This window comes from Kocuria sp. CPCC 205261 (genome assembly GCF_040981025.1).
GTDB lineage: Bacteria > Actinomycetota > Actinomycetes > Actinomycetales > Micrococcaceae > Kocuria > Kocuria marina.
On the sequence record NZ_JAVKPU010000001.1, the window covers coordinates 173015 to 229224 of the forward strand.

Annotated in this window: 55 protein-coding genes, 1 tRNA gene and 1 pseudogene; 28 read left to right on the plus strand and 29 right to left on the minus strand. The window is 69.4% G+C overall.

All coding sequences use genetic code 11. The features are described 5' to 3' along the window. Nucleotides 1-44: 44 nt before the first annotated feature. Nucleotides 45-734, plus strand: a complete 690-nt coding sequence (locus tag RF646_RS00765) for a superoxide dismutase family protein (protein WP_368834949.1) — start codon at nt 45-47, stop codon at nt 732-734. Nucleotides 735-744: 10 nt separating this feature from the next. Here RF646_RS00765 and RF646_RS00770 read toward each other — a convergent pair whose 3' ends face one another. Further along, nucleotides 745-1329: a hypothetical protein gene (locus RF646_RS00770; protein ID WP_368834950.1), complete on the minus strand. Its 585-nt coding sequence runs from the start codon at nt 1327-1329 to the stop codon at nt 745-747. Between the two features lie 62 nt (nt 1330-1391). Continuing rightward, nucleotides 1392-1991 carry a TetR/AcrR family transcriptional regulator gene (locus tag RF646_RS00775; RefSeq protein ID WP_368834951.1) on the minus strand — a complete coding sequence of 200 codons (600 nt, stop codon included), beginning with the start codon at nt 1989-1991 and terminating at the stop codon, nt 1392-1394. Between the two features lie 71 nt (nt 1992-2062). Here RF646_RS00775 and RF646_RS00780 point away from each other — a divergent pair, with 71 nt between their 5' ends. The 3 genes from RF646_RS00780 (at nt 2063) to RF646_RS00790 (ending at nt 3746) form a co-directional block, all read left to right on the plus strand. After that, nucleotides 2063-2725, plus strand: coding sequence for a GAP family protein (locus RF646_RS00780; RefSeq protein ID WP_085107098.1), 663 nt, complete (start codon nt 2063-2065; stop codon nt 2723-2725). A gap of 246 nt (nt 2726-2971) precedes the next feature. Continuing rightward, the gene (locus RF646_RS00785; protein WP_368834953.1) at nt 2972-3337 is read left to right on the plus strand and encodes a hypothetical protein; all 366 of its coding nucleotides are present in this window, start codon (nt 2972-2974) and stop codon (nt 3335-3337) included. A 10-nt stretch (nt 3338-3347) separates the two neighbouring features. Further along, a complete protein-coding gene (locus RF646_RS00790; protein ID WP_368834954.1) occupies nt 3348-3746 on the plus strand; it encodes a hypothetical protein in 399 nt (132 codons plus the stop codon). Nucleotides 3747-3906: 160 nt separating this feature from the next. On the opposite strand, the gene RF646_RS00795 is transcribed toward RF646_RS00790, so the two are convergent. Continuing rightward, a complete protein-coding gene (locus tag RF646_RS00795) occupies nt 3907-4053 on the minus strand; it encodes a hypothetical protein (RefSeq protein WP_159450043.1) in 147 nt (48 codons plus the stop codon). Nucleotides 4054-4466: 413 nt separating this feature from the next. Beyond that, the gene (locus RF646_RS00800) at nt 4467-5153 is read right to left on the minus strand and encodes a histidine phosphatase family protein (RefSeq protein ID WP_368834955.1); all 687 of its coding nucleotides are present in this window, start codon (nt 5151-5153) and stop codon (nt 4467-4469) included. A gap of 489 nt (nt 5154-5642) precedes the next feature. Between RF646_RS00800 and RF646_RS00805 the strand changes: the two genes are divergently transcribed. Then, entirely contained in the window at nt 5643-6539 is an 897-nt protein-coding gene (locus RF646_RS00805) for an alpha/beta hydrolase (RefSeq protein ID WP_368834956.1), read from the plus strand. Nucleotides 6540-6723: 184 nt separating this feature from the next. On the opposite strand, the gene RF646_RS00810 is transcribed toward RF646_RS00805, so the two are convergent. Together RF646_RS00810 and RF646_RS00815 are read right to left on the minus strand one after the other, a co-directional pair. Continuing rightward, the gene (locus RF646_RS00810) at nt 6724-7083 is read right to left on the minus strand and encodes a cupin domain-containing protein (RefSeq protein WP_052160972.1); all 360 of its coding nucleotides are present in this window, start codon (nt 7081-7083) and stop codon (nt 6724-6726) included. Nucleotides 7084-7303: 220 nt separating this feature from the next. Continuing rightward, entirely contained in the window at nt 7304-8902 is a 1599-nt protein-coding gene (locus RF646_RS00815; protein ID WP_368834957.1) for an L-lactate permease, read from the minus strand. Nucleotides 8903-9418: 516 nt separating this feature from the next. Here RF646_RS00815 and RF646_RS00820 point away from each other — a divergent pair. From RF646_RS00820 to RF646_RS00830, 3 genes are read left to right on the plus strand one after another with little or no spacing between them, the layout of a single operon-like run. Continuing rightward, entirely contained in the window at nt 9419-10141 is a 723-nt protein-coding gene (locus RF646_RS00820; protein WP_368834958.1) for a succinate dehydrogenase cytochrome b subunit, read from the plus strand. Beyond that, nucleotides 10141-12135: a fumarate reductase/succinate dehydrogenase flavoprotein subunit gene (locus tag RF646_RS00825; protein ID WP_368834959.1), complete on the plus strand. Its 1995-nt coding sequence runs from the start codon at nt 10141-10143 to the stop codon at nt 12133-12135. The genes RF646_RS00820 and RF646_RS00825 overlap by 1 nt, the downstream gene beginning before the upstream one ends. Nucleotides 12136-12148: 13 nt before the next feature. Then, on the plus strand, nt 12149-12898 hold the full coding sequence (locus RF646_RS00830) for a succinate dehydrogenase/fumarate reductase iron-sulfur subunit (protein ID WP_368834960.1): 750 nt from the start codon (nt 12149-12151) through the stop codon (nt 12896-12898). 85 nt (nt 12899-12983) lie between these two features. Here RF646_RS00830 and RF646_RS00835 read toward each other — a convergent pair whose 3' ends face one another. The 6 genes from RF646_RS00835 to ychF all read right to left on the minus strand — a co-directional run bounded on the left by RF646_RS00835 (nt 12984) and on the right by ychF (nt 18557). Continuing rightward, nucleotides 12984-14414, minus strand: a complete 1431-nt coding sequence (locus RF646_RS00835; RefSeq protein WP_368834961.1) for an anion permease — start codon at nt 14412-14414, stop codon at nt 12984-12986. A gap of 164 nt (nt 14415-14578) precedes the next feature. Then, entirely contained in the window at nt 14579-15115 is a 537-nt protein-coding gene (locus RF646_RS00840) for a GNAT family N-acetyltransferase (protein WP_368834962.1), read from the minus strand. Nucleotides 15116-15237: 122 nt separating this feature from the next. After that, nucleotides 15238-15492 (minus strand): Txe/YoeB family addiction module toxin, encoded by a 255-nt coding sequence (locus tag RF646_RS00845; RefSeq protein WP_035965439.1) that lies wholly within the window; start codon nt 15490-15492, stop codon nt 15238-15240. Then, nucleotides 15493-15771 (minus strand): type II toxin-antitoxin system Phd/YefM family antitoxin, encoded by a 279-nt coding sequence (locus RF646_RS00850; protein WP_239320797.1) that lies wholly within the window; start codon nt 15769-15771, stop codon nt 15493-15495. Nucleotides 15772-15919: 148 nt separating this feature from the next. Next, nucleotides 15920-17188 (minus strand): ATP-binding protein, encoded by a 1269-nt coding sequence (locus RF646_RS00855; RefSeq protein WP_193518846.1) that lies wholly within the window; start codon nt 17186-17188, stop codon nt 15920-15922. Between the two features lie 283 nt (nt 17189-17471). Then, on the minus strand, nt 17472-18557 hold the full coding sequence (gene ychF / locus RF646_RS00860; protein WP_070636782.1) for a redox-regulated ATPase YchF: 1086 nt from the start codon (nt 18555-18557) through the stop codon (nt 17472-17474). Nucleotides 18558-18693: 136 nt separating this feature from the next. Between ychF and RF646_RS00865 the strand changes: the two genes are divergently transcribed. From RF646_RS00865 to rmuC, 5 genes are all read left to right on the plus strand, one after another. Continuing rightward, entirely contained in the window at nt 18694-19620 is a 927-nt protein-coding gene (locus tag RF646_RS00865) for an ABC transporter ATP-binding protein (protein ID WP_368834963.1), read from the plus strand. 104 nt (nt 19621-19724) lie between these two features. After that, a complete protein-coding gene (locus RF646_RS00870) occupies nt 19725-20486 on the plus strand; it encodes an ABC transporter permease (RefSeq protein WP_368834964.1) in 762 nt (253 codons plus the stop codon). Further along, the gene (locus RF646_RS00875; RefSeq protein ID WP_368834965.1) at nt 20483-21823 is read left to right on the plus strand and encodes a sensor histidine kinase; all 1341 of its coding nucleotides are present in this window, start codon (nt 20483-20485) and stop codon (nt 21821-21823) included. Before RF646_RS00870 ends, RF646_RS00875 begins: the two co-directional genes overlap by 4 nt. Continuing rightward, complete coding sequence (locus RF646_RS00880) at nt 21820-22431, plus strand: response regulator (protein WP_368834966.1); 612 nt, start codon at nt 21820-21822, stop codon at nt 22429-22431. The genes RF646_RS00875 and RF646_RS00880 overlap by 4 nt, the downstream gene beginning before the upstream one ends. A 70-nt stretch (nt 22432-22501) precedes the next feature. Beyond that, nucleotides 22502-23704 carry a DNA recombination protein RmuC gene (rmuC, locus tag RF646_RS00885; protein ID WP_368834967.1) on the plus strand — a complete coding sequence of 401 codons (1203 nt, stop codon included), beginning with the start codon at nt 22502-22504 and terminating at the stop codon, nt 23702-23704. A gap of 146 nt (nt 23705-23850) precedes the next feature. On the opposite strand, the gene RF646_RS00890 is transcribed toward rmuC, so the two are convergent. Together RF646_RS00890 and RF646_RS00895 are read right to left on the minus strand one after the other, a co-directional pair. Continuing rightward, nucleotides 23851-24933, minus strand: coding sequence for a 4-hydroxy-3-methylbut-2-enyl diphosphate reductase (locus RF646_RS00890; RefSeq protein ID WP_162229180.1), 1083 nt, complete (start codon nt 24931-24933; stop codon nt 23851-23853). A gap of 4 nt (nt 24934-24937) precedes the next feature. After that, the gene (locus tag RF646_RS00895; protein WP_368834968.1) at nt 24938-25843 is read right to left on the minus strand and encodes a hypothetical protein; all 906 of its coding nucleotides are present in this window, start codon (nt 25841-25843) and stop codon (nt 24938-24940) included. 58 nt (nt 25844-25901) lie between these two features. Between RF646_RS00895 and xseA the strand changes: the two genes are divergently transcribed. After that, on the plus strand, nt 25902-27194 hold the full coding sequence (gene xseA, locus RF646_RS00900) for an exodeoxyribonuclease VII large subunit (protein WP_368834969.1): 1293 nt from the start codon (nt 25902-25904) through the stop codon (nt 27192-27194). Between the two features lie 136 nt (nt 27195-27330). Beyond that, the gene (locus RF646_RS00905) at nt 27331-27552 is read left to right on the plus strand and encodes an exodeoxyribonuclease VII small subunit (protein WP_231885648.1); all 222 of its coding nucleotides are present in this window, start codon (nt 27331-27333) and stop codon (nt 27550-27552) included. Nucleotides 27553-27669: 117 nt separating this feature from the next. On the opposite strand, the gene RF646_RS00910 is transcribed toward RF646_RS00905, so the two are convergent. From RF646_RS00910 to RF646_RS00920, 3 genes are all read right to left on the minus strand, one after another. Next, nucleotides 27670-28887: a pyridoxal phosphate-dependent aminotransferase gene (locus RF646_RS00910; RefSeq protein ID WP_035965927.1), complete on the minus strand. Its 1218-nt coding sequence runs from the start codon at nt 28885-28887 to the stop codon at nt 27670-27672. A 121-nt stretch (nt 28888-29008) separates the two neighbouring features. Continuing rightward, nucleotides 29009-30067 (minus strand): glycine betaine ABC transporter substrate-binding protein, encoded by a 1059-nt coding sequence (locus RF646_RS00915; protein WP_368834970.1) that lies wholly within the window; start codon nt 30065-30067, stop codon nt 29009-29011. Further along, nucleotides 30064-30582 carry an NUDIX hydrolase gene (locus RF646_RS00920; RefSeq protein WP_368834971.1) on the minus strand — a complete coding sequence of 173 codons (519 nt, stop codon included), beginning with the start codon at nt 30580-30582 and terminating at the stop codon, nt 30064-30066. Before RF646_RS00920 ends, RF646_RS00915 begins: the two co-directional genes overlap by 4 nt. Nucleotides 30583-30702: 120 nt before the next feature. On the opposite strand from RF646_RS00920, the gene corA reads away from it, so the two are divergent. Next, on the plus strand, nt 30703-31740 hold the full coding sequence (gene corA / locus RF646_RS00925; RefSeq protein ID WP_368834972.1) for a magnesium/cobalt transporter CorA: 1038 nt from the start codon (nt 30703-30705) through the stop codon (nt 31738-31740). A 170-nt stretch (nt 31741-31910) separates the two neighbouring features. After that, nucleotides 31911-32987 carry a mechanosensitive ion channel family protein gene (locus RF646_RS00930; RefSeq protein ID WP_144999168.1) on the plus strand — a complete coding sequence of 359 codons (1077 nt, stop codon included), beginning with the start codon at nt 31911-31913 and terminating at the stop codon, nt 32985-32987. A gap of 10 nt (nt 32988-32997) precedes the next feature. Here RF646_RS00930 and RF646_RS00935 read toward each other — a convergent pair whose 3' ends face one another. Further along, nucleotides 32998-33765, minus strand: a complete 768-nt coding sequence (locus RF646_RS00935; RefSeq protein ID WP_368834973.1) for a LysR substrate-binding domain-containing protein — start codon at nt 33763-33765, stop codon at nt 32998-33000. Nucleotides 33766-33911: 146 nt separating this feature from the next. On the opposite strand from RF646_RS00935, the gene RF646_RS00940 reads away from it, so the two are divergent. The 6 genes from RF646_RS00940 to RF646_RS00965 all read left to right on the plus strand — a co-directional run bounded on the left by RF646_RS00940 (nt 33912) and on the right by RF646_RS00965 (nt 38207). Then, nucleotides 33912-33984, plus strand: a tRNA-Ala gene (locus RF646_RS00940). Between the two features lie 192 nt (nt 33985-34176). Further along, nucleotides 34177-34527 (plus strand): DUF2200 domain-containing protein, encoded by a 351-nt coding sequence (locus RF646_RS00945; protein WP_368834974.1) that lies wholly within the window; start codon nt 34177-34179, stop codon nt 34525-34527. A 27-nt stretch (nt 34528-34554) separates the two neighbouring features. Continuing rightward, a complete protein-coding gene (locus RF646_RS00950) occupies nt 34555-35196 on the plus strand; it encodes a pyroglutamyl-peptidase I (protein WP_368834975.1) in 642 nt (213 codons plus the stop codon). A gap of 386 nt (nt 35197-35582) precedes the next feature. Then, nucleotides 35583-36011 carry an ArsR/SmtB family transcription factor gene (locus RF646_RS00955; protein ID WP_368834976.1) on the plus strand — a complete coding sequence of 143 codons (429 nt, stop codon included), beginning with the start codon at nt 35583-35585 and terminating at the stop codon, nt 36009-36011. After that, nucleotides 36011-36943 carry a cation diffusion facilitator family transporter gene (locus RF646_RS00960; RefSeq protein ID WP_368834977.1) on the plus strand — a complete coding sequence of 311 codons (933 nt, stop codon included), beginning with the start codon at nt 36011-36013 and terminating at the stop codon, nt 36941-36943. Before RF646_RS00955 ends, RF646_RS00960 begins: the two co-directional genes overlap by 1 nt. Nucleotides 36944-36977: 34 nt before the next feature. Further along, a complete protein-coding gene (locus RF646_RS00965) occupies nt 36978-38207 on the plus strand; it encodes an amidohydrolase family protein (protein ID WP_368834978.1) in 1230 nt (409 codons plus the stop codon). A 79-nt stretch (nt 38208-38286) separates the two neighbouring features. On the opposite strand, the pseudogene RF646_RS00970 reads toward RF646_RS00965, so the two are convergent. The 5 genes and pseudogenes from RF646_RS00970 to RF646_RS00990 form a co-directional block, all read right to left on the minus strand. Further along, a pseudogene (locus tag RF646_RS00970) lies at nt 38287-38451 on the minus strand (M20/M25/M40 family metallo-hydrolase); the annotation flags it as partial. 48 nt (nt 38452-38499) lie between these two features. Then, nucleotides 38500-39042, minus strand: coding sequence for a DUF3253 domain-containing protein (locus RF646_RS00975; protein WP_368834979.1), 543 nt, complete (start codon nt 39040-39042; stop codon nt 38500-38502). Then, nucleotides 39039-40004, minus strand: coding sequence for a WcbI family polysaccharide biosynthesis putative acetyltransferase (locus tag RF646_RS00980; RefSeq protein ID WP_368834980.1), 966 nt, complete (start codon nt 40002-40004; stop codon nt 39039-39041). Before RF646_RS00980 ends, RF646_RS00975 begins: the two co-directional genes overlap by 4 nt. Further along, entirely contained in the window at nt 39994-41217 is a 1224-nt protein-coding gene (locus RF646_RS00985; RefSeq protein WP_368834981.1) for a glycosyltransferase family 2 protein, read from the minus strand. The genes RF646_RS00980 and RF646_RS00985 overlap by 11 nt, the downstream gene beginning before the upstream one ends. Continuing rightward, nucleotides 41214-42239, minus strand: a complete 1026-nt coding sequence (locus RF646_RS00990; protein WP_368834982.1) for a hypothetical protein — start codon at nt 42237-42239, stop codon at nt 41214-41216. Before RF646_RS00990 ends, RF646_RS00985 begins: the two co-directional genes overlap by 4 nt. Before the next feature lie 305 nt (nt 42240-42544). Here RF646_RS00990 and RF646_RS00995 point away from each other — a divergent pair, with 305 nt between their 5' ends. Next, nucleotides 42545-43165 carry a TetR/AcrR family transcriptional regulator gene (locus RF646_RS00995; RefSeq protein ID WP_368834983.1) on the plus strand — a complete coding sequence of 207 codons (621 nt, stop codon included), beginning with the start codon at nt 42545-42547 and terminating at the stop codon, nt 43163-43165. Continuing rightward, the gene (locus RF646_RS01000) at nt 43162-44940 is read left to right on the plus strand and encodes an MDR family MFS transporter (RefSeq protein WP_368834984.1); all 1779 of its coding nucleotides are present in this window, start codon (nt 43162-43164) and stop codon (nt 44938-44940) included. Before RF646_RS00995 ends, RF646_RS01000 begins: the two co-directional genes overlap by 4 nt. A 187-nt stretch (nt 44941-45127) precedes the next feature. Here RF646_RS01000 and RF646_RS01005 read toward each other — a convergent pair whose 3' ends face one another. The 4 genes from RF646_RS01005 to galU all read right to left on the minus strand — a co-directional run bounded on the left by RF646_RS01005 (nt 45128) and on the right by galU (nt 49760). Further along, nucleotides 45128-47068, minus strand: coding sequence for a CHAD domain-containing protein (locus RF646_RS01005; RefSeq protein ID WP_368834985.1), 1941 nt, complete (start codon nt 47066-47068; stop codon nt 45128-45130). A gap of 80 nt (nt 47069-47148) precedes the next feature. Next, entirely contained in the window at nt 47149-47847 is a 699-nt protein-coding gene (locus RF646_RS01010; RefSeq protein ID WP_085106444.1) for a hypothetical protein, read from the minus strand. A 346-nt stretch (nt 47848-48193) separates the two neighbouring features. After that, nucleotides 48194-48838 (minus strand): GNAT family N-acetyltransferase, encoded by a 645-nt coding sequence (locus tag RF646_RS01015; RefSeq protein WP_085106443.1) that lies wholly within the window; start codon nt 48836-48838, stop codon nt 48194-48196. A 13-nt stretch (nt 48839-48851) separates the two neighbouring features. Continuing rightward, nucleotides 48852-49760, minus strand: coding sequence for a UTP--glucose-1-phosphate uridylyltransferase GalU (gene galU / locus RF646_RS01020; protein WP_368834986.1), 909 nt, complete (start codon nt 49758-49760; stop codon nt 48852-48854). A 122-nt stretch (nt 49761-49882) separates the two neighbouring features. On the opposite strand from galU, the gene RF646_RS01025 reads away from it, so the two are divergent. From RF646_RS01025 to cpaB, 3 genes are all read left to right on the plus strand, one after another. Beyond that, complete coding sequence (locus RF646_RS01025; RefSeq protein ID WP_368834987.1) at nt 49883-50521, plus strand: 5-formyltetrahydrofolate cyclo-ligase; 639 nt, start codon at nt 49883-49885, stop codon at nt 50519-50521. Between the two features lie 68 nt (nt 50522-50589). After that, a complete protein-coding gene (locus tag RF646_RS01030; RefSeq protein WP_368834988.1) occupies nt 50590-50943 on the plus strand; it encodes an FmdB family zinc ribbon protein in 354 nt (117 codons plus the stop codon). Between the two features lie 222 nt (nt 50944-51165). Continuing rightward, complete coding sequence (gene cpaB, locus RF646_RS01035) at nt 51166-51840, plus strand: Flp pilus assembly protein CpaB (RefSeq protein ID WP_144998372.1); 675 nt, start codon at nt 51166-51168, stop codon at nt 51838-51840. Between the two features lie 88 nt (nt 51841-51928). Here cpaB and RF646_RS01040 read toward each other — a convergent pair whose 3' ends face one another. After that, the gene (locus tag RF646_RS01040) at nt 51929-52330 is read right to left on the minus strand and encodes a hypothetical protein (protein ID WP_368834989.1); all 402 of its coding nucleotides are present in this window, start codon (nt 52328-52330) and stop codon (nt 51929-51931) included. Further along, nucleotides 52320-56153: a hypothetical protein gene (locus RF646_RS01045; protein WP_368834990.1), complete on the minus strand. Its 3834-nt coding sequence runs from the start codon at nt 56151-56153 to the stop codon at nt 52320-52322. The genes RF646_RS01040 and RF646_RS01045 overlap by 11 nt, the downstream gene beginning before the upstream one ends. Nucleotides 56154-56210: the final 57 nt, after the last annotated feature.

Here is a 56210-nt window from a genome sequence, read left to right on the forward strand (position 1 = left end):
TCACGACCCTCGCCGGCCCAGCGGACCGACGATGAGGAGATGCCATGAACGCGAGCGCAATGACACCCCCGGCCACCGACGAGCCCCCCACCACCCATCGCCCCTTCCGAGCCCGCGGCGGACTGGCTTTCCTGGGGCTCGCGGGCATGCTGACACTGGCCGCGTGCGGCGAGGGCAATGACGCCACCACCGCGGATCCGACGGGCGGGCAGGGGGCCGCGACGGCGGCGTCGAGCCCGGGTCCCCTGGCCACCGCCACGGTGCGTCATGCCGAGGGAATGGAGGTCGGCACCGCGCAGTTCACCGAGGCCGGCCAGGATGCGATGCGGGTTTCGGTCGAGTTCTCCGGTCTGGAACCGGGGTACTACGGCCTGCACGTGCACGGCAACGGCGTGTGCGAGGCGGAGAGTTCCGCGCCGGACGATCCCTCCGAGACCGGCGCATTCCTGTCCGCCGGCGGGCACCTGGGTGGCGACGACGCTCGCCATCCGGAGCATGCGGGTGACCTTCCCGCGCTGCTGGTGACGGAATCCGGGCGGGCGGCCATGTCGTTCGAGACGGACCGGCTCACGGCCGAGAACCTGCGGGACGACAACGGCTCCGCGCTGATGATCCACTCCGGCCCGGACAACTACGCGAACATCCCCGAGCGCTACGCCCCGGGGGGACCGGACGAGGACACCCGCTCCACGGGTGACGCCGGCAGCCGCCTGGCGTGCGGTGTGATCGAGTAACCCGTCCTTGTCACACGGACGTTCGGCCCCCCGCCCGGGTGAGCGCCAGGACGACCACGACGATCAGCGCGGACGTTGTGCCCGCGATCATGTCGGTCATGGTGTCCAGGTTGTTCACCTGAGCGTTGCTGTCCGAGACCAGATCGGTGACGAACTCGGCGACCTCCCACAGGAACGCGATGAAGGCGCTGAACGACACGATCACGAGCCCCCACAGCCACGTGGGCAGGACGAAACCATGCCGCCGGGACAGGATGCGCCACGCGTGATCGGCGCCCAGCGCGATCAGGATTCCCGAGAAGAAGTGGACCACGGTGTCCCACGGCGTCCACACACCGTAGACGTGCACGTACGTTCCCAGGAACGCCCCGCCGAACAACAGCACCGCGTACAGCAGTTGCAGCGTCATGGGGATGCTGGCGCGGGCGATCGGCTCCAGGGCGAGCGGGACGAGCGCCGCGAGGACGAGTGCGGACAGCAAGAACACAGCCGGGCCGTTCTCCCGGGCGATCTCGAAGATCAGCGTCCCCACGAGGAGCACCTCCAGCACGATCAAGGGGGCATGGCGGCGCAGTCTCGTGTCGTGGGGGATCATGCCTCCGACCCTACGCACGGGCCCTGACACGGTGGGTTGGGACGCGACGGCGTTGAGGAGGCTCAGTCCGTGAGGATCAACGACAGCCCCCGATCGAGGGCCTGTTCGGTGCCCTCCCGAACGGATTCGGGTGCGTTGAGGTGATCCAAGGCCAACCCGTTCACGAGTGCCGTGACCAGGGGCGCGGCGGTGTCCGGGGTCAGCCCCTCACGTAGCTTCCCGTCCTCCTGGGCCCGCCGCACGACGTTCAGGACACCCTCGTGGAAGATCTGCAGGTTCTGCCAGTACACGCTCGCGAGCCAGTCCCGGGTGGAGGCGGCCGCCCCAAAGCTGACCCACACGGCAGCGTCCTCCCTCCGCACGCCCTCCAACGGCAGGAGTTCACGCAGGGTGCGAGCGAGGGATGCCCGATAGCCGTTCTGACCGCGCGCAGCCATGACCCGTTGGGTTTGTCGCTCCACGGACCTCTCGAGGGCGGCGAGCAGCAGATCCCGCCGCGTCTTGTAGTGGTATTGAACGGTCCCGGGGGAGATCCCGGACTCCTGGGCCACGGTGCGCACGCTCACCACGTCGAAACCTTGCTGGGCGATCACGCGGATCGCCGCTTCCGCAATCATGACCCGGGCGGGGATCATCCCGCGACTCTCGTTCTCCTGTGGCATCTGACCACCCCCTCTCATACAAGTGTATGGTTGCGGTATGGCATACGTTCGTACGAGACAAGGCGGCACACATGGGTGACCTTCTCGCACTGCTCGGGTTGGCCCTGCTGGACAGCATGAGCCTCGGGACCCTGGTGATCCCCCTGGTCCTCGTGATCTCCCGGCGGCGCGTGGACGCGGTCCCGCTGTTCTTCTACTTCGCGACCGTGGTGCTCCTCTACTTCTTCCTGGGGATCGCGATCGCCCTGGGGTTCGACCTCCTCTCCGACGTGGCCGGGAGGATCTGGGACAGCGAGCCCGCCCAGTGGTTCAAGGTGGTCGCCGGGCTGGGTCTGCTCGCGTACGGGATCTTCGCACCGGACCCCGTGAAGCGCGAGGGGCACCGCGCACCGCCCAGGTCCCTGCATCCCGGTGCCATGGTCGCCCTCGGTGCCGGCGCTGCTCTCACGGAAGCCGCCACGATGGTCCCCTATCTCGCGGCCAACGGGATCATCACGAGTATGGACATCGGCTGGTCGCTGCGACTGGCCCTGCTCGCTGCCTACTGCGTCGTGATGATCCTGCCCGCGCTCGTGCTCATCGTGGCTGCAGCATTGGCCGGCCAGCGGATCTGGCCGCGCCTCGAGAGGATCGTCCCCACGCTCGAGCGGGAAGCGAAGGTCACGCTTCTGTGGATCGCGGCGATCGTAGGGGTATGGATGGCCGGGAGTGGATTGTCCGCCGTGATGAACTGACCTCCCCCTTGTCTGCGGAGGACCCCCGGAAGTGATCGAACGCCGCTCGGTGCAGTACGTCGGTGTACTACATTGGCATGGCCGGTGGGGCGGGTTTCGCCTCCGGTCAGAAGATGCCGCAGTACTACGTCTCCTACGGGTGGCGGGGCATTGCCGGGGCCACTGTGAACCTGCTCGTGATGCCGCTGACCGCCATGACAATCCTGCAGTCCGGCAGCTACTCCCGGGGCGCAATCCCACGGCAAGGTGTTCCACTCCATCACGTCCTTGTTCTTGGCCGACTTCATGGACTATGGACTGTCCATCGCGCCGTTCTGCGTGGGCTTCGTGATGTTTGCCGGCTCCGGCTTCAACCTCAATCAGCAGTTCGGCCTGCCCCTGTGGACAGATTCGGCGATCGTGGTGGTCCTGGTGCCGCTCATGACCGCCGCCTTGCTGCTCAGCATCCAGGACGTGTACGACGCCGATCTGCCCACCCTCGCGCTCATCGACAAGATCAATCCCGTGCTCGGGGTCATCGCGTTCGTGGGGACATACCTCATGATCTTCAGTACGTCCCTGGGCGTGTTCTTCTCCCTGGGCAAGCGCCTCGCGGCGCCCCGGCCCTCCTAGGGCGGCTCGTGTGTTCATCGCGGTCACGCTGGTCGGGTTCGGGCTGAGTTTCCTGCCGTTCACGGAGCTCGTGACCAAGGTCTTCCTCGTGATCGGCTGGCTCGGTGTCCTCTTCGTGGCGGTCCTACCGGTCACGTGGCTGGTCAGCGCGCGCACCCACATCGCCGAGGAAGGGTTGCGCGGGGACCTGATCCGCACGCTGCTGCTCTACCGCCTGGACCCGAACCGCCGCTGGACACCCCGGCACGCGAATGCCCTCATCCAGGCGGTGGACGAGTCCAACCTGCGCGCCATACAACTGGGCGACGTGATGAGCGGTGACCTCTACCAGGAGGCCGAGCGGACCAGCGGGATCAGCGTCCCGCCCGAGGAACAGGAGCAACTCGGCGAGAAGCTGTCGCGATTGTAGAAATCCCGCCGCATCAAGCCCCCGCGCCGTTGACGGCGTCCCCGGGTCGATGACGGCAGTACGACGACGGCAGACGGCCACCTTCGCGTTCGAGGTGACCGTCTGCCGTCGTCAGATGTACCGCTTGGGGCCGAGGAAAGGGAGGCGAACTACGAGGTCGTCAGCCTCCGAAGCCGATGTCCAGGGACACGACGCCCACGCCGATCACCATGGCGGTGGCCAGCAGGAACGCGAGCACGATCAGAATGAGCCCCCACGGGGTGCCCTTCTGCGGGTTGCTGGGCTGAGTTTTGGGCGTGTTTTCCATGATCTTCCCTTCGTGTGGTCGGAGTTAAAGTCTGGCAGGTCGCGGAGAGTTCGGGGAAAGTGACATGGGGCGGGGCGGTTGTCGCTCTTGCCCTGGCGTCTGTGCGTGCTGTTGTGGCCATGAACACTTTCTTCAACTCCATGCGCGACCTCGGCTTCCGACGCGGGTTCCCGCGAGCAGCGTTCCCAACCGTTCGCCACCCCCGGTCCCGAGGTCCACTGATCGGGACGCACTGCGCAAGGCCGCGAGACAGCCTGCCTCGAAATCCCACGGTGGCTCAGTAGCGGTCAGTCGGCCTTCCAACCGTGAGAAGTCCCAGCCGACCATCCGGGTGCGGTCGTAAACGGCGCGCAATGAGTCGATCGTCATGCTTCATTGTGGTCTCCCACCGCGCCCCGTGAGGCTGTGTGTTCTCAGCTGCAGGAGCCTTCTGCCCCATCGAGTTCCTCGGCGGCGGCGCCGTCGGACTCCGGATCCTGCAGTGCGGGCCCGCCCACGGCCTGGTCCTGCCAGGTGAGCACGCCCCATGCGCCGGGCTCGCCGTCGAGCACGACGACGCCCGTGTTCGACAATCCGTTGGTCGCCGTGAACTTGCGGTCCAGGTTGGCGCACCGCAGCGCACACCACGCACGAATGACGGCGCCGTGCGACACGAGAACAGCCACGCGGTCCGGTGCCAGAGCAGTGGACGCTTCCTCGACGACGGCGTCGAAGCGCGCCATGACGTCGTGGCCGTTCTCGTCCGACCCGGGGATCCTCGAATCAAGGCCGCCATCCGCCCAGCTCAACGCGGATTCCAGATAGGTCTCGATCGAATCGTGGTCGTTGGCCATTTCCAGATCCCCGGCACCGATCTCACGCAGACCCTCACGGATCTCGGTCGACAACTCGCGCGCCTCCGCGAGCGGGGCGGCCGTCTGCTGGGTGCGCACGAGGTTGGAGGCGTAGATCGCACTGATGGGCTCACCCGCCAGCGCCTGCACGAGGGCCCGCGCCTGCTCACGCCCCAGGTCGGTGAGGTCCGCGCCGGGTGCGGCGGTGTCCAAGTGATGGCCCACGTTGGAGGAGGTCTGGCCATGACGCACCAGAATGAGTCGCACGGGGATATGCACCTTGTCAGTTGCCGGGGGTCTTGTAGGTCATACCCGGTCCACGGTAGCTCAGGGAGGAATCCGCTGAGCCACGCACCACGACCTGACCACCGCCCACGCTGCGTGCCGAATTGTTTCGAGGCCATGGCCACTGCCCTGGCGCGGTGACCTGCTGTTGTGAATCTGCATGATCGCGGGAATTCACAATCTACGGCTGGGCATGGCTCCATGACCGCCCCGGAGCCGAGCCACTCCACGACCCGGTCTGCCAGCAGACGGCCGATCGTCATGGTTGCGGAGAAGGCACCACAGGCGACGGCCGCGGTGCCCGCGGAGGTGCCGAGCGCGTCCTTCAGGCTGCGCTCGCGCGGAGCTCCACCCGATTGTCACTGACTCTCCCGCCGCCGAGACGGACGTGGCGTCCCTGCGTGCGACAGAAGCCACCGTCACCGTAACGGCCCAGGGCTGAGCCGCTGGAAATACCCTAGAGTAACTTCTATGTCTGACCACCGGAACTCCCCCGTAGCCGGGATCCGCCGCGAAAACCTGAGCATTCCCGTCGCCTCGGACGCCGTGGCGGGCACGCTGTGGCTGCCCGAGGGCGAGCCGCGCGGCGCCGTCGTCATCCACCCCGCCACCGCAACGCCCGAACGGTTCTACGCCGGGTTCGCCGAGTACGTGACGGGCCGCGGTCTCGCGGCGGTGACCTATGACTACCGCGGCACGGGCCGCTCCGGCGAACCCCGGAAGAACCCGCACCTACGCATGCGCGACTGGATGGGCGGGGACGTCCCCGCCGTGGCCGCCTGGACCCGCGCACGGTTCCCCGGGTTTTCACTGCACGCCGTGGGTCACAGCATCGGCGGGCACGCCATGGTCCTCGGCCACGGGCTCGAGGGCCTCGACCGGTTCGCGGTGGTCTCCTCCCACCTGGCGCACACCCGCACGATCGCCCCGCGGAAGGAGCAGCTGCGCGTGGCCGCCATGCTGCATGTCGTGGGCCCGGCACTGAGCCGGACCCTGGGGTACATGCCCGGCAAGCGGCTCGGCATCGGAGAAAACATGCCCACAGCCGCGATGGTCGAGTGGGGGTCGTGGGCACGGCGTCCCGGCTACTTCTTCGACGACCCGTCCATGGACGCGACGGCTCGCGCGGCCGCGGTCACCCAGGATGTGCTCGCGCTCGGCGCCTCCGACGATCCCTGGGCCAGCCCCGCGCAGATGAGGGCCCTGACCGGGCGGCTCACCTCCGCCGCGGTGGAGCACCGCACGTTCACCCCGGAGCAGCTGGGCGTTCCGCGCATCGGCCACCACGGCCTGTTCCGCCGCTCCGCCGCCGACGCCGTGTGGCCGGGCCTCGTGGACTGGCTCACCGCGCCGTCACCCCAGGGCTGAACGGCCCCGGCTTCCCGGGACTGCACGCGCCGGGTGGAGAAGGGCAGCCGCGACGTCGCCTTGGGCGCTCAGGCGTTGACGGGTCGGCGCACGGGCCTGTCCGCCGGCTGGCGCCACACGAGGACCGCCACGGTCAGCATGAGCCCCACGGCGATGAGACCGAACGGCACGGGCAGCAGCGGGATCAGTGCAGCAGCAGTGTGACGGACAGCGTCGTGGGCTCGAGGGCCCTCACGGCGTGCAGCAGCCCCTCCGTGAGGTGCAGTACCTGGCCCGGCCGCAGCTGCACGGGACCCTCCGGGAGCTGGAAGTCCACGCTCCCCCGGACCACTTGGATCAACGCCGGGTGCGGTGCGGCGTGCTCGTGGAGCTCGTCGCCCTCGTGGAACTCGAAGGCGACCACCTTGACGCCGTCCTCCTCCACCACCGTGGCAGCACTGGGGCGGCCCGGACGGGGTTCGCTGCGGCCGACCAGCTCTGAAAGGGTGGCGACTCCACTCCCGGAGCCGTGGTGGGTGGTGTGCTCGAACGAGTGGTGCGCCATGGCTTCTCAGGTCCCCTCCGTGAATTGTTCGAAACATAATCAGCATATTGCGTGCAAGATATTGAATCAACGGGGGTTCACCCGGCCGGAACCGCCGAGGAGCAGTCGCTCCCCTCCTGCGGCACCTCCCAGCTGACCCGATGCACCGAACGGCCCACCCACGAGGAGGTCGTGGCCCGCCTGAGGACGCGCCCCCCTCAGACACTCACCCGAGGGTTGCTCACACGAGGGCCAGCACGAACGTCCACACGCACACCACCGCGAGCATGCCCAGGCTGTAGGCGATGGAGCCGCGCATGATCTCACTCTCCCGCCCGTTGAGACCCACCGCGCCGGCGGCGATCGCGATGGACTGTGGGGAGATGACCTTTGCGGTGGTGCCGCCTGCCGTGTTGGTCCCCACGAGGAGGGACGGGGCGGCGCCGATGCCCTGCGCCGTCGCCACCTGCAGCGGCGCGAAGAGGGTGTTGTTGTTGACCACCGAGCCCGTGAGGAATACCCCGATCCAGCCGATCACCGGGGCGATGAGCGGGAAGATGGGACCGACCGCGGCAAGCGCGGTGCCCATGGCGGTGGAGCCGCCGGAGTAGTTGGCAATGTTCGCGAGCACCAGGATCACGGCGATGAGCAGGATGGCCGGGCCCAGTGCCTTGAGGGCGCCCGCCAGCTCCTCCCCCAGTTCTTTGGCGTGCAGCTGCGGGGTGGTGAAGAACGTGATGAACACCGCGATCAGGATGGCCGTTCCGGTGGCACCAAGGATCGAGAAGGTCCAGGTGGCATTGACGACCGTTCCGGCGGCGGTGGTCACGTGACCGGTGAGCCCGGGCATGGGCACCTTGAAGGTCGTGAAGTTCAGCGCACCCTTGGTGAAGAGGTTCTGCACGGCGGGGACGGACCACAGCAGGATCACGGCGGTGAGGATGTAGAAGGGGCTCCACGCGCGGATCACCTCGCTCGCGGGATGGCTGGCCTCAGCGGTCTCGGGGGCCTCCGGGGCACGCGAGATCCGGCGCGGGGACCACACGTGGCACACCGCGAACAGGGCGACCATGGCCAGCAGGCCGGCCGCGAGATCCGCCAGCTCGGGGCCCATGAACCACAGCAGGCCACCCTGCACCGCGCAGAAGACCACCGAGGAGACCAGCGCCGGGAGCCAGGCCTCGCGCAGGCCGCGCGCCCCGTCGACCATCCACACGAGCAGGAACGGAACGAGGAACGTGAGCGGCTGGAGCAGCAGCACGAGGGCTCGCGAGAGTTCCTGCGTCTCCATGCCGGTGACCTGCGCGCCCACGAGCACGGGCACGCCAATGGCGCCGTAGGCACCGGCGGCCACGTTGGCCACGAGGCACAGCACTGCGGCGCGCACGGGCGGGAACCCCAGCTGCACGAGCAGTGCCGCGCAGATCGCAATGGGCACGCCGAAGCCGGCCACGCCTTCCAGGAACGCGCCGAATGCGAACGCGATGAGCAGCACCTGCACGCGCTGGTCAGAGGAGACCGCGGCGATCGAGGAGCGGATCACGTCGAAGCGGCCCGAGCGCACGCTCAGCCGGTACAGCCACACCGCCATGACGATGATGTACGCGATGGGCCACAGCGCGGTGAGCAGCCCCAGCAGACCTGCACCGGCCGCGGCGGAGACGGGCATGTGGAACACGAGCAGTGCCACCAGGATCTGCACCACCAGCGCGATGAGCCCCGATGTCAGCCCCGTGAGCTTGAACAGCATCATGCAGGCCAGGAACACGACTATCGGGATCGCGGCCACGAGCGCGGTGAGGGGCAGGCTGCCCAGGGTGTCAAGAGATTGGGTCCACATTGGAGCCTCCACGACGTCCGGCGGGTGAGCAGTCCTCAAGGCGGGCTCGCGACGTCGCCGCGGTGCGCGCCGTCGTCAGCCGCCGGTCGCGTAGCGGGGCGGGTTCCGGGAGCCAGCGGACCCTCGTACCACCACCTGCCACGCGCCGCAGCGACGCCTTGATCACAGGGTCAACGCTAGTCCTGAACCGGGCAGTTCGGGCGGAAACCCTCCGCGGAGAGTGACAGGTGCGTAGTAAGACGCCCGGCTGCGGACCCCCTGGGGAGCGGCACAGCCGCCCAGGGGGTCCGGAACCCCGTGAGTGGTAACGGGACACAGTAAAAATACCCACACCGTGAAATTACGATCGGCAAACCTTAGTTATTCTCAATGCCCTCGGCACCCGCCACAACCTTTTCTGGCGGCAGTACCGGAAACGCCCCGGAACGCGTCTTGCAATGCCCCTCCCGGCGTAGAATTGAGGGTGATGAACTCCCGGAGTTCAGCACTCGGTTCACCCACTGACGAGGGGCAACGATGACGGCAACCATTCAGCGAAAACAACGCACGTCAGCCCCGCCGCGCACACGGCTGCCGGTGTCGAACTTCGCCGCGAAAACCACCATGGCCGTCACCGGTCTTATTTTCGTCGGATTTGTGTTCGTGCACATGTACGGCAATCTGCACATCTTCCGCGGCCAGGAGGAGTTCGACCACTACGCACACTGGTTGCGCGAGATCCTGATGCCGCTCATGCCCTACGAGGGTGTCCTGTGGGTGCTGCGCGTCGTGTTGCTGATCAGCCTGGTGCTGCACGTGGGCTGCGGGCTCCTGCTGTGGACGCGCGCCCGTCGAGCCCGCGGGCCGTTCAAACGCACCGGGTTGCGTCGCGGCGACGCCCTGATGGCGCGCTCGATGCTCGGAACCGGCCTGGTGATCCTGCTGTTCGTGATCTTCCACATCCTGGACCTCACGCTGGGTGTCCAGCCGGCCGCATCCGGGTCGTTCGAGAGCGGATCGGCATACGCCAATCTGGTCGCCAGTTTCCAGCGGCCCCTCGTGGCCCTCTTCTACATGCTCACCATGCTGGTGCTCACCGTGCACGTGGCCCACGGGACGTGGACCGCCGCCAACGACCTCGGCGCCACCGGCAGGCGGCTGCGGCAGCTCGCCGCGTGGGTGGCAGGGCTGGTCGCCATTGTCATCTGCCTGGGTAACATCTCGATCCCCGTCTTGGTTCTCCTGGGAGTGATTCAGTGATGACGGCATCCTCGACCACCCAGCCGCACGCCCTGCTGGACGAGCTGCGCACCGTGGGCTCGGACCTCCCTGGCCTGGGCTCGGACGTGCCCCCGTCCCAGATGTGGGCGGACCGGCGGCTGCACTACCGCATGGTGGGCCCGCTCAACCGTCGGAAGTTCACCGTGGTCGTCGTGGGCACCGGACTCGCCGGTGCAGGTGCGGCGGCGGCCCTGGGCGAACTCGGCTACAACGTGGAGTCGTTCACCTTCCACGACGCCCCGCGCCGCGCCCACTCGGTGGCCGCCCAGGGCGGCATCAATGCCGCACGCGCCCGCACGGTGGACAACGACTCGATCGCCCGGTTCGTGAAGGACACCGTCAAGGGCGGCGACTTCCGCGGCCGCGAGGCCGATGCCTGGCGGCTGGCCGAGGAGAGCATCCGGGTCATCGACCACATGAACGCGATCGGCGCGCCCTTCGCCCGCGAGTACGGGGGCGGGCTGGCCACCCGCTCGTTCGGCGGCGTACAGGTCTCCCGGACCTACTACACGCGCGGGCAGACCGGTCAGCAGCTGCAGGTTGCCGCCGCCCAGGCGCTGCTGCGGCAGGTCTCCACGGGACAGGTGAACCTGCACACTCGCACGGAGATGCTGGACCTCATCGTCGTGGAGGGCCGCGCCCAGGGCATCGTGGTGCGCGACCTCGTGACCGGGCAGATCTCGGCGGTCACCGGGGACGCCGTGGTGCTCGCCACCGGCGGCTACGGCAACGTCTACTACCGCTCCACGCTGGCCAAGAACTCGAACGTCACCGCCGCATTCCGGGCTCATCGGCGCGGCGCGCTGTTCGCCAACCCGTGCTTCATCCAGTTCCACCCCACGGCCCTGCCGGTCTCCAGCGAGTGGCAGTCCAAGACCACTCTCATGAGCGAGTCCCTGCGCAACGACGGCCGAATCTGGGTTCCCGTGAAGGCCGGGGACCACCGGCCCCCGAACGACATTCCCGAGGACGAGCGCGACTACTACCTGGAACGCCGGTACCCGGCCTTCGGCAACCTCACACCGCGCGACGTCGCCAGCCGGGCCGCGCGCACCGAGATCGACGCGGGGCGCGGCGTCGGGCCGCTGAAGAACTCCGTCTACCTCGACTTCCGGGACGCCATCGAGCGCCTGGGCCGCAAGGTGATCGCAGAGCGCTACGGCAACCTTTTCGAGATGTACTCGGACGCCACCGGCGAGGACCCGTACGAGGAGCCCATGCGCATTGCGCCCGGCGCGCACTTCGCCATGGGCGGGCTGTGGAGCGACTACGACATGATGACGTCGATCCCCGGGCTGTTCGTGGGCGGCGAGGCCGGCTGGGGTTACCACGGCGCCAACCGCCTCGGGGCCAACTCGCTGCTGTCCGCGTGCGTGGACGGGTGGTTCACGCTCCCCTACTCGGTGCCCAACTACCTGGCACCGCTGCTGGGCAAGCCGAAGCTCTCGCCGGACGACGACGTCGTGCGGGCCGCGGTTACCGAGGCCGAGGCCGGGGTGCAGGCGCTGGTCGCGATCGGCGGCACGCAGGGCCCGGAGCGCTTCCACCGCCGGCTGGGCGACCTGCTGTACGAGAAGTGCGGGGTGACGCGCACCGCCGAGGGGCTGGCCGAGGGTCTGCGAGGCATCCGGGAGCTGCGCAGGGAGTTCTGGAGCGACCTGCGGGTGCAGGGGCGCCCGGACGGCTTCAACCAGGAGCTCGAGCGCGCCGGCCGCGTGGCCGACTACCTGGACATGGCCGAGCTCATGTGCCTGGACGCGCTGGACCGGGACGAGTCCGCCGGCGCGCACTTCCGCGAGGAGCACCAGACCGAGGGCGGCGAGGCCCAGCGCGACGACGAGCACTGGCTGTTCGCGTCCGCGTGGGAGCGTGCTGATTCCGGCGAGACCGGCGAAACGGGACCGCGCTACATCAGGCACCAGGAGCCCCTGGAGTTCCCCAGCGTCCCGCCCGAGACCCGCGACTACCGATGAGAGGACCATCCTCATGAAACTCACGTTGAAAGTCTGGCGTCAGGAGTCCGGCGCCGAGGACGGGCACTTCGAGGAGTACCCGCTGGAGGACGTGGGGCCCGAGTTCTCCCTCCTGGAGGCGCTCGACAAGCTCAACGACGACCTCGTTGCCCGTGGCGAGGAGCCGATCGCGTTCGACTCGGACTGCCGCGAGGGCATCTGCGGGGCGTGCGGCGTGACCGTGGACGGCAGACCCCACGGCCCTCAGGAGAAAACGCCGTCCTGCCGGCAGCACCTCCGCTCCTTCGAGGACGGCGCCACCGTGCAGCTCGAACCGTTCCGCAGCGGCGCGTTCCCCGTGGTCAAGGACCTCGCGGTGGACCGCAGCGCGCTGGACCGGGTGATCGAAGCCGGTGGTTTCGTCTCCACCTCCGTGGGCACCGCCCCGGACGCGGACGCCATCCCGGTGTCCCACGAGGCCGCGGAGTGGGCGCTGGACCTGGCGGCGTGCATCGGCTGCGGTGCGTGCGTGGCCGCGTGCCCCAACGGTTCCGCCCAGCTGTTCGCCGGGTCCAAGACCATGCACCTGGCCACGCTGCCCTCCAGCTCCAAGGAGCGGGGCCGCCGGGCCAAGGGCATCACGCGGGCGGCCGAGGAGGAGTTCGGTCCGTGCTCGGTCTACGGCGAGTGCGCGGAGGTGTGCCCCGCGGGCATCCCGCTCACCGCGATCGCCGGGCTCAACCGGGAGAAGCTGCGGCAGGTGCTGCGCAACAAGGACGACTGACCCGCTCCCCCGACGACAGACGACGACGCTCGGTGCCCCTGTGAGGGCACCGAGCGTCGTCGTACGGGCGGGTTCGCCGGGCGGACTATATGGCGAGGTCGCCGAGGATCCACATCCAGCCGCTGCCCACGACGGTCCAGATGACAATGATCGCGACGGACATGATGAAGGCGACCTTGAACCACTCGGAGACCTTGATGTACCCGGAGCCGTAGACCACGCCGGACGGGCCGGACGCGTAGTGGCTGATGGCGCCGAAGAGGTTGCCGATGAAGCCGAGAGCGAGGGCCGCAAACATCGGCGGGGCACCGGCGGTGATGGCCGCGCCCAGGAACACGCCGTACATGGCGACGATCTGCGCGGTGTTCGAGGCGAACATGTAGTGCGCGTAGAAGTAGACGAGCGCCAGGATGGCAAAGGCAACAGCCCAGGGCATGCCACCGACGGCACCGGAAACCACCGAGCCGATCCAGGTGATGACTCCCAGGTTGTTCAGGTTCTCCGCCATGCCCACCAGGACCGCGAAGAAGATCAGGGTGTTCCAGGCGGAGCCGTTCTTGGCCATGTCGTTCCAGGTGAGCACCTTGGTCACGAGCAGCACCGCAATGCCCACGAAGGCCGCCGTGGTGGCGTTGACGCCAATGGCCGTGCCAAAGACCCACAGCACCAGGAGCAGCACGAACGTGGCCGCCATGACGATCTCACCGCGGGTCATGGACCCCATCTTCTGCAGCTCGCTGCGCGCCATGGTGGGTGCTTCCGGAGTGCTCTTCAGCGTGGGCGGGTAGACCTTCATGAGCAGCCACGGGACCACCGCCAGGCTCACGAGGCCGGGGATCAGCGCGGCCAGGGCCCACTGGCCCCAGGAGATGTGCACGCCCAGCTTCTCGGCGGAGGCCACGGCCAGTGGGTTGCCGGCCATGGCGGTGATGAACATGGCGCTGGTGATCACGTTGACGTGGGCAGCGGTGAACGTGAGGTAGGAGCCGAGCTTCCTGCGGGACTCGTCGGTGTTTGGGGTGGAGCCCTGCACCTCCGCGACGGAGCGGACGATCGGGTAGATCACACCACCCGCGCGGGCCGTGTTGGACGGGGTGGCCGGTGCGAGCAGGAGGTCCGTGACGGCCATGCCGTAGGCGATGCCCAGGGGCGATTTGCCGAGGACCCTGAGGAACATCAGGGCCACGCGGCGTCCCAGCCCGGTGAGCAGGAAGCCGTCCGCGATGAAGAACGCCGCGACGATCAACAGCACGGCGGAGTTGGAGAACCCGCTCAGGGCCTCCCCGCTCTTGACGTCCATGGCACCGGTGATCATGGCGGTGGCCAGTCCGATCAGCGCCACCGACGGGGTGGGCAGGGGCTGCAGGATGAGCCCCAGGATGGTCGCGACGAAGATGCCGAGCATGTGCATGCCGCGGGGGTCCACGCCCTCAGGTGCGGGGATGAAGAAGATCACCGCGCCGATGAGAATCATGAGCCCGAATTTCCAGAGCATCGAGACAGTGTCTCGGCTCATGGTTCTGGATTCGTGAGTGGAATCAACCTGATGGCCGGACATTTCCGCCTCCGAGTGTCGCTCCGGTGTGAGACTCTTCTTCCCTCAATTTTAGGCCCGTGGCCAGCGAAAATACGGCTCCCTGGTCATGCGGAGGCGACCGGTCTGGTGATTCTCGTCACCGTTCATTGGGTGACTATGGTCACTGGGTCAAAGGCCGGATGCGGGTCGGTTTTCAACCGTCCGTAGGTGTCGACGTCGAGACGTTCTCCGTCCACCAGGAATTTCTGGCGCTGGGTGCCTTCCTTGACGAAACCAGCTCTTCTCGCGACGACGCCGGAGGCCGGGTTGTTGACGCGGTGGCCAAGTTCGAGACGATCCAGTCCGCGCTCCGCGAGGGCCCACTCCGCGATCGTGGCCGCGGCACGGCTCATGACTCCCCTGCCGCGCGCCCGGTCGGTCATCCAGTACCAGAACCAGCCGTTCCTGTTGTCCTCGTCGACCGTGACGCAGACCAGGCCGATCAGTGCGTCGGACTCGACGACGGCCCAGGGCTCGTGGGGCGAGTCCGGGCTCACGAGGCGGGCGACGTACGCCGAGGCCTCCTCGGCCGTGGTGACCACGCCTTGACGGGCCATGTCGGGGTTGGAGGCGAAAGCCTGGTGAACAGCATGGGCGTCCGCCTGTCGCAATCTACGAAGGAACAGGGCTTCATCAGGCACGGCAACATTCCTCACCAGTCAATGATCGGAGAAGCCTCGCGGGCGTCCCAGAGATGCGCCTTAGACGTCGGCAGCAAAGTCACCTGACACGGCTGCTCCGAACAACGACAGTTCAGCCCGGCTCAGTAGTGGTATCGAGCCTGCAAGATCACGAGATCCTCACCAGTCACGAGGTAGACGAGCCGGTGCTCCTCGTTGATGCGCCGCGACCACGAGCCCCGCGCCCCGTACTTCAACTGCTCCGGCTTGCCGATGCCCTCGAACGGCTCGCGCAGGCAGGCATCGATGAGCAGGTTGATCCGCTTGAGGATTCTCCGGTCGGCGGTCTGCCAGTACGTGTAGTCCTCCCAGGCGGCCTCGTCCCAGACCAGCCGCATTCAGACGTCCCGAGACTGGCTGACCGACTCGTCGGAACGGTCGAGCTCGTGGACCTGGGTCTTCCCGACACGGGCACGATCGTAGGCGTCGAGAAGCCTGCGGGCGTTCGACGGCGACCGGAACAGGTAGGCGGTCTCCTGCCACGCCGCGTACTCGTCGGCGGGCATGAGCACCGCGTTGCCCTTCCGAGAGACGATCTCGATGGCTTCTTGGTCCTCGTTCACGCGCTCGATGAGCGGGAAGAGAGTCTTGCGGGCCTCGCTTGCGCTGATGGACATGGAGTACCTTCCCTACGTTGACTGGTACCCGTTTATGGTACCAGTCAACCTCCTGGCGTGGTCCGCATGACGACGATCAGGCATGGGCTTCCTTCACTGGGGACGTTGCCGACGCCCTCAGACAATACGGCTCAGGCTGCTTCGTTCCTCAGGGGCCAAACAGGGCCAGGGGCACCACGGCGATACCGTCCCGCCGCCGATAGGCGATCGGACCCGTCGTGATGATCAGACCATCCACAAAACGTGATCCCAGCTGGTCGCGCAACCAGCGCAGGTGCTTGCCATCGGAGTCGCTGACAGCTGCCGCGAGTTTTACCTCAATGCCGACGACTCCGCCGTCGGCCCGCACGACCACGAGGTCCACCTCGTGGTCGCCGTTGCGCGTCCGCAGGTGTGCAATGTCGACCTCCGCGGCCTGGGCAGCGACACGGACGCACAATGTCACCAACGATTCGAAGAGCATCCCCAGCATGGAACCCGCCTGGGGACGAAGTGGCTCCCCTTTGCCGCCCAGCAGTGCGTCGGCGCCCAGGCCGAGGAGGCGAGCCGCTAGAGCAGGATCGGCCAGGTGGTGCTTCGGAGCCTGCCCGAGGCGAGTCATCGGACTGCCGACCGGGCTCCAGGCCGGCACAGGGTCGAGAAGCCACAAGGAGGCCAGCACCTGGCGGTAGGACTCGGCGGTCGCCCGTGCCGGCTTCTCACTGTGACCAGGGGTCGCCGCGTCCAGGATCTGGGAGTAGCTCGCCGTCGTCGAACTCGCGGAAGCGTAGGCGCGCAACCAGGCCATCATGGCTTCCGGTCGGCGGACGGCCAGGCCCTGTTCCGGCACGTCACGCTCCACCGCGTTGCGCAAGTAGGAATCGAGCTGGAAGCCCCGGGCGCGGGCGCTCAGGCCGCGCATCCCCGGGAAACCCGACGCAACGATCTCCTCCACGTATTCGGGCAGCCCCATCGTTGACTCGCCCTGGATGGAGTCACGTCCGGCCAGAACAGCGGCGAGGCTCACGGTTGGTGTTTCCAGACCACGCTCGGCGAGCGTCATCGGACGCATGCGCAGGCGACCGATCCGGCCGGCTCCCGAGTGCTGCACGGTTCCGTCCTGGGGACTCGCACTGCCGGTCAACAGGAACTGCCCGCCCACGGCGTCCTCATCCACGGCGCGGCGAACAACGTCCCACACCTCTGGCATCTTCTGCCATTCATCGATGAGGAGCGGACGCGGGCGGCGGAGAATGATCTGCGGATCCGCTGCGACAGGCTCCCGAACGGCTTTGGAGTCCAGCTTCACCAGCCCAGCCGCCCGTTGTTCCGCCGTCGTGGTCTTGCCTACGGCCTTGGGGCCGTCCAGCGCGAGGGCCGCCACCTCGCCAAAGAGATCATCCAGCTCGAGGTCCACGACGCGACGGGTGTACGACATGGCTTAATCATACCGTTAGCAGGTGTCGCACTAGACAAAACGCATGGCCTGAACTCAACAGAACGCCGCCAGGTTGGCACTGAACTGGCCACCTTGACGGACATCGCGCTCTGACCCGCCGGGGGCGAGGCTCACACACCCGTCGTTCGAGCAATTCAAACCCAGGCTCCGCTGCTCCGACATCACTCGCCCGGCCAAGGACGGGGCAAGCCCCGCAACGCTCCAGCGGGGGACAGTCCTCACGCTGGAACGGAAGTCGCTTACGCTCCAAAGACAGTTCAGCTCACACGTTGAACCTGAACTCCACCACATCCCCATCCTGCATCACGTACTCCTTACCCTCCATGCGCACCTTGCCCGCGGCCTTCGCGTCGGCCATGGACCCGGCGGCCATGAGGTCGTCGTAGGAGACGATCTCCGCCTTGATGAAGCCCCGCTCGAAGTCCGAGTGGATCACCCCGGCGGCCTTGGGGGCGGTGTCGCCCTGGTTGATGGTCCACGCGCGGGCCTCCTTGGGGCCGGCGGTGAGGTAGGTCTGCAGGCCCAGGGTGGAGAAGCCCACGCGGGCGAGCTTGTCCAGACCGGACTCGTCCTGGCCCTCCATCTCCAGCATCTCGCGGGCCTCCTCCTCGGAGAGCTCCACGAGGTCAGCCTCGAGCTTCGCGTCCAGGAACACGCACTGCGCGGGCGCCACAAGCGCCTCCAGCTCAGCCTGACGCTCGGGTGAGGACAGCACGCCCTCGTCCGCGTTGAACACGTAGATGAACGGCTTGGCGGTGAGCAGGTTCAGCTCGCGCAGGTTGTCGGTGTCGAGCTTCTCGGGCCCGGCGGCCTCGAAGATCGTGCGGCCCTCCGCCAGCACCTTCTCCGCGGCCTGGTACGCCGCGAGCTGCTCGGGCGAGCCCTTCTTGATCTTGACCTGCTTCTCCAGCTTGGGGATCGCGTTCTCCAGCGTCTGCAGGTCCGCGAGGATCAGCTCGGTGTTGATGGTCTCGCGGTCCGAGGCCGGGTCGATCTTGCCGTCCACGTGGATCACGTCCGGATCGTCGAACACCCGGATGACCTGGGCGATCGCGTGCGCCTCACGGATGTTGGCCAGGAACTGGTTGCCCAGCCCCTCCCCCTCGGACGCGCCCTTCACGATGCCCGCGATGTCCACGAAGGACACCGTGGCCGGCACGATCTTCTGCGAATCGAACAGCTCCGCGAGCTTGTCCAGCCGCTCGTCCGGCAGGTTCACCACGCCCACGTTCGGCTCGATGGTCGCGAACGGATAGTTCGCGGCGAGCACCGTGTTGCGCGTGAGCGCGTTGAACAGGGTTGATTTTCCGACGTTCGGCAGACCGACGATTCCAATAGTAAGAGCCACGGTCCGCCATCTTACCGGGGCCGCCCGACGACGCCGCCACGCGACTCCGCGGCCCACCCCACCCCTGACACATGTCACGCCCCACTCGTGACAATCAGCAGTTCAGCGCCGACCCGCCGCACGGGAATCTGGACCCATGAACACCACACACCCACCGCAGCCCCACTCCCCCGCCATCCAGGTAGAGGACGCCGTCAAGACCTTCCGCACCCGCTCCGAGACGGTCCGCGCCGTGCAGGGTGTCTCGCTGGAGATCCCGCGCGGCGGCGTCGTCGCCCTGCTGGGGCCCAACGGCGCCGGGAAGACGACCCTGCTGGACATGGTGCTCGGCATGAGCGAGCCCACCTCCGGGGCGGTGAGCGTGTGCGGCGAGCGCCCGCGCGCCGCCGTGGCCCACGGGAAGGTGGGCGCGGTGCAGCAGGTGGGCGGGCTGCTCGCGGACCTGAGCGTGCGCGAGACCGTGACCATGATCGCGTCCCTCTACCCGGACCACCTGCCCGTGGACGAGGCGCTGGAACGGGCGGGGGCGGCGTCGTTCGCGCGCCGGAAGGTGGCCAAGTGCTCGGGCGGGCAGCAGCAGCGCGTCCGCTTTGCCCTGGCCCTGCTCCCGCGCCCCGAGCTGCTCGTGCTGGACGAGCCGACCGCGGGCATGGACGTGCAGTCCCGCACCGAGTTCTGGGACGCGATGCGCGCCGAGACCGAGCGCGGACTCACGGTCGTGTTCGCCACGCACTACCTCCAGGAGGCGGAGGACATTGCCGAGCGGATCGTCCTGATGGATGCCGGGCGCGTCACGTTCGACGGCTCCGTGGACGAGCTGCGCTCCATGTCTCGGCACCACACCGTCTCCTTCGTGTGGCCAACGGCCGAACCACTGCCCGAGTTCGCGGGCGCCGCCGTCTCGCGCCGCTCGGAGTCCCGCGTGCACCTGCGCACCGAGGACGCGGACGCCCTCGCGCGCGAGCTGCTGACCCGCACCCCCGCGAGCGCCCTGGAGATCTCCCGGGGCGGCCTGGACGAGGCGTTCGCCGCTTTGATCCATCGAGACGACGCGGCCGCGTGAACCCGCGCGCAGCGCACCGCGGGTGACCGCACCGTTCTCCCGCCCCTCCCCTCGCCCCGCAGCTCGTGCGCCCATAACCGCACCCCGACCCCGAGGAGACCGTCATGTCCCTGACCTACACCGCCCACGACGTCCTGCGGAACGTCCGCGCGATCCCCAACCTGGTGTTCGTGGCCCTGCTGCCCGCCGTGCTGTTCATCCTGTTCGGCGCGGTGCAGGGCTGGTCCGATGCCCGCCTGCCTGGGGGCAACGTGTCCGCGTACGTGATGGTGTCGATGGCCGTCTACGGGGCCGTCACCGCCACCACCGCGATCTCCGCAGGCGCGGCCGTGGAACGGTTGCAAGGCTGGGGCCGGCAGCTCGCCCTGACCCCCATGGGCACGGGCGGCTACGCGGCCACCAAGGTGGCGGTGGCTCTGCTGATCGCCGTGCTGCCCGTGGTCATCGTGTTCCTGGTGGGAGCGTTCACCAACGCCTCGATGGACGACCTCTGGCGCTGGGCACTGGCCGCCGTGCTGTGCGTGGTGGTCTCCGTGGTGTTCGCCCTCTACGGGCTTGCCGCGGGCCTGATCTTCCGCTCGGACACCGCCGTGGGGGCCGCCTCCGGCGCCCTGGTGGTGTTCGCGTTCTTCGGCAACGTGTTCATGCCGCTCTCCGGCGGGATGCTGACCGTCGCCCGCTTCACCCCCATGTATGGAATCGTGGGCATTGCCCGCTATCCCGTGACCGAAGGTGAGGTGGCCACCATGGGCGGTGCCCCGCAGACCGACAGCCTGCTGTGGCTCGTGGTCAACGCGGTGGCCTGGGCCGCCGTGTTCGGGATCATCGCGCTGCTGGCCGCCCGGACGTCCACGGCCCGCCGATGAGCGCCCCCACGGGGACCGCCCCGCGCCCACGCACCAAGGAGCCCGAGCACGACTGGTCTGACCTGCTGTTCGCCACCGTCTGGCTCGTGTTCCTCGTGATCCCCGCCGCGGCACTGCTGCAGAGTGACGAGCCGGTCTGGGCCACTGCCCTGGGACTGCTCGGACTGGTGCTCTTCGCCGGGCTCTACACGCTCTCCTGGATCCGGCAGATCCTGGTCCCGCGCCTGAGCGTGCTGGGCAACGCCGTGCTGTGGTGCGCGGTTCTGCTGGTGCCGCTGACCCTGTTGCTGCCGGCCTCGCCGTGGGGCATGACCTACACGGCCCCGTTCTTCGTGGCCGTGTGCGCGTTCCGGCTGCCCCTGCGCCAGGGCATCCTGGCCTCGCTCCTGATCGAGGTGGCGGCCCTGGTGCCGCTGCTCATGCTGCTCCCCCGGGAGCAGTGGTTCTGGCCGCTGTTCGGCCTGGTCCTGCCCGGGCCGATCATCCTGCTCTCCCGCTTCGCCGTGGATCGCTCCGAGACCCACGAGCGCCTGGCCCGCGAGCTCGAGATCTCCCGGCAGCGCGAGGCCGTGGGTCGGGACGTGCACGACATCCTGGGCCACTCCCTCACGGTCATCACCGTCAAGACCCAGCTCGCCCAGCGTCTCGTGGAGACGGACCCGCGCCGCGCCGTCGCCGAACTCGACGACGTCCTGGCCCTGTCCCGCGAAGCCCTCACCGACGTGCGCTCCACGGTCGGCAAGCTGCGGGACCTGGACCTGGGCGTGGAACTCGTTCAGGCACGCGCCGCCCTGCGCGCCGCCGGGATCACCCCGCACCTGCCGTCCTCGGCCCCGCCCCTGGACGCCGCCACCCGTTCCGCGTTCGCGTGGATCCTGCGCGAGGCCGTGACCAACGTGGTCCGCCACTCGGGCGCGGCGCACTGCCGCGTGACGCTCACCGGTTCGTCGCTTCGCATCGCGGACGACGGCGCACGGGCCGCGGGTGCCTCCACTCACCACTCAGCGCGAACCGACACCGCCGCTCGTCCGGGCGGCGGGGCGCCCTCAACGAGCCGCCCGCGCCCTGACGACGCCGCGGCGGATGTGCCCCAACGGGACGGGGTGGGGCCTGTCGGCCCGGACACGCCGCGGCCGGTGCGTGCCGGGGCCCGCGGTGAGGCGGCGTCGTCGCGCTCCGGACCCGAGGCGAGCACCGGGGGCGGTGCCGCCGAACCGGAGCTGCGAGAGGGCAACGGCATCCGCGGCATGAAGGAGCGGGCTCATACGGCGGGATGTGAGGTGACCGTGGCGCGGGATCCCCGGGGCGGCACGATCGTGGAGGTGAGGCGCGCATGACCGAGATCCGAGTGCTGATCGCGGACGACCAGGCCCTCGTGCGCGCCGGACTGGCCGCCCTGCTGGACCTGGAACCGGACATCACCGTGGTGGCCCAGGCCGCTGACGGCGCCGAAGCGGTCGCTCTTGCCGGGGAGCGCCCCGTGGACGTGGCCCTGCTGGACATCGAGATGCCCGGCCTCACGGGCCTGGAGGCCACCGAGCGGATCGTGGCCGCCGGGCGCGGGACGCGGTGCCTGATGGTCACCACGTTCGACCGCCCCGGCTACCTGCGGCGCGCGTTCGACGCCGGGGCGTCCGGCTTCGTGGTCAAGGACACCCCCGCTGCGGAGCTCGCGGAGGCCATCCGGAAGGTGCACGCGGGGCTGCGCGTGGTCGACCCGGCGCTGGCCGAGAAGTCCCTGCTGGCCGGGCCGAACCCCCTGACCCCGCGGGAGCAGGACGTGCTGCGCGAGGCGTCCCACGGGGCCTCGGCGGGGCGGATCGCCCGGGCCCTGCAGCTCTCCGCGGGGACGGTGCGCAACCACCTGTCGGCCGCGATCGGCAAGACCGGAACCACCAACCGGACCGAGGCGGTGGCCGTCGCCGCGCGCAACGGGTGGCTGTAGCCCTCCGGGTCCGGTGATGAGCTCAGCCGGGGCGCTTATGCGTGTCGGACAGCATTGTCATGGTGAGCGCATGGATGCTTCGGCGATGGCTCAGGTGTGGTGGTTGTGGGCGCTGTTCGCCCTCGTGGTGGGCGTGGTACTGGGGTACGTGCTGGCCCACCAGAAGTCCACGGCCCTGGAGACCGAGCTGGAACAGGCCCAGGAGCAGCGGATTGCCGCGCTGCAGGACGCCGCCTCCGCCCGGGCGGCCGCGGAGCAGCTCGAGCAGCGGGTGGAGTCCCTGGAGGCCCGGGCTGTGCAGGACCAGGACGTCATGCGCGCCCTGGCACCGCTCAACGACCAGCTCTCCTCCGTGGGACGCCACGTGAACCAGCTGGAGCGGGACCGCGCCGCGCAGTTCGGCGCCGTGGCCCAGGCGCTGGAGGCCGCTCGCACCACGGACCAGCAGCTGCTTCAGGCCACCGGGTCATTGGAGTCCTCCTTGCGCTCCACCACGGCACGCGGGGCGTGGGGCGAGATGCAGCTGCGCCGCGTGGTGGAGGCCGCCGGCATGACCCGGCACGTGGATTTCGCCGAGCAGTCCGTGCGTACCACGGACAGCGGCGTGCAGCGACCGGACATGGTGGTCAACCTGCCCGGTGCGCAGACCGTGGTGGTAGATGCCAAGGCCCCCATGAACTCGTACTTGGACGCCCAGGCGGTCCCGTCGGACGGCGCGGCAGAGAGCGAGCAGCGCCGCGCCCAGTTGCTCGTGGCCCACGCCAAAGCACTGCGCTCCCACGTGAACACCCTGGGCACCAAGAGGTACTGGTCCGCGGAGGAGAACTCCCCCGAGCTCGTGATGTGTTTCGTGCCCATCGAGTCCGCGCTCGCCGCTGCCCTGGACGCGGATGCGTCCCTGTTGGAGTACGCCGCGCGCAACAACGTGGCGTTGGTGTCCCCCGTGTCCCTGTTGGCCGCCCTCAAGGCCGTGGCATTCAGCTGGCGTCAGGCCACCCTCACGGACAATGCGCGGGAGCTCTACCGGTTGTCGCGGGAGCTGTACGACCGCATGGGTGCGGTGGGCAAACACCTGGCCGACATGGGCGGGTCACTGCGGCGCTCCGTGGACGGGTACAACAAACTCGTGGGGTCGCTGGAATCACGGGTGCTGCCCTCTGCCCGGAAGATCGCCGAGCTGGATCCCACGAGCACGGGAACCGATGCCCTGGACACCAAACCCGTGGACTCGGTCCCCCGTCCGGTCACGGCCACGGAGTTCGTGCGGGACTGAGGCGGGCGGGCGTTCCTTCCGGGCGCGAGCGCGGCAGGAAGCGGTCCGGCCGGAACGGTGGGTCACTGCGCAGCGATCGCGCCGGGAGCAGAGCCCGCACGCCAGCCCTCCCCAATCGCGAGCGGCTCCGAACGGAGCGGCGGGGATCAGCGGGTGGGCTTGGCCCCGCGGCCGCCCAACCGACGGGACGTGTCCCCGTCCTGGGCCAGCTTGGCGCGCAATTCCTTGGGCAGGGAGAACAGAATGTCTTCCTGGGCGGTGACCACTTCGTCCACGGACGAGTAGCCGTACTCCGCGAGCAGGTCCAGGACCTGGCGCACGAGGACCTCGGGAACCGAAGCACCGGAGGTCACGCCGACGGTTGCGACACCCTCGAACCAGGACTCGTCCACCTGGTGGGCGAAGTCCACGCGTTCGGCGCGCCGGGCCCCGTACTCGAGGGCCACCTCCTTGAGGCGCACGGAGTTCGACGAGTTGGCCGAGCCCACCACGATCACCAGGTCCGCTTGCGGGGCGATCTCCTTGATCGCCGCCTGGCGGTTGGAGGTCGCGTAGCAGATGTCGTCGCTGGGGGGATCGATCATGTTGGGGAACCGGGCGCGCAGCCGGTTCACGGTCTCCATGGTCTCGTCCACGCTCAACGTGGTCTGGGACAGCCACACGAGTTTGTCCGGGTCCTGGACCTCGATGCTGTCCACGTCCTCCGGGGAGTTCACGATCTGGATGTGTTCGGGGGCCTCCCCGAACGTGCCCTCGACCTCTTCGTGGCCCACGTGGCCGATGAGCAGGATCTCGTAGTCGCTCTTGGCGAAGCGCACGGCCTCGCGGTGCACCTTGGTCACGAGCGGGCACGTGGCGTCGATGGTGTGGAGGTTGCGGTCGTGGGCGGACTGCACCACGGCCGGAGACACCCCGTGGGCGGAGAACACCAGCAGGGAGCCCTCAGGCACCTCGTCCGTCTCCTCCACGAAGATCGCACCGCGCTCCTCGAGGGTCTGGACCACGTGCTTGTTGTGCACGATCTCCTTGCGCACGTACACCGGAGCACCGTAGTGCTCGAGCGCCTTCTCCACGGCGATCACCGCGCGATCCACGCCCGCGCAGTATCCGCGCGGCGCGGCCAACAGGACCTTGCGCTCTCCGGTGACCGGAGCGGCGTCGGCAATTTCCTGGGGGGTGCGACGAACCCGGGGAACGGTGGGCATGGACAGGTCAACCACAGTGGACATGTCCTTAATGGTAAGTGACCATACGGGAGCGCACCACGGCGCCGATCACACCCACCAGGGCCACGCACGCGGCACCGATCATGCCCGTAACGCTGCGTCCCACGAAGGATTCTCGCAGCAGGGTGATGATCTGTTCCGTGACCAGGTGCGCCACGGGTTCCACACCGGACGCGTCCACCACGGAGCTCGCGGCCCACAGCACCACGGCGAGCAGGACACCGGTGAACAGCACACCGGCCAGGCCCACCCCGGCGATCGCGAGCCACCGCCGCGGGCTGACCACCACGGCGAGCACCGCGAGCAGCGCCACGAGCCACGGCAGGGCATACCGCCATGGGGCGAGCCCCACCAGGGCGTCCAGCACGCGACCGGTCTCGGCACCGGGGACCGTCATGGTCAGATCGTTGCGGGCGATCCCCGGGGAGATCCCGATGACGTCCTCGACCTGGTGATCCACGGCGGCGCCCAACGCGGTGGCGTCCACCACGAGGTGTTCGGGCGCGTCCGCGGAATCGGCACTCAGGGGGACGTTCGCGTCGTGGGTGTCCTGCAGGACCTGGATCCACGTCCCCTGTTGCTCGGGGGCGGTGAGCCAGGACTGTGCGGCGGTGATCGCCGTTTCCCGGACCCGCTCGATGGCCTGGTCCACGGGTTCGATCCCGATCTCGACGTCGCTCAGGGCGCTGAACGTCGCGCGGTCCAGGACGGTGCGCACGAGTTCGTCCTGGAAGGTCGTCTCGGTGACCACGGCCGCCGCGGTGTCCTGGAACCCCGAGGGCGAGAGCAGGTGGTCCTGGATCCAGGTCAGCCCCAGCCACGCGGCGAACCCCGCACCGGCCAGGATCGCGCACAGGGCGGCGCACAGGCTGCGCAGCAGCGCCGCGGGACGGGATGACGGAGATGAGCTCACGACTCCAATGTACGGAGAACCGGCTGTGCGTGTCCCCGTCGGGTGATACTTATGTCCCATGAGTACGTGGCCCCCGAGCGAAGACACCGGCGCACCGGAACGCCCCGCCGAGACGCCCCGGTTGGCGCGGGACACCACACCGGAGAATCCGTGGCCGCTCAGCAAGCTGTCGTACGGGCTGCATGGGTGGATCGAACGCGCACCTGCGGCCTGGGTCGAGGGTCAGGTGATCGAGGTCAACCACCGCGCCCGCGTCTCCTACGTGACGCTGCGCGACCTCCACGACGAGGTCTCGGTCAGCGTCACCATGTTCAAGGCGGAGATGTCCCGGTTGGAGCGCCCCCTCGAACGGGGCTCCCGGGTGATCGTTAACCTCAAGGCGGATCTGTACGTCAAGACCGGGCGGCTGTCCATGATCGGGCGGGACATCCGCCCCGTGGGTCTGGGGGACCTCCTGGAACGCCTCGAACGATTGCGGCGAGCGCTCGCGGAAGAGGGTCTGTTCGATCCCGCCCACAAGAAACCCGTCCCGGTGCTGCCCCACCGGGTCGGGTTGATCACCGGGCGCAATTCCGATGCCGAGAAGGACGTGGTGCGCAACGCCACCAACCGGTGGCCGGGTGTGCAATTCGAGATCCGCGAGGTTCCGGTCCAGGGAGCCGGTTCGGCGCGCGCCGTGGTCCAAGCCCTCGTGGAACTCGACGCCATGGATGCCGTGGACGTGATCGTGATCGCCCGCGGCGGGGGCGCGTTCGAGGACCTGTTGTCGTTCAGCGACGAATCCGTGCTGCGCGCGGTGTTCGCCGCCCACACGCCGGTCGTCAGCGCGATCGGTCACGAGAACGACCAACCGCTGCTGGATTACGTCGCGGACCTGCGCGCCTCCACCCCCACGGACGCGGGCAAACGCATCGTCCCGGACGTGCACGAGGAACGCCATCGCATTGCCCAGGCGCGCGGGGCCCTGGACCGTGCCGTGGCCACCATGATCGAGCGCGAACACCAGGGGCTCGAGACCATGCGGTCCCGGCCCTCCCTGGCCCAGCCGGACTCCATGATCCTGGTCCGTGAGGAGGACCTGGATCGCTGGCGTTCGCGCGCGTGGTCCGCGGTGAACGCCCAGACCGTGCGAGCGCAGGACACGGTGGCCCAGATGCGCGCCCGCGTGCGTGCTCTGTCCCCGCAGCAGACATTGGAGCGCGGTTACGCGGTCGTGCAGACCTCGGACGGTTCGGTCCTCACCGATGCACGCGACGTCTCCGAGGGGCAGGACCTCACCGTGCGCCTGGCCGCCGGGGAACTCGGGGTGAATGTCACCTCCCGCACCAACCGCCAGCCCGGGGACCACTGAACCCCGCCCTTCGATCTCCTCGACCCCACCGGAAGGACACACCGTGGCACAGCAGAACAGCAGCGAGCAGCCCAGCACCGGACAGGACGATTCCCGCCTCGGCGGCTCGGCCGGAACCCGCCCCGATCTCTCGGACGTGGACGGTCTGAGCTACGAGCAGGCCCGCGAGCAGCTCGTGGAGACCGTGGCCCGGCTCGAAGCGGGCGGCACCACCCTGGAGGAGTCCCTCCACCTGTGGGAACGGGGCGAGGCCCTGGCCACCCGCTGCGAGCAGTGGCTCGACGGCGCCCGCGAACGCCTCGACGCCGCCCGCGCCCGGCGCGAGGAGAACCGGGAGCAGGCGGCGTCGGAGGACTGACGCGCCGTCGGCGGACGGACGCAGTGGAGTCCGGTCACCAGTAAACCCCTGGAGCGGCCCGGCCACGTCACCCCGTGGTGAGACGTCGCCCGGACCGCGGTCAGGGTCAGGAACCGGCTACTGGTGGTACCCGGAGAGGAACTCGCCGAGTCGATCAAGCGCGGTGTCCAGCATGTCCACCGCGGGCAGCGTGACCAGGCGGAAGTGGTCCGGCTTGCCCCAGTTGAACGCGGTGCCGTGGCTGAGCAGGATCTTCTGTTCCTTGAGCAGGTCCAGGGCGAAGCGCTCGTCGTCCACGATCCCGAACTTCTCCACGTCCAGCTTGGGGAAGAGGTAGAGCGCACCGCGGGCCTGCTCGCACGTGACGCCGTCGATCTCGTTGAGCTTGCGGTGGGCAATGTCCCGCTGGGCCTTGAGCCGCCCGCCGGGGAGGATGAGGTCGTTGATCGACTGGTATCCACCCAGCGCCGTCTGGATCGCGTGCTGTGCGGGCACGTTCGCGCACATGCGCATGTTGGCGAGCAGCTTGATGCCCTCCAGGTAGGACTCCGCGCGCCAGTTCGGCCCGGTGATCGCGAGCCACCCGGAGCGGTAGCCGGCCACCCGGTACGCCTTGGACAGGCCCGAGAACGTCAGGCACAGCACGTCCTCGCCCGTGAGGCTCGCGGTGTTGATCATCTCGGCGTCGTCGTAGGTGATCTTCTCGTAGATCTCGTCCGAGAACAGGATGAGCTCGTGTTCCTTGGCCAGGTCCACGATCTTCTGCAGGGTCTCGCGTGAGTAGACCGCACCCGTGGGGTTGTTGGGGTTGATGATCACGATGCCCTTGGTGCGCGAGGTGATCTTGGATTCCATGTCCTCGAGGTCCGGGTTCCACCCGTTCTCCTCGTCGCACGTGTAATGCACGGGCGTGCCGCCGGACAGCGCCACCGACGCCGTCCACAGGGGGTAGTCCGGTGAGGGGATGAGGATCTCGTCGCCCGGATTGCACAGTGCCTGCAGGGTCATGGTGATCAGCTCGGAGACACCGTTGCCCAGGTAGACGTCGTCTGTGTCCAGGTTCATGATCCCGCGCGTCTGGTAGTACTGCACCACCGCGGTGCGCGCGGAGTAGATGCCCCGGGAGTCCGAGTAGCCCTGCGCGTTCGGCAGGTTCTTGATCATGTCCACCAGGATGGCGTCCGGTGCCTCGAAGCCGAAGGGTGCGGGGTTGCCGATGTTCAGGCGCAGGATGCGCTGACCCGCGGCCTCCATCTTCTCCGCCTGCTCGAGCACGGGCCCGCGGATGTCGTAGAGGACGTTCTTCAGTTTGTCCGACTGTTTCACCTTAGCCATGGGGTCACCATACTCGGCGCCCCCATCCCGATTCGGTCGGCACGCGGCGGTGCTCCGCGGCTCAAGGGCCCACGACGTCGCTCGCTGCCTCCCGTCGCACGTCAGCACTTCTCGGATCACGTCAGCGCGGCTGCTCGCGCAGGAACGTCGCCGTCTGTTCGGGGCTCATCGCGGGATCGGACCCGCCCGCGAGCCGGGTGATGGTCGTCAGGTCCTCCGACGTGAGATCTGCCGAGACCGCGTTCGCCGAGGCCACCGCCCGGTCGTCCATGCCCTCGGAGCTGAGCACCACCGCGCGCTCCGGGCGGAACAGTCGGTTCGGGTCGTCCAGTTCCACGAGCCCGTCGTCGTCGATCGCGGGTTCGGAGGAACGCAGCACCGCGGCCTGCACCTCGTGGCTCAGCAGAGCATTCACGAGCTCACCGGTGGTAGCGAACTCCGGCACGGCCTTGGGCGCGCAGTCGTAATAGGCCTTCAGCCCGCGCTCTCCCTGGGCGCTGTCCGCGTAGCCCCGGGCCATCCCCACGGCCATCTCGGGGCAGTGCTCCCCGATCGTGTTCAGGCCCCCCAGGTTGTACTGCGCGTTCGTCGCGGCCGTGACCACCACGCGGTCCGTACGTTGCGCGGACGACGAATCGAGCACGGTCAGCCCGCGCGGCAGTGCCCCGGGCAGGGCGCGGTACACGTCGTCGTCGGACGGCCCGGTCTCCCCCGTGATGCCGAGCAACTGCCCGAGCGAGTCCAGCAGCCCGCGCGGGGTGTCCGTGTCCGGGGCGGGGGAACGCGTGGACGAGGGGTTCGCACTCGGTTGCGGCGAGGCAGGCCGCTCGTTCTGCCGCGTGTACACGTACAAATCACCGGTGAAGTCGGGGACCATGGTCGCGCGGCCGGCCTGCAGTGCGTCCACGATCTGTTCGCGTGTGGTCCCCACGTCCACCACGCTCGCGGTGATCCCGTCCGCGGCCAGCCGCTGTTGGTACAGGTGCGCCAGCACGCGGGTCTGCAGGTCCACACCGGTCGCGATCTTCACGGTGGACTCCCCCGTGGCGTTCGACGACGCCGCCTGGCTCGCCGTCTCCGTGTCCGGCCCGCCGGTCCCGCCGCCCGCGCCGCACGCGCTCAGCAGGAGGGCGCCGCTCGCGAGCGCGGCGACGGCGCGCAGCCGCACCCCGTGGCTCACCAGTCCTGGCCGGGCTCGGTGGCCACGTCCTGCTCGGGGATGTCCTCGGGTGGGGTGTCCGGGTCCGCGACGGCGCTCGTGAGCCCGGCGAGTCGCAGGCCCTGGTCCACGAGGTCCAGGCGCTTGAGGGAGTCGATGCGTGCGATCGGGAACCACGCGGCGTCGTCGGACGAACCATTCTGCTCGACCGCCAGCTCACCGCCCGTGACGTGGGCGGTGTACAGGACGCGGCACGCGTGATTGCCACGGGGCTGACCGTCCAGGCGCTGCTCGGGGGTCATCCAGTAGCTGTGCACGCCCACCAGGCCATCCGATTCCACGTGGAAACCGGTCTCCTCGAAGACCTCCCGGATCATGGTCTGCTCCGGTTGCTCCCCCGGTTCCATGCCGCCGCCGGGAAGGGTCCACGCGCCGTCGAACCCCGGGTGACGGGGGTTCCAGTGCGTCAACAGCACGTGCTCGTCGCGGGTGATCAGGGCATAGGCGCCCACGCGGGAATCGAACGGCTTGCTCATGAGCGCCAGTCTACTGACGCGTTCCGGGTGACCCCTGACAGCGGACCGGTTTCCCCGGGGCGGTGCGGGCACGGCAGGGTGCGGTCGGTGCGGCGCGCGGGCGGGGCCCATAATGTCCGGGTGAGCATCGTGGAGAACGCCATTTACCGCAACGGGCGCAGGGTCGAGTCGCCCCGGTCCCTCGAGGAGACGTACGACCTGCTGCAGCGGATGCTGGAGCATCCCGGGGAGCCCTCCGCGTCCGAGAGCGGGGACACGGTCGTGGCGTGGATCGGGCTGTACCGGCCCGATCCGGACGAGACCCGCTCGCTCGCCGAGCACTTCCACCTGCACGAGCTCGCCGTCGAAGACACCGTCCAGGCGCACCAGCGCCCCAAGATGGAACGCTACGGCGAGACGCTGTTCACCGTGATCCGCCCGGCGGTCTACCAGGACGCGACCGAGACCGTGGAGATCGGTGAGATCCACATCTTCACCGGACCCCATTTCGTGATCACCATCCGCCACTCCGAGTCCAGCGGCGTGGGGCGGGTGCGCAAGCGGGTCGAGGAGGACCGGGAGCTATTGTGCTTCGGTCCGGACGGCGTGCTGTACGCGTTGCTGGACCAGATCGTGGACGACTACTTCCCCGTGCTCGGCGGTCTCGAGAACGACATCGACGAGATCGAGGACGCGTTGTTCGCCGGGCAGCCGAACGTCTCGCAGCGGATCTATGAGCTCGCCCGGGAGATCAACGACTTCCACCGCGGGGTGGCCCCACTCAGCAACGTGATGCAGCGTTACTTCACGGGCTTCACCAAGTACGGTACGCACGAGGAACTGCAGCACCGGTTGCGGGACGTGCTGGATCACGTGATCCAGGTCAGCGGGAAGCTCGAATCCATGCGGGCCTCGCTCACCGATGCCATGAGCGTGGATTCCACCCTCACCACGGCGCGGCAGAACGAGGCCGCCATGCAGCAGAACGAACAGATGAAGAAGATCTCCTCGTGGGCGGCGATCCTCTTCGCGCCGTCCATCGTGGGCTCGATCTACGGCATGAACTTCACCCACATGCCCGAGCTCGACTGGCGCCTGGGCTACCCCATGTCCCTGGGCCTCATGCTGCTCGTGGCCGTGGTGCTCTACGCGGTGTTCAAGGTCAAGAACTGGCTGTGAGGCGCGCAGCACGTCGGTTCGCTGGGGCGCGGACGGGCCGCACGGTGGGACGGTCCGGGGGCGACGTCGGCGGGTGACGTCCGCGGGCGACGTCGTCCGGCGGCCCTCTCGGAGGCCGCTCCCGCTCCGCGTTGAGCGGGCACGCATCCCGGGCCATTACCCTGGCGGGGATGGACAACTGGGAATTCTGGCTCGACAAACCGTTCCGCGTGGTGCTCGTGTTGCTGGGCGCCGTGGTGGTCTCCGCGCTCGTGCGCCTGCTGATCCGCAAGATCACCCGGGGGATTGCACGCGGCACCCAATCGCGGATCATCAAGCGCTTCGACCACGGCCAGGCCCGCTGGGTGCAGGACGCGGGGCTGGCATCCGAACGCCAAAGCCTGCGGGCCAGGACCATCGGGGCGGTGCTCTCGTCCGTGTCCACCGTGGTGGTGTGGGCGATCGCGATCCTCATGATCATCTCGGAACTCGGGTACAACATCGGGCCGGTGCTCGCCTCCGCGGGCATCGCGGGCGTGGCGCTGTCCTTCGGTGCGCAGTCCCTGGTCAAGGACTACCTCTCCGGGATCTTCATGGTCGCGGAGGACCAATTGGGCATCGGTGACTCCGTGGATCTCGGTGAGGCCGTGGGCACCGTGGAGAACGTGGGGTTGCGCGTGACCCAGGTCCGGGACGTGAAGGGCACCCTGTGGCACGTGCGCAATGGCGAGATCCTGCGCGTAGGCAATCAGTCCCAGGGCTGGGCCCGCTGTGTCCTGGACATCCCCGTGCCCTACGACACCAACATCGACCTGATCGCGGACATGATCGAACACGAAGCCCGGCTCGTGCGTGACGATCCGGACGTGGGTCCCAGCATCGTCGCGGACCCCGAGGTGTGGGGTGTGGAGAACATCTCGGGTGAGAGCATCACGATCCGGTTGGCCGTCAAGACCGCTCCCCTCGAGCAGTGGGACGTGGCCCGCGTGATGCGGGTGCGGATCAAAAAAATGCTCGACCGGGACGGGCTGCGCATCCCGCTGACCAACCAGGTCACGGTGCGCACGGGGGCCGAGCCCGAGACACAGGGAGAAGCACCCACCACGTCCTTCCCCGTGCCGCGTGTGCCTACGACCGGCAAGCTGCGCACCACCCCGGTGCGCCCCGAACCCGTGGACGTGGACAGCCACACCCCGGACGGCCGCACCCCCAGCCGCGACGAGTCCGGCGAGGGAACCACGTCCGCGGAACGCCGCGGGGACGGCTGAGCGCGGGCCGTCAGCTCCGCTTCCGGCGGACTCCCCCACCCTGGGAAGGCCGCCCGCGTCCCGGCTTCGCTGCGCTACGCTTCCCCGCCGATGACGCCGCTCGCCTGTCCCTGTCACGGGCCCCATCCTTGGTGCGGCCGCCGTCTCGCGGCGCTTCCCTGCCGCTGGACTCCTTACGGCCACGCACGATCCCCACGAACCGCTGCACCGTGTCCTCACCCTCGTCATCCAGGCCGCGGGGCCACACGAGGACCACGGGAACGGTGGGGGCGTCCGTGAGTTCTCTCAAGGTCACGTCCTTGCGGGCATGCAGGCGCGCCACGGACATCGGCAGCACCACGGGGCCCACGCCGGCGGCGGCGAGTTCGACGGCCATGGCGGCGTCGTCGATGTCGGCGTGCGCTTGCGGGGTGGACTCCTCGGTGAGCTGCGCCAGGGTGAGGGAGTCGAGGACGGTCAGGAGGTCGTCGGTGCTCAGCACCGCCACCTGCAGCTCGTCATAGAGGTGCACCGCGTTGTGGGTGACCCGCAGGTCCTCGAGCGAGGGATCCCCCGGCGCCCAGCCGAGCCGGACGAAGCACGCGGTGACGGCGGCGTCGTGGAGCGCCGAGCGCCATTCCGCGGCCGGGACCAGGACGTCCCGCAGCTCGGGGCGCATCCTGCGCTCGCGCCACCGGCCGAACCACTTGCCGGGCATGACACCGGGGACGTACCCCACGGTGAACGCGCCCGGCTCCGCGGGCTCAGAGGGGGGTGTCGGGGTGTCCGCTACGGTCATGCTCCCACCCTAAGTGCACCCGTGCGTGCGCCATGTCCGGGCCTGTCCGAGCTGGGCGTGCAGGCCCATCCGGGCGATACGTACGGCTTCGTGGCGCGCGGATGTGCGAAAACCGGCGCGGAGGGCTAGAGTGTTCCCTGTTGTTCGGGGCTTTAGCTCAGTTGGTAGAGCGTTTCGTTCGCAATGAAAAGGTCAGGGGTTCGATTCCCCTAAGCTCCACATTTTTCTCAGATCCCGTGTCCGGAAGGGCGCGGGATCTTTGCTGTCCGCGCTCCCGATCGATGGAGTCGGGAGCGCGGCCGCCGGATCGTCGCGAACATCTGTGCCCCGTGAAGACATGCGATTCGCCAAGGACATGTTTTTTCGGGACACACGTGCATCGCCACCCATTGCCCCCGGCAGAAGGGCCCCATGCCCCAGCACCGCAGCTACACGACGAGCGTCGCCAGCGTGTACCCGCACTACGTGACCAAGGCGGGGAAGAAGAACCGCACCAAGGACGAGGTGGACCAGATCATCTGCTGGCTCACCGGATACTCCCCCGAGCAGCTGCGGAGCCAGCTCGACAACGACGTCGATTTCCAGACCTCCTTCACCGACGCCCCTGCCACGGACAGCAACCGCTCCCTCATCACAGGTGCGGTCTGCGGCGTGCGCGTCGAGGAGGTCGAGGAACCCCTCCTGCGGGAGATCCGCTACCTGGACAAGCTCGTCGACGAGCTCGCCCAGGGCATGGCCGTGGAGAAGATCCTCCGAGGCTGACCCGCCGCGCGGGGATACTGTGAGCCCATGAAGATCCTCGTGACCGGCTTCGAGCCCTTCGGTGGAGAGACGGAGAACGCGAGCGGCGTCGCCGTCGACATGCTCCGCGAGGTCGCGCCGAGCGACGGCGTATGCATCGCCACGGCGATCCTCCCCGTCAGGTGGTCCGGCGCGGGTCCCGCGCTGCTGCGGGCCGTCGAGGAACACCGGCCCGACGCCGTCGTGGCCGTGGGTGAAGCGGGCGGCCGAACGGCCGTCACCCCTGAGCGGTGGGCCAGGAACCTGGGGCACGGGCGCATCCCGGACAACGACGGCGGGGTCCGCGACGCCGCTCCCCTCGCCGAGGGTCCCGAGCGCCTCGAGTCCCGCATTGACCCTTCCGCGCTCGCCCATGCCGTCCAGGACACGGGCATCCCGGCCGAGGTCTCCGACGACGCAGGCGCTTTCCTGTGCAACGCCGTCTTCTGGACCGCGCTGCACCGCACGGATCTGCCCGCTGCGTTCATCCACGTACCCGCGGTCAGGTCGAGAGGATCAGCGGGGATCGGTGCCGAGACCGACCCGGATCACACCCCCGCGGATTCAGCGCTGAGTTTCGATGACCTCGCACACGCGCTGGCGGCCGCCGTCCACGCCGTCGCCCTCGAGTCAGGATCGCAGTCGGCCTGAACAGCCCCGGTAGGCCGGATCCACGCCACGGCCCCGAAAGGAGCTCAGCATGGTTTCCACATCACGTCCCGCAGCCACCGCGTTCCTTGTGTCCGGCCTTTTCCTTTTGACCTCGTGCAACGGCGACCGGACGTCCGAGCCGACCCGAGCGAAACGGCGGCGGCGTCGTCGTTGGGTGAGCCCCGGACCGTGACCGAAAACTTGGACGCGCCGTGGCCCGTTGCCTTCCACGGGGGCACTCCCCTGGTCAGCAAGCGCGACTCAGCCAGGATTCTGGAGCTCGACGACGCCGGGCAGGATCGCGGGGTGGGCGTCGTTCGCGGCGGCCAGGGCGACACATCGTCCCACGCTTTCCCGCATGCGGTGTGCAGCGATATCATCGCTCCATGGCGATTGAAGTGAGTGAGCTCCCCACGCTGGATGCACGAGCCACCGCCGCGTACGCGCACCTGTTCCAGGCCCTGAGTGAACCGACCCGGCTGGCCGTGGTGCAGCACCTGGCCTCGGGGGAACACCGGGTCCGGGACCTCGTGGAGCACATGGGCCTGGCCCAGTCCACGGTGAGCAAGCACCTGAGCTTCCTCGTGGAGTGCCACCTGATCCAGGCACGGCCGGAGGGGCGCGCCACGTGGTACTCGCTCACCCGCCCCCATGAACTCGCGGCCCTGATCGCAGCCGCGGAACGCATCCTGCACGCCACCGGCACCGACGCGGTGCTGTGCGCTCACTTGCGTCATCCCCCGCAGGGACCCGCCACCGGGACCGCTGCAGTGCGGGGCGGGGTGGCGTCGTCGTCGGGACGGGAGGCCGAGTAATGGGCGCCGGACACGTACACGGGCACACGCACCCGGGAGCCGCGGGCCATCGGGGGCGACTGCGGGTGGCCTTCGGGCTGACCGCGGGGATGGTCGTGGCCCAGGCGGTGGGGGCGGTGATCACGGGGAGCTTGGCCCTGCTGACCGACACCGTCCACGCCTTGACGGATGCGATCGGGCTGCTCGTGGCGCTCGTCGCGGCGCACCTGATGACGCGCCCGGCCAGTTCCAAGCACACGTGGGGCTTCCGGCGCGTGGAGGTGATCGCGGCCCTCGGCCAGGCCACCCTCCTGCTGGGCGTGGGGATCTTCGCCGCTGTGGAGGGTGTCCGGCGGCTCGTGGAACCGCGCGAGGTACCGCCCGCGGAGCTGCTGGTCTTCGGCGCCGTGGGGTTGGCGTGCAACGTGGTGGCCATCCTGGTGCTGTCCTCGAGCCGGGAGAGCAACTTCAACATGCGTGCCGCGTTCCTGGAGGTCGTCAACGACGCCCTGGGCTCGCTGGGCGTGATCGTGGCCGCCGTGGTGATCGCGACCACCGGGTTCCAGCGCGCGGACACCGTGGCGGCACTGTTCATCGCCGCGCTCATCCTCCCCCGCGCCGTGCGGATCATGCGCGAGACCGCAGCGGTGCTCATGGAGTTCACGCCGCGCGGCCTGGATCTGGACCTGTTCCGCGAGCACATCATGGCCCTGCACCACGTGGTGGACGTGCACGACGTTCACGCCTCCACGGTCGCCACGGGCCTTCCCACCATCAGCGCGCACGTGGTCGTGGAGGACGAGTGCTTCCAGGATGGGCATGCGGCAGACTTGCTCCGGGACGTGAAGACGTGTGTCGCGGAACACTTCGATGTGTCGGTACACCACTCCACGTTCCAGATCGAAACGGCGGACATTCGCGATTCGGAATCCCACGAGGTTTTGCACGCCTGACTCCGCCGCAACGCCCACACCCCGGGAGGACACCATGAGGGAACCCACCAGCACGCTGTTCACGGACGTCGTCGTCTTCGACGGCACGGACTTCCACTCCGGGACCAGGGACGTCCTGGTGCGCGAGGGACGCATCGAGCGGGTGGCCTCGCACGGTGAGATCCAGGCCTCGCAGGACACGCGCACGGTGAACGGCTCGGGACACACGCTCACCCCGGGGTTCATCGACTGCCACGTACACCTGACCGTGAGCAACGCGGGGTCCCTCGCGGGTTTCGCGGAACCGTTCTCCACGCAGTTCTACCGCTCGGTGGACAACATGCGCCGCACGCTCGACGCCGGTGTGACCACCGTGCGCGATGCCGGCGGTGCGGACGCCGGCCTCAAACATTCCCTGGCCACCGGGCTGGTCCGCGGACCACGCGTGAAACTCTCGGTGAGCATCATGTCCCAGACCGGGGGCCACGGGGACAGCTGGTTGCTCTCGGGTGCGTGCTCACCCATGCTCGCGCCGCACACCGGCCGCCCCGACGGCGTGGCCGACGGTCCCGACGGCGTGCGGCGCAAGGCCCGCGAGATCCTGCGGGCCGGTGCAGACCAGATCAAGATCTGCTCCACGGGCGGTGTGTTGTCCCCCGACGACGATCCGCAGCACTCGCAGTTCGGCCCGGACGAGATCGAGGTCATCGTGACCGAGGCCCGCGCACAGGGTGCCTACGTGATGTCCCACGCCCAGGGTGCCCCCGGGATCAAGAACGCCCTGCGCGCCGGAGCACGATCCGTGGAACACGGGATCTTCCTGGACGACGAGGCCATCGAGCTGCTCCTGGAGAACGACGCCTTCCTGGTCCCCACGCTGCAGGCCCCGCTCGCGGTGATCACGGCCCACGAGGCGGGCGTGCCCATGCCCCCGGGCGTGGTCGAGAAGGCCCGCCGCGTGGCGCAAGCCCACAGCGCGTCCGTGGCCAAGGCCCACGACGCTGGCGTGAAGATCGCCATGGGCACGGATGCGGGCGTGGGCGCCCACGGCGAGAACCTCGAGGAGATCGAGCTCATGGCGGCCAACGGGATGTCCACGGCTCACGCGTTGCGTGCCGCGACATCCACGGCCGCGCAGCTCATCGGGGAACCGTGCCTGGGCAACCTCGAGCGTGGCGCCACGGCGGATCTGGTCCTACTCCAGGGTGATCTCCACCGCGAGGGCGTCACGCAACTGCGCGGCCGGGTCCGCGGGGTGTGGCAGGCCGGGGAACGGGTACGCTGAGCGGGGCGTACCGCCCCGGCCCCCGGCCGGAACATCAGGCGCGCGCCAGACGCTCCCACGCGAGTTCGGCGAGGGCCGCGAGCATGGGCGCCGCTCCGCCGGGTCCCTCCTCGCCGGGCCGGACCATGAACACGACGTGGCCCGCCAGGTCGTCCCGGCGAGCGCTCAGCAGTGTGGCCGCGCCCACGAGACCAGCGGTGTGCAGGTCGTGGCCGCACGCGTGCATGTTCCCGTTAGTGATGTCGCGTCGTCCAGGAACGTCACGCGACCTCCTCGGTCCGGGCGAGCGGTTTCAGTCCCCGTCCGCGGGCATCCCCGTGAGTTCTGGTCCCGGCGCGAGCCGGACCGGGCCACGGGCTGTGGTGATGTCCACTGTCTCACCTTTTTGCTGCACCGTGATCTCCCCCACGTCCGCCAGTTCCCGGGCCACCGCCCGCACCCCGGGCATGTCGTCCCGCCATTCTTCCCCGCCCAGGGTCCGGGCGACGTCGGACGGGCAGATCGTCGTGCCCCCTCGGTGCCGCAGCAGCGCACGGATCGTGGCCGCACGCCGTTCCCGCAGCCCGGACTCCGAGGGGGTCTCCCACCACGGGTCACCTCGCTCCCCCAGCGCGACCTTCGCGTCCTGGACCCGCTCGCGCGCGTGTTCGTCCTTGGACTTCACGGCTCGCCGGGCGCTCATGAGTTCGCGGACGAGTTCCTCCCGGAACTTCTCGGGGATGCACGGGTCCGTGGCGCGCCATGTGCGCCCGTTGACCACGATGTGGTGCCCGTCCGCAGTGCGTTCGGGGCCCGACGACGCCGCGGTCGCCGCGTCTTTCTTTTCCGGGCTCATCGGCGCAGCCCCCCGTCCAGTCCCAGGCGGGAGATGAGCTGCTCGTGGCGCACCAGTCCGGCCGTGACCACGGAGGGGTTCTGGGCGTACCAGCGCAGGTGTTCGGCCGCGATGTCCTGTTCCGGGATGTGTTCCCCGTGGATGATCCAGTCGTCGTGCGGACCCCCGATCAAGTCGTCGGGATCGTGACCGAGGACTTCGAGCGTGCTGGCGTAGATCGGTGCGCGGATCCCGCCCAGCAGCACCCGCCTGGGATCGGGGACGGTCGCGCTGAGGCCGGCCTCCGCCAGGATCGCCGCAGCGACCTCCGTGAGCACCCCGTTACCCGGGTGATTGATCACGTGCACGGCATTGGGGCCGGCGGCATCCAGGATCGAGGCGGCATCGAGGGCATGGTGCGCGTCCTGCCGCACTCGCAGCTGTCGCAGCGACTCTTCCCGTGCCGCCCACACTGCCTCCGGGGTCGGGCGGGTCAGCTCCACCGTGGACTCACCCCGGGCCGCGGCGGTCAGCACCCGCAGGTCGTGGTACGGGGCCACGGGAGGGTCCCCCACGCCTGGGGCCCGCACGATCGCGAGCGTGGGCATGAGCGCGGTCCAGCGCATCACCGGGATGCGCACGATCCGGGCGTCGTCGGCCAAGCGCGGGAGGACGTCGTTGTTGCCCAGGGGCAGGCCGCGGTATCCGGCCGCCACGGGCTGGGTCACGAACAGCGAGAGCCGCGGCAGCAGGGTATGCAAGTGGGGCAGGTCCTGCTCGGTCAACTCGTGCACGGGCGGCAGGCGCACCCCGTGCCACTCACCGGCCAGGGCGCCGTGGAGCAGGACGCGCAGGGACTCGGCCTGACAGTTGCCGTACACCGCGAACAGCGGGACGTCGGGGAGCCCGTTGAGCCCGTAGAAGTCCCCGTAGTGCACCCGGCGGCCCGCGATGTGTGCGTCGTTCGTCGGTTCAGTGGTCATGTCCCACCCTGTCCTCGAGTCGTCGTGCGGTGTCCGCGGCGTGGACCGGAACCTGCGGATCGTCCGGGTCCACGCGCACCGGATTCGATTCTGCCCGGTTCACGGCACGCACGGAACGCACCGTGAGTAGCCCCGGCACATGAGTCTCCCCGCGCTCGCTCCACCGACGCAGGGGTACGTCCAGTGTGAGGGGCGCGTGGACATCGGCGAGGACCACGGCCCGGTCGAGCACGTTCTGCGGTGGTGCACCGATCCGGATCCGGGGGTCCTCGGCGAGCGCGTCCGGGACCTCCGCGCGGTCCACGAACCACACCCCGGCATCCGTGTCGCGCAGGACGTGGGCGGCGGTGAGGTAGGCCTCGGCGGCGTCGTCGTGCCCGTGCACTTGCACGACCGCCCACGGTTGGGCGAACGCGACGCCCGACCCGCGCGTGCTGCGCAGTGGGATCCGCCGGGCGAGGGCGAGGGTTTCGGCGTCCTTGACCGCGCGCGTGGCACTGCGGCCGGCGAAGTCGGGACCGTCGTGCCACGCCCCGGCCCCCGGTACGTGGGTGAAGCGCGCCCCCGCTTGCCAGCAGCAGTACGCCAGGTCCCAGTCCTCGCCGCCGTAGCCCACGAGGGTCTCGTCGAAGCCACCGCAGCGCTCGAAGAGTGCGCGGTCCATTGCGAGCAGCGCGCTGATCACGAGCCGGAAGTCCTCGGTCCCCGCGTCCGCCAGATCCGCCGTGCGGGCGTAGCCGTCCGCGAGCCACACGGGATCCTGCAGCCGACGTGCGCCGGGGACGTCCTCGCCCGCGACCCAGCGCAGCACGGCGGGCACGTCGAGGCCGTCGAGCGCCGCGTGATGGCGAGCGCCCACCGCGAGCGCGCCGTGGCCGTCATCCGCACGGGTGAGCCCGGTGAGCATCGCGGAGACGAACCCCGGCTCGGGGATCATGTCCCCGTCCAGGAACACGAGCACATCACCCCGCGCAGTGCGCGCCCCGAGATTGCGCGCCGCCCCCGCGCGGAAGCCCCGGTCCTCCTGGCGCACCACGGTGCACGTGAACGGGACGGGCGGGATCGCGGGGGCCTCTGCGGAGCCGTCGTCGGCGACCACAACCTCCAACTCTTCTGCCGGGTGGTCCTGCTGCGCCAATGCGGCGAGCAGGCGGTCCAGGCCGCGCTGGTTCTCGAAGTACGGGACGATGACGCTCATCGACGGCGCGCTCACAGCGCACCTCGCCGAGGTGTGAGTCGATCCCCCGTGATCCGCTCCCATTGCATTGCGGCGGCAGCAGCCGTGCCGGGGACCTGAGTCACATCCCACGCGGCGGGATCGATCCACGTGGCGGCGGGATCCTCCAGTGCGCGAGCAAGCGCCGTCGGGAGGTCATCGGTGAGCGTAAGCGCCCATGGGGCCCGCGCCGCGAGTTCCTCGAAGAACGGGTGGGGCGTCACGAGGGGTTTGCGTCCGCTCGCGATCCACCGGCCCACCGATCCGGAGGCCGAGACGTGGGACGGTGCGACCACCGGGACCGTAACCTCTTGCGCGGCGCGGGTCAGGGCGGCGTCGGGCAGGAATCCCGTGGCGCTGAACGAGTGCCCGAGTGCGCGGGCCGCGGCGTCCAGGGCCGGGACGAGGTCGTCGTGACCGTCCGAGGGGCGGCCCAGTGCCACGACGTCAACCGGGGTACGCACACCTTCGAGGGCCGCGACCACACGGTCGTGGCCCTTGCCCGGATACAGGAAGCCGAGCATCGCCACGCTCGGAGTGCCGTTCGCCGGATGACGTCGCGCGGCCGCCCACTCCCACGGCTCCGGCGGATCGATGGGCAGCGGGTCCACGAAAACGGCGGTGACATCGGCTGCGACGAACCGCTCGAGCTGGCGACGTTCCGACGCGCTGCTCACGATCACGGTGCGCGCGAGGTCCGCGACGCGCGCATAGGCGGCACGTCGCGCCTCGAAGGCGTGGCCGTCCGAGGGCTGGGGAATGTCGTGCAGGGTCACCGAGACGGGCCGGACCCGAGCCAACCGGGCGATCGTGTCCGCGGCGGCCGCGGCGGAATCGCCGAACACGCGGTCGGTGAAGTGCAGGTGCACGGGGGCGTCGTCGCGGAGCAGGTCGGGCAGGAGTTCGTCGACCGTGCCGGACACCGATCGGGCTTCCGGGGTGTGCCGCGCGAGTGCCTCGGCATGCATGCGGACACCGTGCTGGGCCGGGCCCACACAGGCGAGGAGGGGAACTGTCACCGCCCCACTGTATCGACCCGGCCATCCATCCGGCCCCCAACATCTGTGTCCCGGAACAACACGTGGATTCGAGAATCCGTGCATTTTCGGGCCCCAGGTGTTGTGCAGTCCGGCTGCCGTGGCGGCCAGGAGCGGGCGGATGGGTAGGGACCGGGTGCGTCCGAGAGGGCCCGGGTGGGCATCGCATGCGTCTTAAAGGACCCGGGTTGGCTGCCGGTCACACCCCGCACGTCGTGACGGAACTCACTTCACCCGTGCACACGTTGCACTTGTGCAACTTTGCACTCGTGCATAGGATTTTCGTCGTGCCTGAATCCCATCCCTCCCTGCGTGAACGCCACCGTGTTCGCACCCTCGCGGAGATCCATCGCGCCGCGCTGGAGCTCGCGACGTCGGGGAATTACGCCGACACCGCCGTGGAAGCCATTGCCGAACGTGCCGGGGTCTCCCGCAGGACGTTCTTCAACTACTACTCGTCCAAGGAGGACGCGATGCTGGGGCTCACCCCGCCGCGACTGTCCGAGGCCGCTCGCGAGCGCTACACGGATCCTGACGCCGGGGACGAGTTCGCTCGCACCGTGCGCCTGTTCGTAGACGTCCTCCGGGACGCCACAGGACCCCCGGAACTGGCCACGCGCCGTCGTGAACTGGTGTGCGCCCACCCCGACCTCAAACGGCGCATCGGGATGCACATCACCGCGGTGGAGAACCTCGTGGTCTCCACCGTCACCGAACACTCCGCGCGCGACACCCCTCCCCGCTCGGAGGAGACGACCCACGCGTTCGTCCTGCTGGCCGGCTCGGTCATCAAGTTCGTGTTCCGTACCAACACGCATCTGGCCACCACACCCGACGACGCCGCCATCCAGCGCGCGCTCGACCACGCCATCGGCGTCTTCCGCACCGCTCTCAAGGAGATCTCATGACCGCCACCGCCACCCGGGCTGCGTCCAGCCCTCCTGTGGACGAGAAACCACCCCACCTCGGACTGCTGTTCGCGAGCCTCATGGTCGTCATGCTGCTCGCGTCCCTCAGCCAGACCATCCTCTCCACCGCCCTGCCCACCATCGTGGGAGACCTGGGCGGTGTGGACCACATGAGCTGGGTCATCACCGGCTTCATCCTGGCTTCCACCGTGATGATGCCGGTCTACGGCCGCATCTCCGATCTCCTCGGCCGCAAGCCCGTGCTGATCGCGGCCATCGTGCTGTTCATCGCGGGCTCCGCCCTGGGTGCGGCGGCCGGGACCATGAGCTGGCTCATCACCGCCCGCGTGGTGCAGGGCCTGGGCGGCGGTGGTCTGATGATCCTCGCCCAGACCTCCATCGCGGACGTGGTCCCCGCCCGTGAGCGCGGCAAGTACATGGGCGTGATGGGCGCCGTGTTCGCCGTGTCCTCGGTGGCCGGGCCGCTGCTGGGCGGCTGGATCACGGAGGGTCCCGGCTGGCGCTGGGCGTTCTCCTTCAACATCCCGCTCGGCATCCTGGCCATCATCGCGGTGGCCGTGTTCCTCAAGCTGCCCCGGCGGCCCCGCGAGGAGCGCGAACGCATCGACTATTTGGGCATGATCCTGCTGGCCGGTGCCACCACGTGCCTGATCCTGGTGTGCACGTGGGGCGGGACCCAGTACGACTGGAACTCCCCGCAGATCCTGCTGCTGTGCGCCACCACCCTGGCCGGGGCCATCGCTTTCGTGATCGCCGAGACCCGCGCGAGCAGCCCCGTGATCCCCCTGTCCCTGTTCAAGGACCGCAACTTCACCCTGACCACCGTGTCCGGGCTCGCGGTGGGCGTGGCCATGTTCGGCGCGATCGGCTACATGCCCACCTACATCCAGATGGTCAAGGGCGTGGACGCCACCCAGGCCGGTCTGCTCATGACCCCCATGATGGCGTCCCTGCTGATCACCTCGATCGTCTCGGGCCAGATCGTCTCCCGCACGGGCCGGTACAAGCTGTTCCCCCTGGTGGGCATGGTGATCATGGGCATCGGCCTGTGGCTGCTGTCCACCCTGGAGGTCTCGGACTCCACCGTGCGGATGTGCGTGTTCCTCGCCGTGTTCGGCGCGGGCATCGGGCTGAGCATGCAGATCCTGGTGCTCATCGTGCAGAACTCGGTGCCCAACCGGATCGTGGGCACCGCCACCGCCTCCAGCAACTTCTTCCGCCAGGTGGGAGCCACCGTGGGCTCCGCCGTGGTGGGCTCGCTGTTCATCTCCCGGCTGAAGGACCTGCTGGCGGAGAACCTGCCCAAGATCCCGGGCAAGTCCGCCGGGGCGATGGACGCCAACTCCTTCACCCCGCAGAGCGTGCACGGGCTGCCGGCCATGTTCCGCGACCCGGTGATCCAGTCCTACAACGACGCCCTGCTGCCCATCTTCCTGTTCATGATCCCGCTCGCGGTGCTCGCGTTCGTGCTGCTGCTGTTCGTGGAGGAGAAGCCCCTGGCCACCCGCGTGGACCTGAGCACGGGCGAGATCTCCACCGTCGAGGCCACCGCCACCGAGTCGCAGGCGGCAGTGGGCGCCTCGGACCGCCCCGCAGAATCCCCTCGTCAGCCGGGAACCGTAACGGACAGTGCCGCCTCTGAGTCCCCACGAACCCGGGAGACCTCGCAGGCGTCGGCAGCCACGCAGACCGCGGCCCGCCCGCCGCGCAGAGGCCGACGCGGTGGCCGCCCGGCGCCGCGCCACCGGGCCTGAAAGAGCGCTCCGGGATCCGAGTGATGCACGCCGTTCGCACCCCGGGATCAGCCGCTCCGCGTTGACCGGGCGGGCGCTGAGGCGAGACGGCCCCGCCACGAATGCAGTGCCCAACATCACGGGCCCGCAACCGCGCGACAGCACCGCCCCGCCCCTGGGATCCACCCCAGGGGCGGGGCGGTGCTCGTCAGTCCTCCGGCGGCAGTACCTCGCACAGGTCCTCCACCAGATCCTCGAGGATCTCCGGCGCCTCAAGCATCCCGTCCCGCAGGTCGGACAACTCCATCCCGTGCAGCAGGCCCACCGCGTAGCGGTCCTTGCCCGTGCGCTGGAAGGACCGGCCGGCCCGGGCCAACCACTCCTCCATGACGGCGGCGTCCGTGATCACGCCCAGATCGTCCTGGTAGTCCTTGGCCACCGCGGCCGCACGGACCCGCTTCTTGCCCGCCTTGGCGTGGGCGTGCCCCAGTGCCTCGGACACGTACCGCGCGGACTTGGCGGCCTTGCGGGTCTCGTGGACCACGTCGAACGCCGCGGCGGTCTGCATTGCGTCCAGACCCGGGAGGGTGATGCGTCGACCCACTTCGGCAGCCATGTCGCTGACGTCGGTCGCGACATCGGCGTCCGGGACCTTGGCGTTGGCGGAGACGAGCACACGGTTCAACGCGGCACCCAGCACGGTCTTGGCGAAGTCCTTGGCCGAAAGTTGCGCCGCGTCCTCGGTGATGTCCTGGCCCACCGCGAGCGCTCGCAGGTCCCGCACGAGTTGCAGGTAGGCGGCACCGTCGAGTTCCCGGCGCACGGTGCGGCCCGCCACCACGCCGAGCTGGTCGGCCGCGGCACGCAGTTCCTGCTTGGCCTGTTCCGTCACCACGCCGGAGGGCTGGGCCTCGAGCAACACGTCGAGTCGCTGACGGGCGACCTCTTGATCGCGGGCATCACCCAGGACCCTGGCAACACCCTTGAGGCGCTGTTCAAGATCCGCGACGACGTCCTCGGTCACGAACCCACGCGCGGCCTGCAGTACGGCCCGCAACGCCCGCGAGCGCACCCGCAACTGGTGCACCGAGTCCGGGGCGTCGATCCGCACGGCGAAGTCCCACCGCTGCAGCTCCCCGGTCAGGCGGGCGAGCATCGCCGCGAGAACGTCCGCTCCGGTCGGCTCGGACTTCGTTTCGGGCTCCGGCTCCGCAGCAGCGGGGGCCTGCGAGTCCTTGTCCGAGGACTTCCCTGATTTCTTCTTCGACTTCTTCCCGGTCTTCTCGGCCTTGGCCTTCTTGCCCGGCTTCTTGCCGGAGCCCTTGTCCGTCTCCGCATCGCCCGTCATCTCGGACTTCGTGGCCGAACCCCGCTCCGATTCCGCCGACGCCTTCGCGGCATCTGTTTCGCTCACACCACCGTCCGAGGACGTGGCGTCATCGGTGCCGGAACTGGCGTGGTCCGGGAGGGCGGCGTCGTCGGAGGCACCGGCCTCTGCGGCGTGCTCCGGGGCGACGACCCGCACCGAGTCGCCACCGTCCTGGCCCAGGGCGCGGGCGATCTTCGCGACCGAGGACGACGGCGCCGCCCCCGCCGCGTACAGCACGGACTCCACGGCCTCGAACACCGTGCGCGCCTGCTTCTGGGTGAGGTCGTCGCGCGTGAGCTCGACCTCGCACTCGGACCATTCCCGCGTGACCCGGCCGCGCTCGTCGCGCGCGCTGACCGCGTCCAGGCACAGCTCCGCGTACTGACCGTCCTCCCCGAGCACCGGGTACACCGTGCGGTGGGTGTTGATGGTCGCGACCGGGGTGAGCTCCTCGCCCAGGGTCAGGCCGGTAAGGACCTTGCGCAGCGCGGCGGGGATCCGCTGCGCCGAGGTCTTCAGCGGCTCGTAGTGCAGTTCCCCGCGCACCTGCCCAGCCTGGTACTTGACGTGCCAGCCGTCGTCGCTGCCGCCCGTACGACGCCGCACGGCCACCTTCGCGTGCGCGAGCGCGAGATCGGCGGTGTCGTAGTACGTGGCGCTCATCTCGTGCTCCACGGGATCACCCACGGTGAAGTTCTTGAGCTTGTGCAGCTTGAGCCTGGGGGTGCGCTGCCCCGCAACATCGTACTTGCGTTCGATCTCGACCTGTTGGGTGACCATGGTGCTCCCTGTGTGGAACGCGCCGCGGCCCTGGTCGGGTGCCGCGGCGCGTTGCTGTCAACGAATGTTCTGCAGAGCTCTCAGGCCCGACGTCGCTTCAACACGTCGTCGAGGTTCAGCGCCGCAGGCTCCTGCTCGCCGGCGCGCATGGCTTCCTTGAGGGACGTTGAACGGGCTGCCGGGCGCTCGGGCACGCGGAGGGGTTCCGGCTCGCTGCGCTCGACCACGGGCGCTTGCGTGTAGAGCGGCTTGGGCACCGGGACCGGCTGCCACGTGGTGGCGCTCGACGCGGCCGGTGCCGCACTGCGGGCTACCTTGAGGGCCTCGGCGCGCAACTCAGCGACGGTGTAGACGGGTTCCGCGGGACGTTCGGCGGTTCCGGTGGCGGGCTGTTCACCGTCCACGGGCAGATCCAGGGACGCGTGCAGCTCGCGGTCGTGCTGAGCGGCTTCCTGGCGGTCCTCGTCCTCGTTGTCGAAGATCGCGTACTGCACGGGGGCGACGTCCGCGGTGACGGGACGGGCGGCGGCGCGCTGTTCACGGTCGGTGACGGCGAGGTAGCGCAGACCGGCCACGCACCCGGCGCCCAGCAGGAACAGGACCACGGGTACGGCCCAGGACACGGCGGTCAGCGGTGCGGCGAGAGCGCTCACCACGGCGGCCAGGAGCAGCAACACCCCGGTGAGGAAGATGATGGTGCGGTCCCACTTGATCCGCAGCCCCGCCAGGGAACCGCGCTGGACTGTGGTCGCGCCCGGCGCGGGTGCCGTTGTCTCCATGGCTTTCGTCTCCCGTTCGTGGACGTGTGATGAGGCTACTGTGTGCACTGTAGTGGACTCCGCGCCCACGCGCTCCTGCCTGTGGATCACGGCACCGGTCTGCAGCTCTGGGGCCTCCACCTGGGCACGAACAGGAGCGTTCGTGCGCCGAGCCACGCGCGGTGCGAACCGCACGACACACAGCACGATGATAATGGCCAATACGGCCGAGCTGCTCACCCACGACAATCCCACCGTCTCAGCGTAGGACACCGCGCCGTGATCCCCCGCAACGCAAACGCGTGTTGCTCACATCAATGTAATTCGATGCAGTTATGACGCCGTCCGGAGCCTTTTCCCATGGCTGTCAGCGAGACGCGCGCCGGACGGTGATCCCCCGGTCCTCGCCCGTGAACCGACGAACGAGCCCCTCCGGGACCTCCTCCGCGGTGAGCGCAAAGCTTCGGTGGTCCGCCCAGTCACCCGCGATGTGCAGGAACCGCGGGCGCAGCCCCTCGTCCCGGAAACCCAGCTTCTCCACGACCCGCAGTGATTTGGCATTCTCCGGGCGGATGTTGATCTCCATCCGGTGCAACCGCAGGTGCTCGAAGCAGTAGTCGGTGGCCATGGCCACCGCCATGGGGGCGATCCCGCGCCCGGCTTGCGCGCCGTCCACCCAGTAGCCCAACGTCGCGGAGCGGAACGAACCCAGGGTGATGCCCGAGACGGTCAGTTGCCCCACGAGTTCGTGGCGCCGGGTCCCGGGGTCCTGCTCGGTGATCAGCCACGGCAGGGTCTGCCCTTCCCGCGCCTGCTTGGTCATGGAGCGCACGAAACCACGAAACGACGGCGCCGCGCCGTCCGCCTCGGGGTTGCTCGCTTCCCACGGTTCGAGCCACTGCTTGTTGCGGTAGCGCACCCGGTCCCATTCACCGCGGTCACTCATGGCCAGTGGGCGCAGCACGAGCTGCGCCCACTGAAGGGTGACCGGCCATTCTGCAGCCGTGTTCACGAAGGTGGGGACCTCAGCCTTCGAGGTCGCGGGCGTAGTCCTTGATCCAGGCGCGCAGGCCCGGACCGAGGTCCTCGCGTTCGCACGCGAGCTCGATGTTCGCCTTGAGGTAGGACAGCTTGTCCCCGGTGTCGAAGCGGCGGCCCTTGAAGACCACGCCGTACATGCCGTGGGCAGCATCCCCGCGGTCCGCGATGGTCTGCATAGCATCCGTAAGCTGGATCTCGTCACCGCGACCGGGGGCCGTGTTCTCGAGGATCTCGAAGATCTCCGGGTGCAGCACGTAGCGGCCGATGATCGCGAGGTTGGACGGGGCGTCCTCCGGCGCGGGCTTCTCCACGAGGCCGTTGACCTGGACGTAGTCCTCCCTCTCGACGGCGGTGACGTCCGCGCAGCCGTACGCGCTGATGTTCTCGCGGGGCACCTCCATGAGGGCCACCACGGAACCGCCGGTGCGCTCCTGCACGCGGATCATCCGGGCGAGCAGGTCTTCCTTCTCGTCGATCAGGTCGTCGCCCAGCAGCACCGCGAACGGGTCGTCGCCCACGTGGGTCTGGGCACGCAACACCGCGTGTCCCAGCCCCTTGGGGTCCTGTTGCCGCAGGTAGTGGATCTCGCCCAGGTCCGACGCGTGCTCGACCTCGGCCAACAGGGCCTTCTTACCGGACGCATCCAGTTGCGCCTCGAGCGCGGGGACGCGGTCGAAGTGGTCCTCGAGGGCGCGCTTGGAGCGGCCGGTGATCATGAGGACGTCGTCCAGGCCGGCGTCCACGGCTTCCTGCACCACGTACTGGATGGCCGGGCGGTCCACCACGGGCAGCATTTCCTTGGGCATGGCCTTGGTGGCGGGCAGGAATCGGGTGCCCAACCCCGCGGCGGGGATGACGGCCTTGTGTACGCGCTTGGTCTCTTCACGACTCATGGGATCAGGGTAAACGACCGCACACGGGCGCCCGCGTTCCAACGCCCGTGTGATACCGGGAATGCGAGAATTCTCGGGAAATGTACTCCCAACGGTGAACAGGGAAGGACGGTCGACGACGCATGGACCCCACGGCATCCCCCGCGGACGCATCCCCGGTCCCCGAGGACAAGGCGCGATTGCGCGCACGGATCCTGGCGCGGCGGCGTCGTCGTGGGGCGGCCGCACGGCACCGGGCGGAGACGGGGTTCGCGGAGCACCTGGCGCGCGTCCTCGCCGGGACCGGGACGGGTGCCCTGGCTGCGTTCCTGCCGCTGCCGGACGAGCCGCCCCTGCTGTCCGCGCTCACGCAGGCGCATCACCGCGGCCACCGGGTCTGGTTGCCCGTGGTGGAACCCCTGCGGCAGTTGAGCTGGGTGCAGTGGCACCCGGATGCCCCTCTGGTCCAGGGGGCGTTGCCCGGGCTGCTCGAACCCGCCGGGGAACGGCACGGGGCGGAGGTGTTCACGGCGGTGCGGGTGTTGCTCGTGCCGGTGGTCGCGGTGGACGAGGCCGGTGTGCGGCTGGGCTTCGGGGGCGGGTACTACGACCGGTTCCTGCCGCGCGTCACGGGGACCCAGCACCGGCTGGAGGCCATGGCCTGCTGCTACGCGGACGAGGTGCTGCCGGCGGGGACCGTCCCCCACGAAGCGCACGATGCCGTGCTCGGCAGCGTCCTCACGGAACGCGGCGTCGTGCCCCTGGGGCCCTCCGGGCAGTGATCGCAGCCGTGGACGGGCGAGTAGGATGTGAGGTCGGTAAACCACCCTCACCCCTCGAAGGAACACCCGTGCCCGTTTACGCCTATGCCTGCAAAGATTGCGGCCATGCTCTCGACATCCGTCAGTCCTTCTCCGACGACGCCCTGACGGTGTGCCCGGAATGCGGCGGTCGGTTGCGGAAGAAGTTCAACTCGGTGGGCGTGGTGTTCAAGGGTTCCGGTTTCTACCGCAACGACTCGCGCTCGGACTCCTCCTCGAGCGGGAGTTCCTCCGGCACCTCGGGATCGGCGGATGCCACCGCGACCCCGGCCGCGGACAAGGGCGCAGGCAAAGACTCCGGCACCGCTGCGTCCGCCACCTCCGGCAGCGGCACGAGCTCATCCTCCGCCTCGACCGCGAGCGGGTCGACCTCCGCGTCCTGAGTCGACGTCGCTCCCACGGTCACTTCCGCCGGGCCCGCTGCTGACCGGACCAGCGCGGCGTCCCTGCACGACGGGACCCGGGTCGACAGACCGGCGCATGCCTGATTCTCACCGCGGCGAGCGCACTGCACGGGTGAGTGTTCGGCGCTGAGCCCACCCCCGGTCTCCACCGATCCACCACGCCGCTCCGGGACGACGACGCCGCCCGCCTAGCGTCCGGGTATGCGCTCCCGATCCCGTCCGCACTATCCGCTGGCTTTGCGCGTCCGCACCGCGGTGCGGCGCCGCCACCGCCTCGTGGCCGCCGCGCTGTGTGCCCTGGCCCTGACGCTCGTGATCCTGCGACTCGCCCCGCCGAGCGCGCAGACTACACCCGTGGTCACGGCGGCCCGGGAGATCCCCGCGGGCCAGTCCCTTGCGCCTGGTGACCTCACGGTCGCAGAGTTCCCGTCCGCCCTCACCCCCGCGTCAGCCTTCAGCAGTCCCGACGACGCCGCGGGGCAGACCACCACGATCGCCCTGACCGCGGGGCAACCCGTGACACCGTCCACCGTGCTGGGCCCCGGGGTGCTCACGGGTCAGCCCCAGGGGACCACCGCTGCGACGGTGCGGGTGAGCGATCCCGCGGTGCTACGACATGTCCGACCGGGTGACGTGGTGGACGTGGTGCACCACACCGACGATGCCTCGAACGGGCGCGGTCGCACCGTGGCCCAATCGGTCACCGTGCTGTGGGCCGCGACCCCGCGCTCCCCCGACACCTCGTCCTTGCTCTCCGCGTCGGGCACCGACGGGGATGCCGGGCTCGTGGTCCTGGCGGCGTCCCGTGAGACCGCCGCGGAACTGGCCACGCTCGACGGGACGGGTCGGGTGTCCCTCGTCCTGGTGTCGTCGTGAGGGAACGCGGGATCATGCAAAACCCTGCCCCGGGTCGAGGTCATACGGACTCGGGTGGAATCACCACCGGATCCATCCGGCAGCCGGTTCACCCCCAGTGGGGCGGGCGCTGCTGTTTCAACCACTGCGCGTGGCCGCTCTCCGCGGCAGCCTCCCGGGGGTCCGGGGCGTCGCCGCCCAGCTCGTCGGAGCCCACACCCCACTCAGTGGTGCGCAGCGCGCACTCCGCGTCCGGCGCGGTTCCGCCCGTCGCGCGGCGGTGGCCGCGGCGGCGGCGTCCCCCGGGCTGGTCGGAAGTGGCACCATCCGGGGCGCCCTCGGACGAGGTGACCGCTGCGCCCGGGGCGTCCTCGCCATCCGTGGGCCTTGGGCCCCGCGTAGGATCCGGAGCCACCTCCTTCGGCGCCGCCTCGTCCCGCGAGCGCCCGTCCCCGGCGTCCGAGCCGTCCCGCGAGGACTCAGGACGGCCCGCCGGGCGATCAGTCGTCACGCGAACCGCTCACTCTCCGCGCGTCGGTCTCCGAGTCGGACCCCGCATCGGGCCCCAGGCCGAGGTAGCGCTGGACGAGACCAGCCACGGTCTGCGGGTCCGTGAAGACCTCCACGGACCACAGGCTCACGTAGTTCCACCCCGCGCGTTCGAGCTGTTGCGGGATGAGCCGCGAGCGTTCGCGCACGCTCAGCGCGCGGCTGCGCTCGGACCCGTCGGAGCGCAGCGCCACCGGGATGCGTACGGGCTCGCCCGTGGCCGCACGCTGGGTGACAGCCCCCGCGGACAAGGACTCGGTCTCCGCGTACGCGGCCATGTCGATCATGTGGGCGTAGCCGGTGTGGACCGTGGCTCCGGCGCCCCGCAGCCGTCGGGCGAGATCAGCGACCAAAGCATCCGGGGCGGCGTCGGTGTCCTCGGCGGGAGCCACCGCGCGCTCCGACGTGGTGTCCTCCCCAAAGAGGATCTCGAGCATGTGGTACATGTCCCTGGCGCCGTTCTGCAGCCGCCGCGGCTCGGTGTCCTTGGGGTGGATGGACGTGACGATGTGCGTATGGCGACGCGAGCGGGTCATCCCGCGCACGAACGCCTGGCGCCCGTCCCGCTCGGACAGTGCACCCAACTGCGGGGTGCTGCGCCCGGACGTGGTGCGCCCGAAGCCGAGCGAGAAGATCACGGTGTCCCGCTCGATCCCCGCGGCCCGGTGCAACTCGACCACGCGGAAGGACTCCCGCCCCGGAGCGAAGAACTCGGCGGACTCACCGGTCTCCCGCAGTCGACGCTGCACGGCCTGGGCCACGCGGGCGGCATGCATCGCACTCGCGGTGACCACGGCCAAGGACCGCTCGGGGTGCCGCTCGGCGTGGGCGAAGACCAGGTCCACGGTGCGGTGGACCTCTGCGGTGGGTGCCTGCACCCCTTCGCTGCCCGCGGTGAGCACGCCCACGCCGTTCACGACGTACTCGGCGGACATCCCCGTGCTCACGCTCGTCAGTTCCGAGGCCTGCGGCACGCGGGTCAGGGTGCCGTCGTAGAACGCGTCGTTGAGATAGTCGAACAAGCGGGGGTCCATGGGCCGGCGCACCGAGGTCAGGGACCGGGAGTCCACCACGCGGGTCAGTGCATCGTACGCCGAGTCGATGTCCGCGACGGGTTGCGGAGTGTCCCGGGCCGCGACGTGCGGGGCCACCGTGAAGGGCTGAGGACCCGCGGCGTTGCGGTCACCGAACGCGATGACCTGATCCGCCCGCACGAGCGCGGGCAGCGTGGCCGCGAGCGGGGTGGACTCGGCGTCCAGGACCACCACGGTGTCCACGGACTGCTCCTCCCCCAGCGTGGCGGTGAGCACGAGCGGACTCGCGGTCCACACGGGCACGAGCGACGGCGTGAGGTGCTGGACCCGGTCCAGCTCCTCGGTGCGCACGTGACCGCTGCGCAGCATGTCCCGCAGCGCGCGGGCCTCCCGGGGGTTGCGCTTGGTGTCCCGCGCCCAACGCTCGGCCAGCGCGTACTCGAGTCGCGCCGGTGCGGCCGCGATGTGGGCGGAATCGGCGCGGCGGAACACGGATTCCGTGCGGCGCAGCTCGGAACCGTCCGGCATGGCCACGAAGTCATCACCGCTGATCATGGCCTCGAGCACGGACTGCCACCACGCGAGGTCGAGTTCCTCGCCCACGCGCTCGGCGGGTACCGCGCGGGTCTCGAGATCCTGCAGGAACTCCCCCAGCCCGCGCGCCCGCAGGTCGTCGAGCAAGACGGTGCGTTCGGGCAGGGTCGCGAGGTGGGCCTCGTCGTTGATCAGTTCGTCCAGGATTTCCTGGAGTTCGTCCACCCCGGCCGTCTCCAGGCGCGCGGCAGTGCGCGAGCCTTCGAGTGCGATCGCGAGCCCCTCGAGGTCCTCGCGGAACCGGCGATGGATCTGCAGGGTCTCCCCGGCGCGGTCCGAGACGGCGGGCTGTTCGAGCGTGGTGGCCCATTCGCGCCACCTGTCCCGTTCGGACTGCACTTTCACGAGCGCCGAGTGCAGGTCCGAGAGGTGCACGCCGGGTCGGAGGTATTCCTTGGCGGCCTTGCGCAGGCGGGAGCGCTGCAGCCCGCTCAGCTCGATCTCGTGGTCCCGCCGCCAGGACGCGGAGGCCGTCGCGGCGATCAGGTCCGTCACGGGCCGGTCGTAGATGTCCGGTGTGAGGTACTCGAGCGACTCCCCGACCTCGATCACGAGTTCGAGCTGTTGCTCCCATTCGCCGATGGTCGAGCCCACGCGCAGCCCCGAGACCCCCAGGACGTGGCGCATGGCCGTCTTGAGGGTGGTCAGTTCGAGCAGCAGGGACTTGGCGAGGTCGTGGGCCTCACGGGCCTCGTCGTCGTTGACGAGCCGCGCACCGTGCCACGGGCTCGCGAGCGCTGCGGCGTCGAACGCGCCGAGGGTCGCGGCGCGCTGGAGCTGACGCTGCACCTCGCTGCGGTGGGACACGGCGTCCAGCACGGAACGGCGGAACCGCACGGCGGTCTGCGGTCCGGGGGTGCGCGCGGTCAGTTCCGCGAGCGCCTGCATGGCCTCGTAGGGCGAGGCCTGCCAGCGGGGACGCAGTGCGTGCAGGGATTCCTCGTGCACCCGCAGCTGTTCGCGGCTGCGCTGCAGGGCGTCCAGGTGCTGTTCCAGCTGCGGCTGCTCGGCGCGTTCGTTGCGGGCGACGGCGCGCACGAGCCGCTCGGCGACGTCGTCCGGGCTCAGGTGGGAGCCCAGCGGCAGGACGAGGGAGTCCAGGCCGGTGCGGTTCCACGCGCGGTTGAACGCGGCGAGCGTGGTGCGGGACTCGCCGAGCACCAGGACGCTGCGGCCGCGGTGCACGAGCGCGCCGACCGTGGAGACCACGGTGTCCACCGCGGCGGTGCCCACGGGTGTAGCGACCACGAAGCTCTCACCCTGTTCGGCGAGGTCCACGATCTCCTGTTGATTGGCGTCCAGGTCCGTGAGCAGCAGCTCCTGGGCGGGGTCGCGCTCGTCGAGACCGGGTGCCTGATCGGTCAGGGGGCGCACGACTGGCAGTTTGCCGACCTCGGGGTTCTTGAGCCGGGCGAGGTCCTCGATCAACTGGGTGTGCGCGACCACGTGCTCGTCCGCGGGACGTTCGTGCAGATCCGCGAACGTGGAGACCAGCAACTGGTGTTCCACGTGCATGCCCGGGACGTGGGCCGCGAGCTGGCGCAGGGTCTCCAGCACGGGCGCGGGGTCCAACTTGCGGGTGCCGTACGCGAGCCGGGACATCTCCGCCGTGGCCAGTTCCACGCCGTGGTCCTCGCGCAGCCGACGCACGAGTGCCGGGTTGAGGTGGGCGGGACCCACGATGTGCAATTCGAAGTCCTTGTGGTCCGGGCGCAACTTGACCGTGACCGGGGCGAGCAGGACCGGGGCGATGAACCGGCGCAACCCGTCCGCCACGGGATCGGCGAGCCACGACGCCGTGCCCGCGGCCAGGTAGGAGGCGTCCAGACCGTGCATCACCGACAGCTCGTGGACCTTGGTGCGCAGCGCCCGGGCCGAGCGCACGGCGCGCTCGTACGCGGGGCTGTCCTGGTGGATCATCGTGGACAGCCGGGTGGGACGGCCCATGAGCAACTGTGCCTGCCCCGAGGAGTTGGCCTCGGTGAGATCGATGCAGACGTTGTCCACCTGGTTGAAGTCCAGCAGGGTGTCCGGGCCCGTGTAGGCGTCCATCTGTTGGGTCCAGGAACGCAGGGACACGCGGGGGTGTTCGCGCTCGCCCGTGGCGCCCGTGTCCTGGGGGGTTGTTCGGGAACGGTCCGGGGCGGGTGTCGACATGGCGCTCCTACTCACGAGTGCGCCGGTCTGCTCACCACGGGGGATGGGGCGGACCGG

Excerpts from the sequence above, each read along its gene's own strand:
- RF646_RS00765 (WP_368834949.1), top strand. The coding sequence starts at position 45 with ATGAACGCGAGCGCAATGACACCCCCGGCCACCGACGAGCCCCCCACC.
- RF646_RS00770 (WP_368834950.1), bottom strand. The coding sequence starts at position 1,329 with ATGATCCCCCACGACACGAGACTGCGCCGCCATGCCCCCTTGATCGTG.
- RF646_RS00775 (WP_368834951.1), bottom strand. The coding sequence starts at position 1,991 with ATGCCACAGGAGAACGAGAGTCGCGGGATGATCCCCGCCCGGGTCATG.
- RF646_RS00780 (WP_085107098.1), top strand. The coding sequence starts at position 2,063 with ATGGGTGACCTTCTCGCACTGCTCGGGTTGGCCCTGCTGGACAGCATG.
- RF646_RS00795 (WP_159450043.1), bottom strand. The coding sequence starts at position 4,053 with ATGGAAAACACGCCCAAAACTCAGCCCAGCAACCCGCAGAAGGGCACC.
- RF646_RS00805 (WP_368834956.1), top strand. The coding sequence starts at position 5,643 with ATGTCTGACCACCGGAACTCCCCCGTAGCCGGGATCCGCCGCGAAAAC.
- RF646_RS00810 (WP_052160972.1), bottom strand. The coding sequence starts at position 7,083 with ATGGCGCACCACTCGTTCGAGCACACCACCCACCACGGCTCCGGGAGT.
- RF646_RS00815 (WP_368834957.1), bottom strand. The coding sequence starts at position 8,902 with ATGTGGACCCAATCTCTTGACACCCTGGGCAGCCTGCCCCTCACCGCG.
- RF646_RS00820 (WP_368834958.1), top strand. The coding sequence starts at position 9,419 with ATGACGGCAACCATTCAGCGAAAACAACGCACGTCAGCCCCGCCGCGC.
- RF646_RS00825 (WP_368834959.1), top strand. The coding sequence starts at position 10,141 with ATGACGGCATCCTCGACCACCCAGCCGCACGCCCTGCTGGACGAGCTG.
- RF646_RS00830 (WP_368834960.1), top strand. The coding sequence starts at position 12,149 with ATGAAACTCACGTTGAAAGTCTGGCGTCAGGAGTCCGGCGCCGAGGAC.
- RF646_RS00835 (WP_368834961.1), bottom strand. The coding sequence starts at position 14,414 with ATGAGCCGAGACACTGTCTCGATGCTCTGGAAATTCGGGCTCATGATT.
- RF646_RS00845 (WP_035965439.1), bottom strand. The coding sequence starts at position 15,492 with ATGCGGCTGGTCTGGGACGAGGCCGCCTGGGAGGACTACACGTACTGG.
- RF646_RS00850 (WP_239320797.1), bottom strand. The coding sequence starts at position 15,771 with ATGTCCATCAGCGCAAGCGAGGCCCGCAAGACTCTCTTCCCGCTCATC.
- RF646_RS00855 (WP_193518846.1), bottom strand. The coding sequence starts at position 17,188 with ATGTCGTACACCCGTCGCGTCGTGGACCTCGAGCTGGATGATCTCTTT.
- RF646_RS00865 (WP_368834963.1), top strand. The coding sequence starts at position 18,694 with ATGAACACCACACACCCACCGCAGCCCCACTCCCCCGCCATCCAGGTA.
- RF646_RS00870 (WP_368834964.1), top strand. The coding sequence starts at position 19,725 with ATGTCCCTGACCTACACCGCCCACGACGTCCTGCGGAACGTCCGCGCG.
- RF646_RS00875 (WP_368834965.1), top strand. The coding sequence starts at position 20,483 with ATGAGCGCCCCCACGGGGACCGCCCCGCGCCCACGCACCAAGGAGCCC.
- RF646_RS00880 (WP_368834966.1), top strand. The coding sequence starts at position 21,820 with ATGACCGAGATCCGAGTGCTGATCGCGGACGACCAGGCCCTCGTGCGC.
- rmuC (WP_368834967.1), top strand. The coding sequence starts at position 22,502 with ATGGATGCTTCGGCGATGGCTCAGGTGTGGTGGTTGTGGGCGCTGTTC.
- RF646_RS00890 (WP_162229180.1), bottom strand. The coding sequence starts at position 24,933 with ATGTCCACTGTGGTTGACCTGTCCATGCCCACCGTTCCCCGGGTTCGT.
- xseA (WP_368834969.1), top strand. The coding sequence starts at position 25,902 with ATGAGTACGTGGCCCCCGAGCGAAGACACCGGCGCACCGGAACGCCCC.
- RF646_RS00910 (WP_035965927.1), bottom strand. The coding sequence starts at position 28,887 with ATGGCTAAGGTGAAACAGTCGGACAAACTGAAGAACGTCCTCTACGAC.
- RF646_RS00920 (WP_368834971.1), bottom strand. The coding sequence starts at position 30,582 with ATGAGCAAGCCGTTCGATTCCCGCGTGGGCGCCTATGCCCTGATCACC.
- RF646_RS00930 (WP_144999168.1), top strand. The coding sequence starts at position 31,911 with ATGGACAACTGGGAATTCTGGCTCGACAAACCGTTCCGCGTGGTGCTC.
- RF646_RS00935 (WP_368834973.1), bottom strand. The coding sequence starts at position 33,765 with ATGACCGTAGCGGACACCCCGACACCCCCCTCTGAGCCCGCGGAGCCG.
- RF646_RS00945 (WP_368834974.1), top strand. The coding sequence starts at position 34,177 with ATGCCCCAGCACCGCAGCTACACGACGAGCGTCGCCAGCGTGTACCCG.
- RF646_RS00950 (WP_368834975.1), top strand. The coding sequence starts at position 34,555 with ATGAAGATCCTCGTGACCGGCTTCGAGCCCTTCGGTGGAGAGACGGAG.
- RF646_RS00955 (WP_368834976.1), top strand. The coding sequence starts at position 35,583 with ATGGCGATTGAAGTGAGTGAGCTCCCCACGCTGGATGCACGAGCCACC.
- RF646_RS00960 (WP_368834977.1), top strand. The coding sequence starts at position 36,011 with ATGGGCGCCGGACACGTACACGGGCACACGCACCCGGGAGCCGCGGGC.
- RF646_RS00965 (WP_368834978.1), top strand. The coding sequence starts at position 36,978 with ATGAGGGAACCCACCAGCACGCTGTTCACGGACGTCGTCGTCTTCGAC.
- RF646_RS00975 (WP_368834979.1), bottom strand. The coding sequence starts at position 39,042 with ATGAGCCCGGAAAAGAAAGACGCGGCGACCGCGGCGTCGTCGGGCCCC.
- RF646_RS00980 (WP_368834980.1), bottom strand. The coding sequence starts at position 40,004 with ATGACCACTGAACCGACGAACGACGCACACATCGCGGGCCGCCGGGTG.
- RF646_RS01000 (WP_368834984.1), top strand. The coding sequence starts at position 43,162 with ATGACCGCCACCGCCACCCGGGCTGCGTCCAGCCCTCCTGTGGACGAG.
- RF646_RS01005 (WP_368834985.1), bottom strand. The coding sequence starts at position 47,068 with ATGGTCACCCAACAGGTCGAGATCGAACGCAAGTACGATGTTGCGGGG.
- RF646_RS01010 (WP_085106444.1), bottom strand. The coding sequence starts at position 47,847 with ATGGAGACAACGGCACCCGCGCCGGGCGCGACCACAGTCCAGCGCGGT.
- galU (WP_368834986.1), bottom strand. The coding sequence starts at position 49,760 with ATGAGTCGTGAAGAGACCAAGCGCGTACACAAGGCCGTCATCCCCGCC.
- RF646_RS01025 (WP_368834987.1), top strand. The coding sequence starts at position 49,883 with ATGGACCCCACGGCATCCCCCGCGGACGCATCCCCGGTCCCCGAGGAC.
- cpaB (WP_144998372.1), top strand. The coding sequence starts at position 51,166 with ATGCGCTCCCGATCCCGTCCGCACTATCCGCTGGCTTTGCGCGTCCGC.
- RF646_RS01045 (WP_368834990.1), bottom strand. The coding sequence starts at position 56,153 with ATGTCGACACCCGCCCCGGACCGTTCCCGAACAACCCCCCAGGACACG.